We start from the raw sequence: 55,912 nt of genomic DNA on the forward strand, positions 1-55,912 counted from the left end.
CGTCCGCACCCTCGAGGCCATCGGGCACCGCGAGGCCTTCGGCCTGAACTGGGACCCCTCCCACTTCATGTGGCAGGGCATCGACCCGGTCTCCTTCATCTGGGACTTCAAGGACCGGATCTACCACGTCGACTGCAAGGACACCAAGCTCCGGCCCACCGGCCGGAACACCGTCCTGGGCTCGCACCTGCCCTGGGGCGACCCGCGGCGCGGCTGGGACTTCGTCTCCGCCGGCCGCGGCGACGTGCCCTGGGAATCGTCCTTCCGCGCCCTGACCGCGATCGGCTACGACGGCCCCATCTCCATCGAATGGGAAGACGCCGGCATGGACCGCCTCCACGGCGCCCCCGAAGCCCTCGCCGCGCTCAAGAAGTTCGACTTCCCGGCCTCGAACACCTCCTTCGACGCCGCGTTCAAGCAGTAGCCGGGCGCCGCCGGTCCCGGATCCGCTGCTTTCAGGACAGCCGCGGCGAAACCGGTCCGGCGCACCGCGGATCCGCGCTGCGCCGGACCGATTGCGTGGCCCTGGTCCGATGTTGTAGCGAAAACTCAACCGTCCACAAAGTTGTCATCGTCAGGAGCTTCGAGTGCCGGACATCCCGGAAAACACCATCGCACAACGGGAACTTCAGCCGGGCCAGCGCTGCGAAGTCTGGATCGCGTCCGTCACAGGTGAGCGCGAGCTCGTGTTCACCAGCCGGGACGTGCTCGTGGAGGCGCCGAACTGGACGCGTGACGGCGCGGCACTCATCCTGAACGGCGCCGGAAAGATGTGGCGCTTCGACGTCGGGAGCCGGGCGGTCAGTCAGGTGCCCCTCACCGGAATCCCGGACCTGAACAACGACCACGTCCTGGCGCCGGACGGCACCGGCATCTACCTCTCGGCAAACGACGGCCACCTCTACCGAGCGGCGCTTGCCGGCGGCGCGGCGACCCGCATTACCGAGGACGACGGGTTCTTCCACTTCCTCCATGGCGTGAGTCCGGACGGCGACGAGCTGGCCTACGTGGGCATCGAGGCCGGCGATTTCACGCAGCCCGGCAGGCTCATGACCATCCCGGCCGGCGGTGGCGCCGCCACCCTGCTGAACGTGGACGGCCATTGCGACGGGCCGGAATACTCGCCCGACGGCGAATGGCTCTACTTCAACACCGAAGCCTTCACCAGTTCACCCGGCCACGCCCAACTGGCCCGGGTGCGCGCTGACGAAAGCGGCATGGAGCGCCTGGTCAAGAGCGACTCTGTCGACTGGTTTCCGCACCTGTCGCCCAACGGGCGTTTGGCCAGCTACATCCGGTTCCCCGGCGGCACGGTGGGCCACCCCGCGGACCTGCCGGTCGACGTCGTGCTGGTCTCCACCGGAGACTGGTCCACGCCGCTGCACTGCTGGCCCCTCATTGGCGGGCAGGGCACGCTCAACGTCAACAGCTGGTCCCCGGACTCCACCCGGTTCGCCTACGTCGCCTACCCCGTCGGCTGACCCGGCTGCCGGGGCTAGGGTTTAGCTATGACGCACCGGATCCGGACAGCAACCGTGGACGACGCCGGGAAGCTGGCCGCACTCGCGGCCGTCACCTTCCCGCTGGCGTGCCCGCCGGAGTCCCGGCCGGAGGACATCGCGGCCCACCTCGCCAATACGCTGAGCGAGGCCAATTTCCGGACCTATCTGGCAGATCCCGCGGTCACGGTGCTGGTGATCGACGCCGACGGCGACCTCCGCGGGTACAGCCTGCTGGTGGCCCGCCCCACCACGGACCCCGAGGTGGCCGCGGTCCTGGCCGAGCTGCCGTGCACGGAGCTGAGCAAGTGCTACGTCCACCCGGACCATCACGGGCTCGGCGCCGCGGCCGAACTGATGCACGCCAGCATCGGTGTGGCAGCGGCGGCCGGCGCCCGCGGGCTCTGGCTCGGCGTCAACAGCCAGAACGCCCGGGCCATCCGGTTCTACGAAAAGTCCGGCTTCCACAAGGTCGGCACCAAGTCCTTCCGGCTGGGCACCACCGTGGAACACGACTTCGTGATGGAGCGCCCGGTTGCGCCGTGAGGCCGCGAGCGCCGGCCGGCCTGGGCCGCCAGCCCTCGGCCGGGAGGCCCCTCCGCCGCGGGGCCGTGACGAAGCCGACAGGCCGCCGGGGAATGGACCCGGCGGCGGCGCGGTTGTTGGGGGCATGAAGATTGAGATCTGGTCCGACGTCGCCTGCCCCTGGTGCTACATCGGCAAACGCCGTTTCGAAACCGCCCTCGCGGCCTTCCCGCACCGCGAGTCCGTGGACGTGCAGTGGCGCAGCTACCAGCTGGACCCCACGCTCCCGGAGCACTACGACGGCACCGAACTGGACTACCTCAGCACGCGCAAGGGCATGGCTCCGGCGCAGGTATCGCAGATGTTCGAGCACGTTGCGGCCCAGGCCAAGGGCGAAGGGCTGAACTACCGGTTCGACGCCGTCGTGGTCGCCAACAGTTTCACGGCCCACCGGCTGATCCACCTCGCCGCCGCCCACGGCCAGCAGGACGCCGCGAAGGAACGCCTGCTCAGCGACCACTTCGAGCATGGCAAGGATATCGGCAGCCAGGACTACCTGACCGCCCTGGGCCTGGACCTCGGACTCGACGCCGGCGAACTGGCGGAACTGTTCAGCACCGGGGCCTACGCCGACGACGTCCGCAATGACATCGCCGAGGCCCGCGCCCTGGGCATCAGCGGCGTCCCGTTTTTCGTGATTGACCGGAAGTTCGGGCTCTCCGGCGCCCAGCCCGCCGAAACCTTTACCGCCGCCCTCGAGCAGGCGTGGCAGGACAGCCACCCGCTGGTCATGGTGAGCGCCGGCGCGGAGGCTGCGGATGCCACCACCGATTCCCACGCGGAATCCGGCGCCTGCGGCCCGGACGGCTGCCCCGTCTGAGCCCGGAATCGTCGAAGTCGCCGGAAACTCCCGGTTTCGCCGGACGATTACGGCGACTCGGGGCGTTTCCGGCGAACTCCCGGTACTGGCGGCATCCCGCGGCTCGGGCGGCCCGGCCTAGAGTGGATCATGGACACTTCGGCCGGACCGGACGGACCCCGGACCTCCCTGTTTACGGACCACTATGAGCTGACCATGTTCCAGGCGGCCCTCCACTCCGCGGCCGCGCACCGCCGGTCCGTCTTCCAGGCCTTCACCCGGGGACTGCCGGCCGGGCGCCGGTACGGCATCGTGGCCGGTACAGGCCGGCTCCTCGAGGGAATCGCGAACTTCCGCTTCAACGAGGACGACCTCGATTTCCTGGCCGCCACCGGCGTGGTCCATGAGGACACCCTGGAGCATCTGGCCGCCTTCCGGTTCTCCGGCGACATCTGGGGCTATCCGGAAGGTGAAGCCTACTTCCCGCACTCCCCCGTCCTGATCGTCGAATCGACGTTCGCCGAGGCCTGCATCCTGGAAACCTACGTCCTGTCGGTGCTGAACCATGACAGCGCCATCGCCTCCGCCGCATCCCGGATGACCAGCGCCGCCGGCGGCAGGCCCTGCATCGAGATGGGCTCCCGCCGCACGCACGAGGAAGCGGCCGCCGCGGCTGCCCGCGCGGCAGTCATCGCAGGCTTTTCCGGCACGTCCAACCTGGCCGCCGGGCGGCGTTACGGCCTGCGGACCATCGGCACCGCGGCCCACTCCTTCACCCTGCTCCACGACTCCGAGCGCGACGCCTTCGCGGCGCAGCTGGCCTCGCTCGGGTCCGGCACCACGCTGCTCGTGGACACGTACGACGTCGAAGCGGCGGTCCGCACCGCCGTCGACCTCGCCGGAGACAAACTTGGGGCCATCCGGCTGGATTCCGGAGACCTCGTGGCCCAGGCCCGGTGGGTCCGGGAACTCCTGGACAGCCTCGGCAACGTGCACACCAGGATCGTGGTGACCTCGGACCTGGACGAATTCTCCGTCGCCGCGCTCCGCTCCGCCCCGGCCGATTCCTATGGCATCGGCACGTCCTTGGTGACCGGATCCGGGGCGCCGACGGCCGGGATGGTCTACAAGCTGGTGAGCCGGGCCGGTGACTCCGGTGAGCTGGCTGCCGTGGCGAAGACCTCGAAGGACAAGATCAACATGGGCGGGCGCAAATTCGCCGTGCGCCGCCTCGACGACCGCGGCACCGCCACCCACGAGGTCCTCGGCGTGGACCACCCGCCGGCCGACGGAAGGAACGGACGCCCGCTCCTGCAGCAGTTCATGAAAGACGGCGAAATCCTGCCCGGCTGGACCGGCCCGGACGCGGTGGGGCGGGCGCGGGACCGGCACACGGCCTCCATGGCGGAGCTGCCCCGGGTGGTGGACAGGCTGCAGCCCGGCGAGCCGGCCATCCCCACCATCTACGAATAGAGCCCTTAAGGCGACGGAAGCCCCACATCCCGTTCCGGAAGGCCCGGGACTTAGTCTGACGTCCGGTGCAGGACAAAGATGCCGCCGTAGGCGGGCTGGTCCAAGCGCTGCCGGTCGCTGTCGGTGTATTCGCTCAGCACAGCGTGGATGCGCGTGATGAGGTCCTCAGCATCTTCCTCGGAGAGGTGCAGAACGAAGCGTGAGAGGCTGGCGAGCGCGTCCGGTCCTGCTTCCGTCAGCTCTTCCCGGAACGCCTCGAGCGGGGCCAGCGGACCGGCGGGACCGGCTTCACCCAGCGCGGTGTCCAGCTTCCAGGACCTCCCCGTGGAACGATACGGCTTCTCCAGCGCGCCGCTCTCGCCCGTGCGGACCCCGGCGGGTTCAAGGAAACCCGTTGAGAGCAACTGCCGCACGTGATAGAGCACCGTTCCCGGATCCTGGCCCAGCCGGTCGGCGAGTTGTTTGTTGGTCAGTTCGTGGAGCCCGCACAGGCGCAGGATCCTCAGGCGCAGCGGATGGGCCAGCGCCTTGATTTCCCGGGCGTTCGCGACGGGTCTTTTTTGGTCCGCGCTCGACTGCTCTGCGTCCGTCATGTCCCAATCCTACAATCCGATGTACTGGATTCAATCACCTTGAATTTTCTCAATCACTGTGGAATGGTCCACCTATGACTAGTCACGCTGCGCAGGTGAAGGAACGGCATCGTGCGCCCCTGGGTGCGTCCTACTGGAAGCTGTGGACCTCGTCCGGGCTCTCCAACCTCGCGGACGGCGTCTTCAAGATCGCGCTGCCGCTGCTGGCCATTCAGTTCACCCAGTCACCCACCCTGGTTGCCGGACTGAGTGTCGCGGCGACGCTTCCCTGGCTTCTCTTCGCCCTCACGGCCGGCGCGCTGGCCGACCGGCTGGACCGGCGCAAGCTCATGCTGTGGGCCAACCTCAGCCGGGCGGCGCTGCCCGCCCTGCTGGCCGCCGTCGTTTTGCTCGATCTGGGCTCCGTTTGGGCTCTGTACGTTGTCGCGCTGATGGTGGGTGTGGCTGAGACGCTCTACGACACCTCCGCGCAGTCGATCATGCCCCAGCTGGTGCACAGGGACCAGCTGTCGCGCGCCAACGGCCGGCTCTACGCCGTCGAGCTCACCACCAACCAGTTCATTGGTCCCCCGCTGGGCGGGCTGCTGGTGGCCACGGGCGTGGTTGCGGGCGTTGCCGTGCCGGCGGCCCTGTGGCTTGCGGCCGTCGGCGGCCTGCTCCTGGTCCCGGGGGCTTTTCGCACAGAGCGTGAGCAGAAGACGACACTGCGATTCGACATTGGTGAGGGGCTGCGGTTCCTCTGGAACCAGAAGATCCTGCGCACACTCGCGGTGATGACCGGGGTGTTCAACTTCGCATCCAGCGCGGCCTTCGCGGTCTTGGTGCTGTTTGCCGTGGGCCCGGCTTCACAGATGGGCCTGTCCGAAGTGGGGTTCGGCCTGCTTCTGACCACCTCCGCTCTCGGCGCCTTCGTTGGCTCGTTTTTGTCCGAGCGGGTGGAGGCCAGGCTCGGCCGGTCGACGTCCCTGATGCTCACGATCTTCGGGGCCGCGCTGTTCGTCGGTGCGCCCGCCCTGACCGCCAACCCCTATGTTCTTGGCCCAATCTTCTTTGTGGGCGGCATGCTGATCGTGCTTTGGAACGTCATCACCGTGTCCCTGCGCCAGCGCATTACTCCCAACCGTTTGCTGGGCAGAGTCAACAGCGCCTACCGGCTGCTGGCGTGGGGCACCATGCCGCTTGGTGCGGCAGCCGGCGGTCTGCTGGCCCAATGGCTGGGCCTGCAGGTCATGTTCGGCATCATGGGAGTGCTGACGCTCGCGCTACTGGGGATGATGCCCGTCCTCACGAACAAGGCAATCGCCGCGGCCGACGTCGAATCCTAACTTGCTGCTTCCGAGGAGGCCTGGGGCAAGGCGGTTCCTGCGCCGGTAGCCTGCGCGGGCGCGTTGCGCATGGTGTTTCGAAGGGTCGTGGCGATGATGATCGACCCGACGACGAACGCAAGGGCTACCAGGGGGATGGTGGCGACGCCGAAGGAATCGAGGGTGACGCCTCCGACCGTGGCGCCGACGGCGAAGCCGGCCTGGGCGAGGAGCACGCCGATGCTGGTTGCTGTTTCGGGCGCCCGGCGTCCGGTGAGCAGGACGGCTTGTTGGTAGACGACGACTGCCGCTGCGACGCCGAGCCCCCACAGTGCGACGGCGATGAGTACGACGGCGAGGTTCCTGCCGCTGAAGAACAGCACGACGAACTGACTCTTGGGAAAAGTGAGCGGGATTGCGACCGCGAGGCGGACGGGAGGGGCGCGGATCGGGCATCCGCGCCCCTTGCTTCGTGCCGGGTGGCTGTCAGCTGTCGATCGAGGCCATGTTGGCCTCGTCGTGGCGTTCCCCCGCCGCGGGCCGGAGCGAGTTCAGCCGCTCCAGCTGGTCACGGGTGAGTTCGATGCCGTCGGCCGCGGTGTTTTCCTCGACCCGGGAGACCCTGCGGGTGCCGGGGATCGGGGCGATGTCGATCCCGCGGGTCAGCAGCCACGCCAGGGCGGTCTGCGCGGGGGTCGCGCCGATCTCGGCGCCGATGGCCTTTACCTCGTCGACGATCGCGAGGTTGCGGCGGAAGTTCTCACCCGTGAACCGGGGGTTGGTCTTGCGCCAGTCGTCGGCGGCGAAGTCCTCGACGGAGCGGATCTGGCCGGTCAGCAGCCCGTGTCCGAGCGGCGAATACGGGACGAAACCAATTCCGAGGTCGCGCAGCAGCGGCAGGATCTCCGCCTCCACGTCCCGGGTCCACAGCGAGTACTCCGTCTGCAGGGCCGAGACCGGCTGCACGGCGTGTGCCCGGCGGATGGTCTCCGGGGAGGCCTCGGACAGCCCGAAGTGCAGCACCTTGCCCTCGGTGATAAGGTCCGCAACCGCGCCGGCCGTCTCCTCGATCGGGGTGTTCCGGTCGATCCGGTGCTGGTAGTAGAGGTCGATGTGGTCGGTGCCGAGGCGCTTGAGGGAGCCCTCGACGGCGGACCTCACGTTCGCCGCGCTGCTGTCGACCACGCCGGGGCCGCCGCCGGAATGGGAGACCAGGCCGAACTTCGTTGCAATCTTGACCTGATCGCGGCGTCCCTTGACGGCCTGGCCGACGATCTCCTCACTCAGGAACGGCCCGTAGATCTCCGCTGTGTCGATGTGGGTGACCCCGAGGTCGAGGGCGCGGTGGATCGTCCGGATCGACTCCGCGTTATCCAGGGCGCCCTCGCTGGTGTAGGTGCCGGCCATAGTCATGGCGCCGAGTCCGATGCGGGAGACTTCGAGGCTTCCGAGGCGTGCGTTCTTCATGGTGTATTTCCTTTGCGTTGGTTCCCAGGCCTGGCATGGCCCACAGCGTGGTGAGGGTTTTTGGGCAGCCGGTAGCCACTGGCATCCAGCGGGTAAGTGGGGACTGGGTGGACGACGGCGGGAGGCTCCCGCCGTCGTCCGTTTGCGTCGGTGTCAGGCCCCGGTGTCAGGCGTCGTCGTGGGCCAGATTGCTGGAGAGCTCGCGGTGGGCGTCGGCCTGGACCCGGAGGTCCTTGGCCCGGGCCTCAAAGACTCCAACGGCGTCCGCTCCGGCGGCGAAGCGCAGCGGCGGTTCATCCAGCTCCGCCAGTTGAATGAGGGCGTTGGCGAGCTTGGCCGGGTCCCCGCCCTGAAGGCCGTTCATGCCTTTCCACGCGGTGACCGTCTGCTTGGTCCGCTCGGAATAGTCCCCGATGGTGGATGCCGCGTAGCTGGTGGATTCCGGGGTGAGGAGCTCGGTGCGGAAGAATCCCGGTTCAACGATCATGGTGCGGATCCCGAACGGGGCGACTTCGGGGGCCAGGGATTCGGCCCAGCCCTCGACACCGAACTTCGAAGCCGCGTAAGCAGACAGGAACTCCCCGCCGGCGATGCCGGCGGTGGAGGAGATTGTGACCAGCAGGCCCGAGCGCTGGGCCCGCAGGACGGGCAAGGCCGCGCGGGTGACGTTTATGGGCCCGAACATGGTGGTTTCGATTTGGGCGCGGAAGTCCTCCGGGGTGATTTCTTCGAAGAACCCGGCGTAAAAGTTGCCGGCGTTGTTGACGAGCACGTCGATCCGGCCGAACCGGTCCACGGCGGCCTGAATCGCCGCGGCCGCGCCGGCGGGGTCGGTGACGTCGAGTTTTATGGCCAGCAGGTTCTCGTTCCGGCCGACGGCCCGGGTGACCTTGTCGGGGTTGCGGCCGGTGGCGACGACTGCGTGGCCGGCGGCCAGGGCTGCCTTGGCGATGTCGGTGCCCATGCCGCGGCCTGCCCCGGTGATGAACCAGACTTTTTGCCCGGTCTTGGCGTCGTTTTGCTCAGTCATGTTCTGTCTTTCCTGGGTTGGGTGTTCCGGGGCGCGCGTGGGAGCGCAGATCCGGGATGGAAGAGCCGCTGGTGGTGGTTTTCGCCGGGGGCGATGCCGCCCAGCTGGCCAGGAACGCCAGCGCGTTTTCGGATGCGGACCCGGGCTCCGCGGTGAAGGTGTACAGGGTCTGCCCCTCATCGCCGGGAAGGTGGAGCGTCTCGAACTGCAGCGACACGTCGCCTGCGACCGGATGGTGGAAGCGCTTGGTTCCCGTGGTGTGGATCCGTACGTCATGGCCGGCCCACAATGCGGCGAAGTTCCCGCTGCGTGTGGTCAGCTCGCCGACCAGCTCGTTCAATGCGCGGTCATGGGGATTCCGTCCCGCTTCCGATCGGAGCATCGCCACCGTGGTGGCGGCGATTGCAGGCCAATCGGGGTAGAAGTCCCCGGCACCCGGATCGAGGAAGAGGTACCGTGCCTGGTTCGGCAGCTGGCCCGAAGCCTCCGGACCAGCGGCTGCAGTGGACTCGAACACCGGCCCATATAGCGCGCGGCCCAAGGGGTTGGCGGCCAGCACGTCCGAGCGTCCGTTCTGCACCAGGGCGACCGCGCCGCTCATCCCGTCCAGCAAGCGCAATACTCCGGGACGGACCCGCTGCTGCGGTGGCCGGCGCGGCGGCCGCCGGGATGACGGCGTGGTGGCCGTCCTGGCCAAGTCCAACAGATGCGTCCGCTCTGCCTCATCCAGCTGAAGGGCGGCGGCCACGGCGTCGAGGACCGAGTCCGAGACGCCGCGGATGCTGCCGCGTTCGAGCCGCGTGTAGTAGTCCGTGCTTACCCCGGCGAGCTGTGCCACTTCCTCCCGACGCAGCCCCGGCACACGGCGCAGCTCGCCATAGCTGGGGAGGCCGGCCTGATCCGGGGTGATCTTCGCCCGGCGCGAGATCAGGAAGTCTCGGATTTCGTCTTTTCTGTCCACACCCACCACGCTACGCAGGCCGGACGGGCGGTGGCAGTGTCTATCAGACACCCCCAGCTGAGGTGGTGGATACAGGGGTGGCCCCTCAGAACCGGTCGATGTTCATCGCCCGGCCGTGTCACAGTCAGCCGCCCGGCTGCTTTGGTGACAGATCGCGCTAAAGTGTGCGTATGCCTAGGATTTCGGCCGCGAGCAACGCCGCCCAACGTGCCGAGACCCAGCGCCGCATCCTGACCGCGTTCGGGGAACTCCTCTTCACCCACGGGCTCCCCGGCCTGACCATGACGGACGTCGCGCGCCACGCCCAGATCGGCCGGACCGCCGTCTACAACTACTACGCGGACATCGAAGAGCTCCTCATCGCCTACGCCCTGGATGAGACCGAGCGGTTCCTGCTCGATCTGCGCGAATCCCTCGACGCACTGGAGAACCCGGTGGAGCGCCTGGCCGTCTACGTCCGCGCCCAGGTGGAGGACCTGAGCCGGCGCCACCTGCCGCCGGGCCCGGCCATGGCGGCGGTGCTCTCGCCGTCGTCGTTCGCCAAACTCGCCGACCACGTGGGTGAGCTCAGCGTGCTCCTGCGGGGCATCCTGCGCGACGGCATGGCCCAGGGGTACCTGCCCGAGTCAGACATTGCCCAACTGGCCCAGCTCATCCACGGCACGCTCTCCTCAAGCGCTGCGCGGGGCGACGGGGCGGGCCAGGACGCCGAGGCCGAGGCCCGGCTCGCCCGGACGGTGCGCTTTGTCCAGCTGGGGGCCGGGGCCAGGTTTGACGACGCCGGCCGGCCGGTCCGCACCATCCCCTAGGCCGCGGTCCTCCCGGCTGCGGCGCCCGGAAGGCTGGAAGTCCGGAAGGCTGTGTCTTAGCCCGTGCCGGGCGTCGCCGTGGGTACCGCGGGCAGCGTGGCCTCATCCACGATGCGCCGGTTCTCGCGGGGGCAGCTGAGCTGGCCCGGCGTCTGGTCCACCAGTTCCGGCTTGGCCAGTTCCTTGAAGTCGCCGGTAATGATCACGTCCACGCTCGGGTCAGCGCGGCCGTCCTGGACATAGTCCGAACCGGGCACGTGGCGCTGGACGCTGAAGGCGGCCGACTGGCCGGCAGCACCGGAGACCACCAGCGCAACGCCGCGGTAACTCGACGTCGTGTTCCCCACGGCACCCACCAGGAACTTCCGGGCCGCAAGCTGGTCGGCCACGCTCCGGGCCAGGCCCGGACGGCCCGTGGAGTTGTAGATGTTGACGTGGACCTTCTCCGGCGGCGCGTAGTCGTAGGTGGCCGCCGGGCACACCGACACTGCCGCCCTGCTCCGCTCCGCCCCGGGGATCTTGATCTGGCCGTTCATGATGGCGAGGGCCACCACGATCGCGGCCACGATCAGGCCGACAAGCATCACCAGCACAACGCCGTGCAGGATCCTGCGCCGCAGCCGGTGGGGGTTCTCAGCCGTATCGTCCTGCTCCACGAACGTGGCCCGCAGCTCGGAGCCACTGATGACGCGGTGCCCGTGCAGGACTCTGACATCTGGCGGCTTCCTAGCCATTTATCACGAGGACCCGCGCATGAATTGCGGTGCGCTGGTGCAGCGCGGTGCGGACTGCCCGGTGCAGGCCGTCTTCAAGGTAGAGGACGCCGCGGTATTCCACGACGTGCGGAAAGAGGTCGCCGAAGAACGTGGAGTCCTCGGCCAGCAGGGCTTCAAGGTCCAGTGTGCGCTTCGTGGTCACCAGCTCATCAAGCCGGACAGGACGCGGGGGCAGGGCCGCCCAGTCCTTGGGCGTGGTGTAACCATGGTCGGGGTACGGGCGGCCCTCGCCCACAGCTTTGAATATCACCATGCCAGCCTAGGGAACTTGGACGCCCGAAGGAACGAATGTCCCCCGGCGGCGTGAGGTTGTGGCCAAACGGTAACCATTTGTCACACGAAGCACTGCCGCCTGTCACATCCAGCGCCGGGCCGTCGATCTGCTGCACGGTTCACCCAAACGTCCCGCGCGGCTGACAGAATGGCCGTATGACTTCACCCGAGACTGTCCCTGTTCCGTCGTCGTCGGCCCCCGTGCTGGCGCTGCTGCTCGACGTCGACGGTCCGGTCGCGAGCCCGGTCACCCGCGAGGTGCAGCCCGGCATCATCGCCGACCTGGTTGCCCTGGCCGCCGCCGGCGTGCCGGTCATCTTCAACACCGGCCGGTCGGACGCGTTCATCCGCGAGCAGGTCATGGAACCGATGATCGCCGCCGGAATGCCCGCCGGCACCCTCATCCACGCCATTTGCGAGAAGGGCGCCGTCTGGTTCAGCTACACAGCGGAGGGCCCCGGCCCGGTCCATGTGGACCACGAGCTCGCCATTCCGCAGGCCTTCGGCGATGACGTCCGCCGCCTGGTGGCCGAGGACTACTCCGCCCACATGTTCTACGACGAAACCAAGCGGGCCATGGTCTCCGTGGAGCAGCACATTGCCGTCCCCAACCCCGACTACCGTGCCGAGCAGGAACTCTTCGACGCCGACGCCATGGGCATCATGGCCCGGCACGGGCTCGGCGTGGTGCGGCTGGACCACCACGTCCCCGATTCGGATGACCAGATCGACTTCCGTGTCGATCCGACCATCATCTCCACCGACATCGAATCGGTCCGGCTGGGCAAGGACCTGGGCGCGAGCCGGGCCGTGGAGTTCCTGGCCGCGCAGGGCATCACGCCGCAGGCCTGGCGCACGGTGGGCGATTCCCGCACGGACTACGCCATGGCCGACTGGCTGCACCACAACGACCATGCCGTGAAGCACGTCGATGTCCGGCCCGCGGACGGCATCCCGGTCAAACCCTACGAGGTTCTCACCGCCGCCGATCTGGGGCTCGGCGAAGACGTGATCCACGACGACGCCGGTGCCGCCTTCCTGCACCACTGGCTGGGCGTCGCCACCGACTGAGGTCCCGCTCCGCCGTTACGCTCCGTCACATTTCGTCGTCACGCACGCCGCGCGGCGTCCGGTTTTCCGCGGCAATTTTGAGGCCCGCGTTATCATGCAAGTAGACACCAACGCACTCAAAGAAGCGGGAGCTCAGACATTACCGAAGCAGCGATCCAAGACGAGATTTACTATGGCAGCCAGGCATCTGTGGACGCCCACGCCGAGGTCACGTCGGCGGCCGCGGTCGCCAGATTCCGGACCCGCTCCGATGTTGTCCGCCACCGCGGCCGCTATGCGCTGATCAACGAAAACCGTACGCCGTACCAGGCCATGGTCGAGGACCTGATGTTCCTGCGTTCCGTCCTGGCCGGCGCCGGCATCGGCTACCTGCTGGTCCGCGGCAACAACCACCGCCCTGTGGTCGCCGTCGACTGGAAGGACCGCAAAGAACTCCGCGATGCCCTCGTGGAGGCGTGCCGTGACGAGCCGATGTATTCCATGAGCGTGGACGCAAAGAAGAAGTCGTCCGTTCTGGTGGCCGACGGCGAGCTGTCGCCGAACCGCCAGGCCCGGATTTTCCGGCTTTACCGGCCCAGGGTCGAACCCGAAGGCGGTTTTGAATTCGGGGCTTCCGCCGGCGTCCAGCTGGAGCTGTGGAGCTTCGAAGGCGATCAGCTGATCCTGCCGATCGAGAACTCCCTGACGCGCCGCACCATGCTGGCCCAAGATGCCGTGCGCGGCACGGTGGAACGCTACGGCCACACGTGGCCCACCATCGAGAACATGTTCGCGGACCACGCCAGCGACATCAGCTTCGACGTCGACCTGGTCTTCTCATGGGTTGACGGCAGCTCACCCGAGTACATCGCGGCCCGCCGCGCCCGCATGGCAGGCGTGGTGGTGGGTGAGGGCGATGACCACGAGGCCCGCTTCCGCCAGATCGATGAGCTCAAGTACGCCCTGCGCTCGGTGTACATGTTTGCGCCGTGGATCCGCCGGATCTTCATCGCCACGGACTCCCCCGCGCCGTCATGGCTGGCCGACCACCCGAGTGTGACGATCGTCCGGAGCGAAGAGTTTTTCGCCGACACGTCGGTGCTGCCCACGCACAATTCGCAGGCCGTGGAGTGCCAGCTGCACCACATCGAGGGGCTCTCCGAGCACTTCCTGTATTCGAACGACGACATGTTCTTCGGCCGCGCCGTGGGCCCGGACATGTTCTTCACCCCGGGCGGCATCACGAAGTTCATCGAGGCTGAAACCCGGATCGGTCTGGGCGACAACGACGCCGAACGCAGCGGCTTTGAGAACGCCGCCCGGGTGAACCGCAAGCTGCTCTGGAACCGCTTCGGCCGCATCACCACCCGGCACCTGGAGCACACAGCGGCCCCGCTGCGGCGCAGCGTGGTCGAGCAGATGGAGCAGGAGTTCCCGGCCGAGTTTGCAAAGACCGCCGCAAGTACCTTCCGGGCAGCGGACAACATCTCCGTGACCAACTCGTTCTACCACTACTACGCGCTGCTCACGGGCCGGGCCGTGACCCAGACAGCTGCCAAGGTGAGATATGTGGACACCACGGCGCGGGCCGGGCTGAACTACCTGCCCAAACTCCTGGCCAAGCGGAACATGGACTTCTTCTGCCTCAACGACGGCAGCTTCCCCGAGGTCCCGGCAGAAGAGCGGGCCGAACTGGTCACGGACTTCCTGGAGAAGTACTACCCCATCAAGGCGCCCTGGGAGAAGTAACGGACCGTGACCAAAACGGGCGCCGCGCCGGCCGGGAGATGAATCAGTTCAGGGTGGTGTACCTGCGGTGCGCCTGCGTCCGGGACGGGGCCTCAAGCTTGGCCTTCTCAGGGATATAGATCCCTGCGGCCGTGAGCCGGCGTTGGACTTCCTCCGGAGAGACCAGCTCCCCCACCGCCGGGGTATCGCCTAGAAGCACCACGGAGTGCACGATCGTGTGTTCGTAGACGTGGACCAGGTTGAACGCCTGCCCGCCGTCGCGGCCCCGGGTGCCGCCGACCGGAACGTTCAGATCCTGCGTATAGCAGGTGGCTGAAGCCACGGACACCGGGATGCCCGCGAACGTTGCGGTGGTCGAGTAGTGCAGGTGGCCGCCCAGGATGGCGCGGACATCGGAGTTGCGCAGGACGCCGGCAAGCGCCGGCTGGCCGCGGAGCTCCACGAGCACGGCAAGGTCCAGCACGGACGGTACAGGCGGGTGGTGCAGGGCAAGGATGGTCCCGTCCGGGGCCGGGGTGGCCAGTTCAGCAGCGAGCCAGTCCAGCTGGTCGTGGCTCAATTCGCCGTGGTGGAAGCCGGGCACGGAGGTGTCCAGGGTGATGATGCGCAGCCCGTTGACGAAGTAGCTGTGGTCCACGGGCGCGTCATTGTCGGCCTGGTCCAGGAGCCCGGCCCGGAAATTGGCCCGGTCGTCGTGGTTGCCCATCGCCCAGATGACCGTGGCCCCCAGAGCCTCGCACGCCGGATCCACGATGGCGCGGAGCTTGGCATACGCCTCGGGTTCGCCCAGGTCAGCAAGGTCGCCCGTGAAGATCACGGCTTCGGGGCGTGCACCGGAGGCGTGGACCTCCTCGAAGAGTTGCCTGAGCAGGGCTTCGCTGTCCACGACGCCGTGCAAGGGTTGCGGACCCCCCAGCAGGTGGGGGTCGCTCAGGTGAAGTAGGAAATGACGTGGCCGGGGGTGTTCGGCCTCGATGCGCTCCATTGCTGCCTTCTTGGTTGGGTGGAAGCGGTGCTTCCAGGGTCCCTCTCAGTAAGAACTATCCAACCAGACATTGGGCAAACAATGTAAAAACTGGGACAGGCATATTGGAAAAATTGGCGTTAACAGGTGGCGTGCCCTCACATGCCCTTTCCGGCATATACGGGGCGGGGACGCCCGGCGGCACTCCCGAAACCCCGCGGCTTCGGGGCGGGACGGACAGTGCCGCCGGGTGCCCGGCTACCGCTAGCTCAGGTAGCCGTTCGGGTTGAGCACGAACTTCGTCGCCGCGCCGGCGTCGAATTCCGCGTAGCCCTTCGGCGCGTCCTCCAGGGTAATCGCCTTGGCGTTGACGTTCTTGGCGATATGCACCCTGTCATGCAGGATGGCCATCATCAGCTGCCGGTTGTATTTCATGACCGGACACTGTCCCGTGGTGAAGCTGAGGGACTTGGCCCAGCCCGTTCCGAGGCTGAGCGAGAGCGAACCTTTCTTCGCGGCCTCGTCCACGCCGCCCGGGTCCCCGGTGACGTAGAGTCCGGGGATGCCCAGGGCACCGCCCGCGGCCGTTACCTCCATCAGCGAGTTCAGGACGGTGGCCGGGGCCTCCTGCGCGCCCGAGCCGTGGCCCTTGGCCTCGAAGCCCACGGCATCCACGCCACAGTCCACCTCCGGCACGCCGAGGATCTGCTCGATCTGCTCCGCCGGACCACCCTTGGAGAGGTCCACGGTCTCGCAGCCGAAGCTGCGTGCCTGCGCCAGGCGGTCCTCGTTCATGTCCCCGACGATCACGACGGCGGCACCGAGCAGCTGGGCGCTCGTGGCCGCCGCGAGGCCCACCGGGCCGGCTCCCGCGACGTAGACAGTGGAACCGACGCCGACTCCGGCGGTAACGGCACCGTGGAAACCGGTCGGGAAGATGTCCGAGAGCATGGCCAGGTCCATGATCTTCTCCAGGGCCTGGTCTTTGTCCGGGAACTTCAACAGGTTCCAATCGGCATACGGCACCAGGACGTAGTTGGCCTGGCCGCCTACCCAGCCGCCCATGTCCACATAGCCGTAGGCGCTGCCCGGGCGGTCGGGATTGACGTTCAGGCAGATGCCCGTCTTGCGTTCCTTGCAGTTCCGGCAGCGCCCGCAAGCGATATTGAACGGGACGGAACAGATGTCCCCCACTTTGATGAATTCAACATCCGGGCCCACTTCCACCACTTCTCCAGTGATCTCGTGCCCGAGCACCAGGTCGGTGGGAGCCGTGGTGCGCCCGCGGACCATGTGCTGGTCCGAGCCGCAGATATTGGTGGCCACGGTTTTGAGGATTACGCCGTGGCGTACCTGCCGGCCCACGTTGGCGGGGTTGACCCCCGGACCGTCCTTGAGTTCGAAGGTGGGGTAGTCAATGTCGATCAGCTCGACCTTGCCCGGCCCCTTGTAGGCAACGGCTTTGTTCCCTGTCATCTATTTCCTCCTGCTTTCACGGGCCCCGTGGTGGGCGCCCTAGTGTGATTCACGAAGTTCTTTGATGCGCCCTCCACAGGAACACCCGGCCAAGCTGCCGACGGCCGCCAGAGTTGCTTGCGCCGTGGGGATGCCCGGAATGTTGGAGGGTCCGGCCAGTCTAGGCGCTAAGCATGCTTAGGGATAGGGCTGAGTTCCTCTGGACCCCGGGCCGGTCGAGTCAGTTGAGTGCGGACTGAACAGCCTCGATAATCTCCGGCGCGTCAGGCTCAACGGTGGGCGCAAAGCGGGCGATGACCTCGCCGTCGCGGTTCACGAGGAACTTCTCGAAGTTCCACTTCACCAGGCCGGGCAGGATTCCCGTCTTGAATTTCGTGAGCTCGGCGTAGAGCGGGTGCTGGTTCTTTCCCCGGACGTTGGCCTTGACCGTCAGCGGGAAGGTCACCCCGAAATTGCGCTGGCAGAACTCGGCAATCTCGGCGTCGCCGCCGGGTTCCTGCCCGGCGAACTGGTTGCAGGGGACGCCGAGGACCTGGAAGCCCTGGCCGCGGAACTTGTTGTGCAGCGCCTCGAGTCCAGCGTACTGGGGCGTGAAACCGCACTGGGACGCCACGTTGACCACCAGAACCACTTCGCCCTTGAATCGGCCAAAATCAGTCTCGGTCCCGTCGATGAGGGTCAGGGGAATGGAGTGCAGAGCTGTCATGGGGCGCGTCCTTGCGATGTCGATGGTCCGGAGCAGGGAATCTGAACTGGTCACTCCATTATTCGGCACCGGGGGCTGCGGGTATGGGTGTGCCTCCCGGACATGACGCCGGAACAACGCCCGGGGGCGCGGCGGGGGCTAGCCGCTTGGCGTCGCCGAGGGCGTCGCTGAGGGTTTTGTTGTCACTGCCGTGGTGGCCGACTGCGTGACCGCCCGTGGCTTCGGCGTATCGGCCGGCGCGGTGACCGGGTCCGGCTCCACAGTGAGCGGGGCCGGTACCGGGGTGGCCGTCTTGGCGGCAGCCTCGGTCGCGGTTGCGGAGGCTGACACAAGCGCGGAGGACGGCGGTGCCACCGGCGGCGGGACCGACAACGGTGCTGATGGCTTGGCGGAGGCCGTTACCGTCTGGGTCGGCGTCGGCGTCGGGGTCGGCGTCGGCGTCGGGGTCGGGGTGGCTGTTGCCGACGGGGTCGGGGTCGCAGGTGCCGACGGGGTCGGGGTGGCTGTTGCCGACGGGGTCGGGGTCGCAGGTGCCGACGGCCGCGGGGTCGGGGTGGCTGTTGCCGACGGGGTCGGGGTCGCAGGTGCCGACGGCCGCGGGGTCGGCGCGGCGGGCGTGGTCGTCTTGGCAGTCCCGGTCGGCGTCGGCGTCGCGGGGGCTGTCCCGGTCGGCGTCGGCGTCGCGGGGGCAGTGCCCGTTGGTGTCGGCTTAGAGGTGGCGGAAGGCGTTGCCGACGGTTTGTCGGCGGCTTCAGTAGCCGCAGGCGAGGCACTCGCCGACGGTTTGGCGGCCACCGCGGCAGGTTGCTCCTGAACGCCGCCGGCCACCACATGGGTCAGGTCCTCCCGGACAGGAATCGCCCAGCCAATCCCGGCATTGGTTGCCTTACCGGCGTCGGGCGCGTAACTGGTCATGTCGATCGGGCCGAGTTGATCCACCTGCTTGATGGGCAGAAATGTCCAATCGCGCGGATCAGTGTGGGAGCCGTTGAGGATGGTTTCGAAGTGAAGGTGGCAGCCGGTGGAGGATCCGGTGGTCCCTACCCGGGCAATAATTTCGCCCACCCGTACGGAGTCGCCCTTCTTGACCGCGATCGCTTCCAGATGGTTGTACGTGGTGATGAGACCGTTGCCGTGGTCGATTTCCACCCGGTTTCCGCCGCCCCACGGGTGCCAACCGACGGCCCGCACCACACCGGCGTCGGCGGAGTAGACCCGGGTGCCGCAGGGTGCCGCGAAGTCCTGGCCCCAATGGAATTCGCCCGCGAATCCCGTCAGGGGGCTGGTGCGCAGCCCGAACGGGGATGAAGGCACCAGTGATTCCAGCGGGGCCATGAGGAAACCCGGCGCGGGCCGGCGCAGGGACGCCGAGGCCACATTGAGCTCGCCACGTACCCCTGCCCGGGTGGCCGTGTCCACCGTGCTCCGGCTGAAGGCCACGAGCGCCTGGGCGTCGGCGGTGACAGCGCCGGCGCCGGGAGTCCCCGCGGGCGCGGGCGTGGCGGTGTGGGCCAGCGGGTCCAGGGCTTCTGGTCCCACGTCGCCGGAAGGAGGCATGGCGGCCGTCGGGACGGCGGCGGGCGCGCCGTAGGTCGCAAAGGCGCTCAGTCCCTGAAAGCCGCCGAATGCCAGCACGGCCAAGGACAGGCACAGGCCTCCGGACACGCAACGCACGGCAATGGTCCGTGCCCTCGCTGACTGCTCACTCGATGAGTTTCCCCAGTGTTTTCCCACGACGTGACTCCCGCAATATGTCCGCCAGACCCCAATCTTCACGAACTTACCTCCCTATGTGACCACAGACCGCCGGGTCTGTGAACCGTCAACGTGTTCCTTTTGCGGGACCAATCGGAGATCCGTGGATGTCCCCAGTAGCTTGCCGGCGGCAGCCCAGTAGTTCTCCGCACAATTGCAGGTGCCGCTCGCCGCAGAGACGGGTAAGAATGAAGGATGCGAAATGTCCTCAGGGAATGGCAGGCGGAACTCAAACAGACGTTCACGGGGACGCGCGATTCGGTGCCCGAATGGGTGCCAGGCCTGGCCGAGGGAGACGACGCCGGTTACCACTTGCCCGGCTCGGCCGTCTGGGCCGTGCACGGGGACATGCCAACCATCGTGGCGGGAATCCGGGCACTGCTGATGCAGGCGCTCCATCCCGGCGCGTTGGCCGGAGTCCATGACCACTCCCGTTTCCGCGAAGACCCTCTCGGCCGGCTGGCCGGCACGATCCGTTGGATCTTCACCGTGACGTATGGCTCCACGGACACGGCCAGGGCGGCGTCGGACTGGGTCCTTCGGCTGCACCGGACGGTGCGGGGAGAATTCGTGGATGGCCACGGCATCAGGCGCAGTTACGCGGCCAACGATCCCGAGCTGCTCCGGTGGGTTCACATTGCCTTCACAGACGCTTTCCTCTCTGCCCACAAGCTGTGGGGACGTCCGATTCCTGGCGGACCTGATGCCTACGTCCGTGAGTGGGCCCAGGCCGGCCGGCTGATGGGCGTCGAGGCACCGCCGCTGAGTGAAGCGGAGATGCGGCAGCAGTTGGACCGCTGGTACGACGACGGCGAGCTCCGCTGTGACGAGCGGGTCACCGAAACGGTGGCGTTCATTCGCGACCCGCCCCTTCACCCCGCGCTCAGGCCTGGCTACAAGGTGCTGTTCGCGGCCGCCGTGGCAAGCCTTGAGCCCAAGTACCGGGAACTTCTGGGCCTGCGGACTGCGCGGCTGGGCCCGATACCGCTGCCGGTAACCCTGGCCACCCGGGTCACGCTCGGCGTGGTGCACGTGGCCCTCGGCCGGATGGGCCCGAGCGAGCAAGCTGCCCGCGCCCGGCTGCGCCGGCTGGGCTACCGGGCCTGAGTCTGAAGCGACGGGCGGACGCAAAAAGGCCCCGGTCCGAGGACCGGGGCCAACCGCGGAGAATGGGGGATTTGAACCCCCGAGGGCGTTAACCCAACACGCGTTCCAGGCGTGCGCCATAGGCCGCTAGGCGAATTCTCCAGTTGCTTCTGAATCAAAAGCAGATACTAGAATACCTGAACTTTCCGGCTTCGCCCAATTGGGCCTCCCCGCCCCGGCCTGCGGCTCCTCCGCGGGACATACCCCGCGGCCCGCTCGAGGGCTGGACATAGCCCCAAATAGCCCACTCCTTCCCGCCAAGAATGGGCATGCCCCGCACTGCCCACTCCCGCCACATGGACATGCCACGCGGCCCGCCCGGCCGCCGGACACAATCCCAGCCAGCCCGCTCCTGCAGCCCGGTCCTCCCGCGAAAAATGGGCATGTCCCGTCGAGGATCAAGGGCCAAACCGTGCCAATTCGGGGCACACCCAATCGTCAGGTAAACTTGCTGACGGCCCCTCATGTGGCGTCATCCTGTTGAACTCCCCCAGGACCGGAAGGTAGCAAGGGTAAACGGGCTCTGGCGGGTGCATGAGGGGTCTTTTATGTCTGTGCCGATTGGTAGGGTTTATCTGTGACTGTTACTACCGCCCTCTACCGTCGATACCGCCCCGATTCGTTCGCGGACGTTATCGGGCAGGAGCACGTCACCGAGCCTCTCATGACGGCCCTGCGCAAGAACCGCGTCAACCACGCCTATCTCTTTTCGGGCCCCCGCGGCTGCGGCAAAACCACCTCCGCCCGCATCCTGGCCCGCTGCCTGAACTGCGCCGAGGGCCCCACGGACACTCCTTGCGGCAAGTGCCCCAGCTGCGTGGAACTTGCCCGCGGCGGCTCCGGCTCCCTGGACGTCATCGAGATCGACGCCGCCAGCCACGGCGGTGTGGACGACGCCCGCGACCTCCGGGAACGGGCCACCTACGCCCCCGTCCGGGACCGCTACAAGATCTTCATCATCGACGAAGCCCACATGGTCACGTCGGCCGGATTCAACGCCCTGCTCAAGATCGTCGAAGAACCGCCGGAACACATCAAGTTCATCTTCGCCACCACGGAGCCGGACAAGGTCATCGGCACCATCCGCTCCCGCACGCACCACTACCCTTTCCGGCTGGTGCCACCGGAGCCTCTCATGGCGTATCTGGAGCTGCTCTGCACCCAGGAGAACGTCCCCGTGGCGCCCGGGGTGCTCTCGCTCGTCATCCGCGCGGGCGGCGGTTCGGTCCGCGATTCCCTCTCCGTACTCGACCAGCTCATGGCCGGCGCCGGACCAAACGGGCTGGACTACGAACTCGCGGTCGCCCTGCTGGGCTACACGCACGCCTCCCTGCTCGATGACGTCGTGGAGGCCGTCGCCGCGTCGGATGCCGCCACAGTGTTCCGCGCCGTGGACCGCGTCATCCAGACCGGGCACGATCCCCGGCGCTTCGTCGAGGACCTGCTGGAACGCTTCCGCGACCTCATCATCGTCCAGGCCATGCCCGAAAGCGCCCAGTCCATCCTCCGCGGCATGCCGGCGGACCAGATCGCCCGGCTGCAGAACCAGGCGCACAACCTCGGCGCGGCCGAACTCTCCCGCGCCGCCGACGTGACCAATACCGCGCTCACCGACATGACCGGGGCCACCTCGCCGCGCCTGCACCTGGAACTGCTGTGCGCCCGCATCCTGCTGCCCAGTTCCGAACAGACCGAGCGCGGCATTGCCGCCCGGATCGACCGCGTCGAGCGGCGTTTGAATTATGCCGGGAACGACGTCGGAGCCCCCCTCGCCGGGGCTCCCGCACCTGCCGCCGTTTCGCCTGCACGCACTGAGCAGGCAGCCGCGCCACAGCTGCCGGCAGCGCACGTTCCCGCCGCACCTTCGCACGCCGCACCGGCTGCCGCAGCCACCACCCCCTCCGCCCGGACCCGGGGCGAGGAGCTGCCGGCCACAGTCTCCGCGCCCGCCCGTCAGGACGAGCCCGCGCGTGAACCGCTGACGGCGCCACGGGTCAGCACCAGCGACTGGCCGGTCGACGAACCCGCGGCGGCCAGCCGGCCCGCCCCAGCCGCAGGTCCCGCCGCCGCCCCTCCGTCCCGGCCCGCGTCAGAGACTGCGCCAGCGGCTGCCCAATCCGCCCCTGCGGCATCTGCCCCTGCACCCTCCGTGCCCGCGGCATCTGCCCCCGCACCCTCCGTCCCTGCGCGTCCCGAGCCGGCCGAGCCCGGCCGGGCGCCTGCCGCTGTTCCCGGCCCTGCTCACGGGTCTGCCGCCGGACCCGGAGCCGACGTGGAGGTTTTGCGCCGCGCCTGGCCCGAGATCCTGCAAACGCTCACCAAGATCAAACGCAGCACCTGGGCGCTGGTGGAACCCAACGCCCAGGTCGGCCACTTCGAAGACCACGTCCTGACCCTCGCGTTCACCACCACGGGGCTGGCGGGGGCCTTCGGCCGGGCCGACCACGCCGAGAACCTCCGGCAGGCGATTCACAAGACGATCGGCATCGATTGCCAGATCCGGGCCGTGGCCGGCGGCAGCAACAGCCCAGCGAGCTCTGAGCCAAACCCAAAAGCGCCGGCTGACCCGGAGACCCCGGCATCGTCAGCGAACCAGGCGACATCGGCCGACGTCGCCTGGGGCCTGAGCCCGGCTCCCCAGCGGGCCCCATCTCCGGCCAACGATGTTGCTGAAGCCGTCCCCCCGCGGGTGGCCCCGGCGAGCGTTCCCGCCGCGTCAATGCCTTCGACGCAACCCACTACGGCACCCGCGGCCCAGGCTCAGGTCCATGCAGCCGCGCCGGCAGCGGAACCGCAGGCGCCTGTCCCCGCCGCCCAGGCGCCGGTCCGCGCAGCCGGGCCGGCAGCCGAATCGGACGGCCCTTCGGAGCCTTCCGGGTCCTATGCCGACCCTGATGACGACTGGGGTCCGCCCCGGGACGAGGACGCCCCTCCGCTCGACGAAGAACCGCCACTGGATTGGGACCCGTCATCCGCCGCCTCGCCACGCCGCCCCGAATCCCCGGCCGCATCAGTGGCTCCGGCCCGCGAGTCCCCGGCCGCGCAGGCATCCAACCCCGCCGGCTCCGTGCCCAGGACCTCCTCCCCAGGCCCGGATGCGTCGGCTGACGCGTGGGCCCGCGCCGTCGAGCAGTCACCCGGCATCTGGACGGTCGGCACAGATTCGAACATCGGCCGGCATCCGACGCCGGACGTCGAGCCCGCGGCACCCGAGCCCGAGCCGGCGCCGGTGCAGTACGAGCCGGCGGCGGCACAGATCCCGGAGTATGCGGGCGTTGTCTCCGCGCCGTCGGGACTCGCCACGGAACACCCGGCCCGGGCCGAGGCCGCTACGACCGTTGCCGAGCCCGCCGCGCCGCGGGTGGCCGCCGCTGCCGTTGCGGAGGCTGTTGCGGTGGCCGCCGTTACGGAGGCTGCTGCCCCGACAGGCCGGCAAAGCCTGTACCAGCGGCTGTCGAACAGTCCCGAGGCCGAAGCCGGGCGGGCGAAGGCCCCCACCCGCGCTGCTGCCGCGACCGCCGTCTACGTACAGGACATCCCGAGCGCCGACGACGAAACGATCGAGGAATCGGGTGTCTTCGGCCGGGCCGCCGTCGAGCGCATCCTGGGCGGGAAACTGGTGGAGGAGCGCTCCTTGGATGGAAGCCCCCTGCCGCCCCGTTTCTAGCAAAACCCCTGCCGGCTGGCCCCGGCCCTACTCCAAACGAACGAGGACATTGTGTACGAAGGCGCAGTTCAAGAGCTGATCGACGAGCTCGGACGCCTTCCCGGAGTGGGGCCGAAGTCCGCCCAGCGGCTGGCCTTCCACATCCTCGAGGCCGATCCCCAGGACATGAAACGGCTTGTCGATGCCATCACCACCGTGAAGGAACGGGTCAAGTTCTGCACGGTTTGCGGGAACGTGACCGAGCAGGAACTGTGCAACATCTGCCGCGACCCGCGCCGGGACCCCACAGTGATCTGCGTCGTCGAAGAGTCCAAGGACGTCCTGGCGGTGGAGCGCACGCGGTCCTTCCGCGGCAGGTACCACGTGCTGGGCGGCGCGATTAATCCCATTGCCGGGATCGGTCCGGAACAGCTCCGGATCCGTGAGCTGCTGACTCGGCTCAACGACGGTGCCATCCAGGAAATCATCATCGCCACCGACCCCAACCTCGAGGGCGAGGCCACGGCGACGTATTTGGCCCGGATGCTCAAGTCGATTGGCATCGCCGTCACCCGGCTGGCGTCCGGCCTGCCGGTGGGCGGGGACCTGGAATACGCCGACGAAGTCACGCTCGGCAGGGCCTTTGAGGGCCGCCGCAACGCGCTGAGCTGACGCACTCGTTGGCCCCCGGCAGCGACACCCCGGGCCCCCACCGAATCCGATGGACATGTCCAGAGGCTGCGGCCAGGAATAGACACAACGCCCTCATGCCCACTCCAGCCCGCCAAGAATGAGCATGTCCCGCAGCAGCACGGAACATGCCCATTCCCGGCCCGTGCTCCCCACCCTGCCCGGCGGACATGTCCAGCGCCCGCGCCCGGGAATGGACACAACGCCCTCATGCCCACTCCAGCCCGCCAAGAATGAGCAGGCCCCGCGGCAGCACTGAGCATGTCCATTCCTGGCCCGCGCTCCCCACCGTGCCCGGCGGACATGTCCGGTGGAAACAAAACCCGGAGTGTCTGCCATTCGGTCACAATTCAACGGCGCGGGCGGCACGGCGATAAACTGGGGTGAGAAGTTACGCCGTCGCGCCGTTTGGTTGCCTGGCCCAGAACCCCGATGATCCAGTGAGGGTGCGCGAATGAGTTTGCCCACTACCGAAGTCCAGCCCGGATCGCAGACGTTGCCCGTCTCGGCCGCCGCTACCAAGCACCTTGTCGTGAAGAAATTTGGCGGTTCCTCGGTGGCGGACGCCGAAGGCATCAAGCGCGTCGCCCGGCGGGTCGTGGACGCCCAAAACGCCGGCGACGAGGTGGTCGTGGTGGTTTCCGCCATGGGCGACACCACCGATGAGCTCCTTGACCTCGCCGGCCAGGTCACCGATTCCGCACCCGCCCGCGAAATGGACATGCTCCTCTCCGCCGGCGAACGAATCTCCATGGCGCTGCTGGCCATGGCCATCAACAAGTTCGGCGCCTCGGCCCAGTCCTTCACCGGGTCCCAGGCCGGCATGATCACCGACGGCATCCACGGCAAGGCCCGGATCATCGACGTCGACCCGCACCGCATCCGCACTGCCCTGGACAAGGGGCACATCGCGATTGTGGCCGGGTTCCAGGGCATGAGCCACACGACGAACGAGATCACGACGCTCGGGCGCGGCGGTTCAGACACGACGGCGGTGGCCCTCGCCGCGGCGCTTGACGCCGATGTCTGTGAGATCTTCACCGACGTCGACGGCGTCTACACGGCCGATCCGCGCGTGGTCTCGTCGGCCCGGAAGATCGACCGCATCTCCAGCGAGGAAATGCTGGAACTGGCCGCGTCCGGCGCTAAGATTCTGCACCTGCGCTGTGTTGAATACGCCCGCCGCTTTGGGGTTCCCCTGCACGTCCGTTCCTCATTCAGCCAGAACGAAGGCACCTGGGTCCTGCCCGGCGCCGACGACAAGATCACGACTCAAGAGGGAGTTGCCTTGGAGCAGCCAATCATCTCCGGTGTTGCACACGATCGGTCCGAAGCCAAGGTCACGGTTGTCGGCGTACCTGACATCCCCGGCAAGGCAGCGGCGATCTTCCAGGTCATCGCGGACGCCCACTCGAACATCGACATGATCGTCCAGAACGTTTCCACCCACGGCACGGGCCGGACCGATATCTCCTTCACCCTCCCGATCGTCGAGGGCGCCGAGGCCCTCGCCGCCCTGCACGCCGCGCAGGACCGGATCGGCTTTGAGAGCATCGAATACAACGAGAAGATCGGCAAGCTTTCGCTGATCGGTGCCGGCATGCGCTCGCACCCGGGCGTGTCCGCCCGCTTCTTCGCGGCACTGTCCGAGGCCGGCATCAACATCAACATGATCTCCACCTCCGAGATCCGCATCTCCGTTGTCACCCACGCGGATCTGCTCGACGACGCCGTCCGCGCTATCCACAGGGCGTTTGACCTCGACAGCGAGGACGAGGCCACGGTCTACGGCGGCACGGGCCGCTAAGGCGCACCTCAGCACCCGGGCGGAATTCCGGACCGCCTAGGCAGCAGACAGGAATGGGGAAGGGAGCGGCGCCTGCCGCTCCCTTCCCCATCTCCGTCCGTCGTCGGCCGCGTCCCCACACCTCCGGCCGAATTCCCACGTTTCCGTCCGCGTACTGCGCGGCCGCCCGGGATACCCCCGGCGCCAGGGTCCCCCCGAACCGTCGGAATCGGCGAAGCGGGCCTCGTCAGACCTCTTCTTTCCCGAGATCCGTCTTACGGACAGCGTAGTGGTGTCCCTGATCGTCCGTCTCGACCTCGAAGCCAGCCAGGTCGTCTTCCGAGGCGTGCTCGAAGTCGTCGTGCTTGTGAACTACGGGCGCCGCCGTATCGCCCCGATTTGCGGGCCCGAACAGTAGCCTCAGTTTGTCGGTCTTTTCCATAAAAGCTCTGACAGCACGTGTCACTAGTCCCACCCCCTTTCCTCGTCCCGGGTCGTTCAGGATCCTGCACTGCGGTGTGTCAGTGCCCTCATTTTACGCCCGGCGGCGGGAAATGGCCCGGGTGGGGTGCCGCCAAATGGGGCCTAGCGCAGGGATTTGTCGTCAGGGTTCCGGGGCACCACATAGGTGCTGCCATCGGGCCGGTGCAGCGTCTCCCACTGATCCGTCTCGGCCTGCCGCATCGCCAGCAGGCGCCGGTTCTGGTCGGTCATCTCGTGGCCGAGGGAACTGCGGTTGGCCGGCCCGAACACCGCCCGCAGCTTCCCCGTTGCCCGCATGAACCTCTCGGCGGCATTTTCCTTGGCCATGGCTATCCTTTCCTGAGAACAAGACAATGCAACCAGTGTACGCTAATCATTAGTGCACTAATCATTCGAAGGAGTCAGTGTGACCGAAGGAACCCCAGCAATCCAGGACAGGCACGTCATGCCGGGAGCGAACGGAGCTCCGGCCTCCAAGGCAGCACAGGGCTCCCAGGCAACGCAGGACTCCCAGGCTGAACAGGACGACCTGCTCCTGGAACAGCAGCTCTGCTTCGCCCTGACAGTGGCCTCCCGGAGCGTCGTGGGCGCCTACAAACCCGTCCTGGACAGGCTCGGCCTGACCCACCCGCAGTACCTCGTCATGTTGTGCCTGTGGGAAGCGAGCCCGCGCTCGGTCCGCGACATCAGCGAGGCCCTGGCCCAGGAGCCGGCGACCATCTCGCCGCTGCTGCGCCGGCTCGAGACTGCCGGCTTCATCACCCGCCAGCGGATGGAAGGCAACGAGCGCACCCTGGAAGTCCGGCTGACGCCGCGCGGGGCCGCCCTCCGGGAGCAGGCCACCGAAGTCCCGGGCATCATGATGGCCCGGCTGGGCCTGACGCGTGAACAGGTCCGCCAGCTGCACGCGTCCATGATGGACCTCATCGCCGCCACACGGCCACGCACGGACGACCCGCCCCGGCGGTAGACTGGGCAAAACAGAGGAGGACTCCTGATGCGCACGCAATCGGGCCGCCCGGCACTGGTTCTGGCGGCCGTCCTGATGGCCGTGGCCGGATTGACCGCCTGCACACCCAACGGCGGGCCCACGCCTCCCCCCTCTTCCGGCACGACGACGGGCACCCCCTCCAGCCCGTCACCCACAGCGCCGTCCGGCTCCCCGTCGCCGGAGACGGAGACGACGTCACCGGCCCCGTCACCCTCCGCGGCCCCGCTGCCGTCCGGCCCGGGCCAGGGCAACGCCGAGCTCGCCATCATGGTCAAGCCAAACGAAACCGGCACCGCAGCCAACTTCACGCTGGTCTGCCAGAACGGGGTTCCGGCGGCCGAAAGCCAGCACCCCAACGCAGCCGGCGCATGCATCGCCATCAAGAACAACCCGGCCATCCTCAGCCCCGCCCCGCCCGCCAAGAACCAGACCTGCACCCAGCAGTACGGCGGCCCGCAGGTGGCCACCGTCACCGGCGTCGTGGACGGCAGGGCGGTCCAGGCAAACTTCAGCCTGACCAACGGCTGTGAAATCGCCGCCTGGAAAGCCGCCAAAGACGTCCTGGGCTCATCCGGCGGGGCGAGCTAAGCCCTTGCACCTCCAGCAGGCAGAGTGGCTGCCGCGCCAGGCCGCCCACGTCCAACGTGTCCGCCGCTACGCGGAACCCTACCTTGAGCGGCGCTCCGCCGGCCGGAAGCACCCGGTGGAGGACTTCCTCTTCACCTACTACACCCAGAAGCCCGGCCAGCTATTGCGCTGGCACCCGGGCGCCGGCGTCGTACTCTCCGGTCCCGAGACCGCGGCGCGGACCGGGTGGAAGTACTACCGCGCGGCCGACGCCGCGGAACTCGCGGCCGCCGGGCTGCCGGCGAAGTCGCCCGCCGTGACGGTCGACGTCGGCGCCTTCCTGACGGAGCGCCGGGAGGCGCTGCAGTTCGCTGGGATCATCCTGGCCGGGACCGCCGCGCGGCCGGCCCAGTTCGGCTGCTTCGGGCTGCACGAGTGGGCCATGGTCTACCGGCAGGACAAGTTCGACCTCCGGCACGAGTACCTGCAGCTGCGGCTGGGGTCCGGGCGCACCGACGAGGTGGTGGAGGAGAACCGGATCCGGTGCTCGCACTTCGACGCCTTCCGCTTCTACACCCCGGACGCCGTTCCGCTGAACAGCATGGTTCCCAGCCGGGAGAACCAGCGCGCCATGGAGCAGCCGGGCTGCCTGCACGCGAACATGGACCTTTACAAGTGGGCCTACAAGCTGTCCCCGTTGCTGCCCAGCGAGCTCGTCATGGACTGTTTCGAACTCTCGTGGCGGATCCGAGCCATGGACATGCAGGCCTCACCCTACGACCTCGCCGACTGGGGGTATCCGGCGATCCGGATCGAGACACCGGAGGGCAAGGCCGAGTACGTTGACTATCAGCGGGCGTTCGCGGCCGAATCGCAGCAGCTCCGGGAGCGGCTGCTGCAGGAGCTGACGCCGCTGCTCAACGCCGCGGCCGGGACCGGCCCCACCACCGGAGTCCGGTTCGCGGAACCGGACAACAGCCTGAAGGGACCCTCATGACAGACACAGCCAGCCCGCGCAACGCCCCGCACAGGCGCAACGACATCGAGCTGACCATTCGCCTCACCGAGGCTCCCGGCGCGCCCGAATACACCTTCAGGCTGGAAGCCGGCGACGGCGCCCCCTCCGCCGCGTCCACCCTGCCGGATCCCGCCGCCGCCCTGGCGGCCGTCCGGCGCCACGGCGAGGCGGTCTTCTTCCCCAAACCGGGGCCGCCGCGGCTGTGCACGCAGCAGTACGGCGGTCCCCAGACCGCCGTCGTGACCGGCTGGTACCTGGGGCGCGAGGTCAACAGCCGCTTCAGCCGGACCGATGGCTGCGAGATTGCCCGCTGGCGGGCGATGGCGCCCCTGCTCGGCGGCATCGCGGGATCCACCGGCGCCATCTGAACCTTCACGGCACGGACGCCCGCGCCCCCTGGGTTCGCCCCGATCTTTCCCGCGCGCTCGGCTCTTCTGGGTCCGCCCCGGCGGATTAAACGGCAACGGCCGGCGGTGTGAGCCGCCGGCCGTTGCCGTATTTTGGTGCTGCTTCTGCCTACCTGGCGTCGCCTAGATGGCGTAGTTCGGGGCGAAGGACTGATCGCTGTTCTGGATCTTGCCCTGCTCCTCCTTCACCTTCTTGCCCTTGTCCTTCTTGTCCTTGTGGGAGTTGTCGCCATCGGCGCCGTCACCCGGACCGTCATTGGAATCCTGGTCCTCGGCGGTCGGCGGGACCACGACGGTCCCGGCCGGGGTCACCAGGACCGAGACGAACGTGGGATCGCTGGCACCGGCGAAAGTGACCCGGCCGATGTACGAACCGACCTGAAGCCCTTCCCAGCTCAGCGTGACCTTGCCGGCCTTGCCGTTGGCGAGCCGGAGCGGGTTCGGGCTCAGCGAGGCCTTGCCCTCGACCTTGCCCAGCACGGCGGCGTCGACCGAGGCCTTGGTGGCCTGGTTGTTCGGGCTGGCGTACAGGTTGGCGTAGATCGTGTACTTACCCGGGGTCGGGTTGGGGATGGACACCGATTCGCTGGCCGACGACGTCGCGACCGTCAGCGGACCGTTCGGGGTCATGACGTACATGTCGAAGTCAGCCTTCGGGTCCGCGGAAATGACCGAGAACTTGGCCAGCGGGGAGCCGGCCACCACTGTGACGTCCTTGACCACGTTTGAGGCATCCGGGGCACCGGTGAACGGACCCGGGACGAGCTCGACGGCCGTGGAGTCGGCCTTCGAGAGACCGTCGAGGGTCATGTTGATCGGCGCGTTCGTGCCGGAGACCACCTTGATGGCACCGGAACCGCTGCCGCCCTCGGAGGTGAAGGCGACATCGGGCAAGGCCACGACCGACTGCGGACGGACCGCGATCGGCGACGCCACATTCTTGTTGGCGCCCTGCCACGTCAGCGACCCGGTCGCGAACTTGCCCAGCGGTGCGCCCTGGTTCTCAAAGGAGACCTTGAACGTGCGCTTCTCGCCGGCGGCGCTGAAGTTCAGGACAGCCGGGGTCACGCTGACCTTGATGCCGGGAACGTTGAACTGGGCCTTGTAGATTCCGGGGGTCAGGGCGGTCAGCGTGCGGGTGACCTCGATCTTCCCGGCCAGGTTGCCCAGGGCGAACGACGGGAGGTTCATGTCCCGCGGCTTGGTGGTGCCGAGGCCGGGGATCCCGACGTTAAGACCCGTGCCCTGAATGAACTCCAGGTAGTCAACCGTTGACGCGTCGTAGACGAGGCCCGGATCCAGCACGCGGGCCGGGTCCACCTGGCCTGCGCCGGTGGCGAAGACGTCGGTGTTCTTGGATCCGTCGGCGTTCTTGACGTCGCTCGTGGTGGTCATCATCGCGGATTTGACCGCGGCCGGGGACCACGTGGGCTTCATGGCCAGGATCAGTGCGCCGAAGCCGGCTACGTGCGGGGAGGCCATAGAGGTGCCGGAAAGGAAACCGAAGTTGTCGCCGCCGGTGCCGATCGGCGAAACGCCGGCCAACACGGCCACGCCGGGCGCCGCGACGTCGGGCTTGAGCAGGTCGGAGCCTTCAGCGAGCAGCGGGCCGCGGGAAGAGAACCCGGCGATCTGCGGCTGCGCCTCGAGGGGCAGTCCGGTGGTGTCCTTGTTGACCAGGGAAACCGTGATGGCCGGGTTGGCCGTGACCTTGGCCTTGATGGCCTCGGTGGCGGGCGGGTTCACGTGGACGGTGGGGACCGAGTGCTTGTCCGTGTCCAGTGAGGAGACGGACAAGTTGACGAGGATCATGCCGACGCCGCCTCCGCGCTTGACTTCGGCGCTCTTTGCGACGCGGTCCACGACGCCGCGGTCACAGACCACAACCTTGCCGGCGATTTTGGCCGGGTCCAGCGTATCGGGGCCGCACAGATTCGGGCTGGCCTTCCCGGCGGCTCCTGCGTTGGCTGCCAGCACGACGCCGGCATTGGAAACCTGGCCGTTCATGATGCTGGCGCCGCGGTATTTGCTGCCGTCGGAGAACTCGACCGTGCCCTGCAGTTCCTGCGAGAAGCTGGTGGCCGCGACCGTGGTCAGCCAGGGCGCGCCGTGGTTGACGGTGCTGGCCGTCGGGCCGGAGTTGCCGGCGGAGACGGCGACGAAGATCCCGGCCGAGGCGGCGGACAGGAATGCCAGGGAGACCGGATCGGTGGTGGTATCCGTGGCGCCGGAGATGGAGTAGTTCAGGACGTCCACGCCGTCCTCGATGGCCTTGTTGATGGCCTCGACGGACGCGGACGAGTAGCACCCACCGGAGTTGGGATCGTTGTCTTCCCAGCAGACCTTGTAGATGGACAGCTTCGCGGCCGGCGCAATGCCGCTGGTCTGGCCGAAGCTCCGGCCGTCAACCGTGGCCTCGACATTGGCGTTTCCGGCAGCGGTGCTGGCGGTGTGGGTTCCGTGGCTGGCTGCGTCGACCGGAGACAGCCGTTCGCCCGGGGCCCAGTCTTCCGGCGGGACGGTGGCCGCGAAGTCTTCGCCAAAGTAGCGGGCGCTCAGGACCTTGGAGTTGCAGGCGGTGCCGTCGAAGTCGGTGCCGACCTGGCATTCGCCCTTGAAGGTTTCGCCGTCCGCTTTGAGCATCGCGATCTTGCCGTCCGGGGTGCGGTATGGCACGCCGACGACGGGATCTCCGATGAGGGGCTTGACCTCTTGGCCGGCAAAGTAGGCGCTGGAGGGGGTGTAACCGGTGTCAATGACGCCGACCACGACGCCCTTGCCGGCCGCGTCCTGGCCGCCGAACTTGGTGTTCCACGTGCCGTTGGGCCCGCTGAGCTTCAGGAAGTCGGCGGTGGAGTAATCGGGGGCGTTCTCCGTGTCCGGCGCGACGACGAGGACCGACGGGTCCCGGGCCAGCTTCACGGCCTGGTCCGCCGTCAGCTTGGCGCTGAAGCCGTTGAGGGCTGCGGTGAACTGGCGCTGCATCTTGACGCCCTGCTGGCCGGCCACCTGGGCCTGCTTCTGTTCCAGGTGGGCCTTGTACTGCTTGACTTCGGCCTTGGTGGCATCCAGTTTCTTGCCGGACGCAGGCTTGGTGGCCGGCAGGCCGGCCGTCCCGCCGTCGTAAGTCGCGGAAGGCTTCTCCGCCAGGACCACTATGTAGCGGCCGTCCTTGTAGTTGTTCGGATCAATATTCTTCTGTGCGACGCCGGCTACGCCCGGGCCTTGCGCCGGGGCCGCGTTGGCGGGTGCGATCGCGATGCTGGACAGAAGAACCGGCAAGCCCAGGGTCAGTGCCGCGGCCCTCCGGAGTCCCCCGCTTCGAAGGAAGCTCTTTCCTGGTGATGTCACGAGTGTTTGAACCTTTCGTAAAGGAACGGCCCGACTCCAACGCCGGGCCCAACGGACTGGCGGGAACTCACCGGGCGGTCGCCCGGCCCGCCCCCACGGATACCAGCCGATTCATACAGTACAGACTGAGAGCGAGATATGACATAGACCACAAGGAGGTATTTAAAATTTGTCACGCAATACGACACGATGCGATGGCGAGGATGCTGAACTGCGTCAATTGGGCTCCGGCGGGCACAGTGCCTACCCCAGGATGCGCCGGCTCAACGCCGGACGCCGCGACGGCTGACGATCTTCGGGCCCGCCGCCGGCCCGCACGTGACCCGCTGCCTATTTTCGGGGAGTCCGGACCACGTCGCTGATCCATGCACGGGTCTTCTCATCCAAGGGCCCGGCCACCTTGGTCGCCTTCGCCGCACGGTCAGCCTTGATCTTCTGCAGGACCATCCGGCCCAGCCCGGCGAACACTGCGACGGCCACAACAGACAACACCACGGATTTCGGTTTCTCAGCCATGCGCACATCCTACTGACCGGCGGCAGCCCCGACCATAGGGCGCAGTCGCCCCCGCGACGCCATCTCCCCAGCTCAACGACCTGCCAGGGAGGCCGGGTTCACACTCCCAGCCCGAATACGGCCGGACGCACGGTGGCCGGTAGAATGGGCATGCAAGCTCGCGGAGCGCCCTTTCACGCTGTATTCACCAGGCAGTCCAACACACAGCGGATCGGCGTGAGACGGCACCACTCCGCTGCGCCCCTACCCAACGCTCACGCACAGGAGTTGCCGGATGCCCCGGATCGTTGTCGACGTCATGCCCAAGCCCGAGATTCTGGACCCGCAGGGGAAGGCCATCGTCGGTGCTCTGCCCCGGCTGGGCTTCACCGCTTTCAGCTCTGTCCGCCAGGGCAAGCGCTTTGAACTCACGGTCGACGGCGAGGTGACCGAGGAGATCCTGGCCCAAGCCCGCGACGCCGCGGAGACCCTGCTGTCCAACCCGGTCATCGAAGACGTCGTCAACGTCGAGGTCGTTGAGGCCTGAAATGACTGAACTCCCCCTGATCGGCGAGGCCGTCGCCGTCGCCGCCAACCCCCGGCTGGCCGGTGCGAAGATCGGCGTCGTCACCTTCCCCGGCACCCTCGACGACCGCGACGCCGCCCGTGCGGTCCGTCTGGCCGGCGCCACCCCGGTGGAACTCTGGCACACCGGCACCACCCTGGGTGACGTTGACGCCGTCGTGATTCCCGGCGGTTTCTCGTACGGCGATTACCTCCGCGCCGGCGCGATCGCCCGCTTCGCGCCGCTGATGTCCAAGATCATCGACGCCGCCAATTCCGAGGCCAAGCTGCCCGTGCTGGGCATCTGCAACGGCTTTCAGATCCTGACCGAGTCGCACCTGCTGCCCGGTTCCATGATCAAGAACGACCACCTGAAGTTCATGTGCCGGGACCAGGTGCTGCGCGTGGAGAACAACACGACCGCCTGGACCGGGGACTACGCCGCCGGCCAAGAAATCACCGTGCCGCTGAAGAACCAGGACGGCCAGTACATCGCCGACGAGAAGACCCTGGACGCGCTCGAGGCCGAAGGCCGCGTTGTGTTCCGCTACGTCGGCTTCAACCCGAACGGCTCACGCCGCGACATCGCCGGCATTTCCAACGCCGCGGGCAACGTGGTGGGCCTCATGCCGCACCCCGAGCACGCAGTGGAGGCCGGCTTCGGTCCCGAGCTCGGCTCCGGCACCGAGGGCCTCGGGTTCTTCACCTCTGTCCTGAACAAGATCGTGGGAGACAACAAATGACGGAGACACCCGCTGTGGCGGCACCCGCGGAGACCGCCCGGAAGTTCAACATCGACACCGTCGAGAACGCGGCAAAGACCCCGGACACCGAGCTCCCCTGGGCCGAACTGGGCCTGAAGCAGAACGAGTTCGACGAGGTCGTCAAGGTCCTGGGCCGCCGCCCCACCGGCGCGGAACTCGCCATGTACTCGGTGATGTGGAGCGAACACTGCTCCTACAAGTCCTCGAAGAACCACCTGCGCCAGTTCGGCGACAAGGTGACCGAGGAAATGAAGAAGGACATGCTCGTGGGTATCGGCGAAAACGCCGGTGTCACCAACCTCGGCGACGGCTGGGCCGTGACGTTCAAGATCGAGTCCCACAACTCGCCGTCCTTCGTGGAGCCCTACCAAGGCGCCGCGACCGGCATCGGCGGCATTGTCCGCGACATCATCTCCATGGGCGCCCGCCCGGTCGCGGTGATGGATCCGCTGCGCTTCGGCGCCATTGACCACCCGGACACCGCCCGCGTCATGCACGGCGCCGTGGCCGGGATCGGCGGCTACGGCAACTCGCTGGGCCTGCCCAACATCGGCGGCGAAATGGTCTTCGACTCCGTCTACCAGGGCAACCCGCTGGTGAACGCGCTGGCCGTCGGCGTGATGCGCCACGAGGACATCCGCCTCGCCAACGCCTCCGGCAAGGGCAACAAGGTGGTGCTGTTCGGTGCCCGCACCGGCGGCGACGGCATCGGCGGCGCCTCCGTGCTGGCCTCCGAGTCCTTCGATGACACCAAGCCGTCCAAGCGCCCCGCGGTCCAGGTGGGCGACCCGTTCGCCGAGAAGGTCCTGATCGAGTGCTGCCTGGAGCTGTTCAAGGGATCCCTGGTCGAAGGCATCCAGGACCTCGGCGCCGCGGGCATTTCCTGCGCCACCTCCGAGCTCGCCTCCAACGGCGACGGCGGCATGGAAGTCGAGCTGACCTCCGTGCTGCTCCGCGACCCCACCCTGACCCCGGGCGAAATCCTGATGTCCGAGTCGCAGGAACGCATGATGGCCGTGGTTACCCCGGAGAACATCGCCGCGTTTGAAGCGGTCATGGACAAGTGGGCGGTGGAGTACTCCTGGCTGGGCGAGGTGACTGATACCGGCCGCCTCATCATCACGTGGGAAGGCGAGGTCATTGTCGACGTCGACCCGCGCACCGTAGCCCACGACGGGCCGGTCTACGACCGCCCGTACGCCCGCCCCGAATGGCAGGACGCCGTCCAGGCCGACTCCTTCACCGGGTCCGTGCAGGACGCCGGCCGGCCCTCCGCCCCCGCGGAGCTGGCCGCCGCCATCACCGAGCTCGTCGCCTCGCCGAACATGTGCGACAAGTCCTGGATCACCAAGCAGTACGACCGCTACGTCGGCGGCAACACCGCCATGGCGTTCCCGGACGACGCCGGCGTGGTCCGGGTGGACGAGGAAACCGGCCTGGGCGTGGCCCTGGCCACCGACGCCAACGGCCGCTACACCTACCTGGACCCGTACCACGGCGCTCAGCTGGCCCTGGCCGAGGCCTACCGCAACGTCGCCACCTCCGGTGCCGTGCCGATGGCCGTCAGCGACTGCCTGAACTTCGGCTCCCCCGAGGACCCCGACGTCATGTGGCAGCTCGCCGAAGCCATCCGCGGCCTGTCCGACGCCTGCATGGTCCTCGGCATCCCGGTCACCGGCGGCAACGTCTCGCTGTACAACCAGACCGGGACCACCCCCATCCACCCCTCCCCCGTGGTGGCAGTGCTGGGCAAGTTCGACGACGTCGCCCGCCGCACGCCCTCGGGCTGGAAGGAAGACGGCCAGGCCATCTACCTGCTGGGCACGACGGCGGCAGAGCTGGACGGTTCGGAATGGTCGAACATGCGCGGACACCTGGGCGGCCTGCCGCCGAAGGTTGACCTCGACGCCGAGCGCGAACTGGGCCAGATCCTGATCAACGCCTCCCGCGACGGCATGGTGGACTCCGCCCACGACCTCTCCGAAGGCGGCCTCGCCGCGGCCCTCGTGGAGTCGTCCCTGCGCTACGGCGTGGGCGCCCGGATCGCCCTGCAGGACGTCCTGGACCGCGACGGCGTGGACCTGTTCACGGCGCTGTTCTCCGAAACCCAGGGCCGCGCCATCGTCGCTGTGCCCCGTTCGGAGGAAATCCGCTTCACGGACATGTGCACCGCCCGCGGCTTCGCGCACGTCCGGATCGGTGTGGTGGACGCCGAGGGCGGCACGCTGGAGATCAACGGCGTCGAGGCCATGAGCCTCGACGCGCTCCGCGAAGCCCACGACGCGACCCTGCCGAAGTACTTCGGCTAGGCCCACCCACCGCCGCCGCTCTGCGGTTCCATCGATTGCTCCGCAGCTGCCCTTTTGAACCCTCAAAACGGCAGTTGCGGAGCAATCGTTCGTTCACGGCCGGGCCGCCAGCCCGCCTGCAGGAGCGCGGCACGGACCTTGGCGACCGCGGCCTTGGCATCATCGTGCATGTGCCGCTTGGAGATCCGGACCTCGGTCCAGCCAAGGGCCGTGTAGTTCTCCGAACGGGCGATGTCCCGGACGATCTGGCCCTCATCACCGTGGAGTTCGCCCTCGTACTCGACGCCGATTCTGTATTTCCGATAGGACAGGTCGGGTTCGTGGTGCCGGGTTCCTGCATCGTCGATGATAGGCACGTTCAGCTCTGGTTCGGGAAGGCCGGCCCGGACGATGGCCAGCCTCAGCAACGACTCCTGCGGCGAATCCGAGCCCACGCGAATGAGGGCTATGGCTTCCCGCGCCTTACGGATCCCGCGTTTTCCCTTGTGGCGGTCGATCATCCGCTGCAGATCATCGAGGCTGCAGAGCGGCACATCCCTTCCTTCGAGCTCAGGCCGGGGCATCCGGACGCAGCTGTCGCCGGCCACGACGAGTTGCTCGACGGTCAGCATTTCGGCCAGATCCAGCCAGGTCCGCTCCGGGGTGGTGATGGGAATCCCGTCCAGCAGCGTGATTTCGTCGTCGTAGAGCTTCATCCTGTGGACGATTACACGTGGCCGGTTGAGATGGGCCGCGCCCTCGGGCCTGATCACGTGGTACATCGGTGGTGCCTCCTTCGGCTGCCGCACCGGAAGCGCGCCAAGCTCCGCCGCGGTGAGGTGCGACGCGGCGCATCGCTCATTGACCTCAATGAAAGGCCGCACGCGCACGCGCACGCACAGGGGAAGCCCCGGCGCCGGGCTTTGCACACGGATTCCCCGGCCCAGCGCGGCCAGGGACCGGTGGCGGAGCCTTTTTGGTGACACACCGGCCGCCGCCGCTTCGACGACGGTAAAGGGGCGTCCCCGGAAATCGTCCGGCAGCGGGCGTGCGGTTTTCATGGCTTCATCAGAGCAGAACGGCGCGTACGCCGCAGAAGTTATCCACAACACCCATCGACTGCTCCATAAGTGCCGTTATGACCCCTCAAAAGGGCGGCTACGGAGCAATCGACGGGGTTGGCGGGGCGACTGGGTCGGCGGGGCCATCGACAGGGGTTGGCGGGGCGACTGGGTCGGCGGGGCCATCGACAGGGGTTGGCGGGGCAATGGACTGCGCCTAGTCGTCGCTGCGGAGCTCCCTTTGCCGTGCGCTGAGGAGTTCGAGCTCGGGCCGGGCCGCCACGAAGCGTTCGACGGCGGTCAGCACCTCCACGACGTGTGCCCGGTCTGCTGCCACCAGGCCGGCGCCCAACTGCGTGCGCCGGTGCTGATCCTGGTCCCCGACCTCTGCCACGGAGACATCAAAGCGGCGCTTGAGCTCCGCAAGCAGCGGCCGCACCACGGAACGTTTCTCCTTCAGGCTGTGGACGTCGCCCAGGAGGATGTCGAATTCAATCCAGCCGATCCACATGCCACAAGCCTATCGATAGCTCCCCACTCGCCTCCTCGGCTCGCAAGCCCGGCCAGGGAACCCTGCCGTCGATTGCTCCGTAACGGCCGTTTTGAGGCCTCAAAAGGGCCGTTACGGAGCAATCGAGGGGGGTGAGACGGGACAGACGGGGTGAGACGGGTCAGGCGGGGGTGAGACGGTCAGACGGGGGGTGAGACGGGGTTAGATGGTGAGCTCGCCCATCCGGTCCCAGCCGTCGCCGTCGAGCTGCCGGCTGATGATCCGGGGCGTCTCGGCCAGCGCCTGTGGCATGTCTGCCATGGCCTGCTTGAAGTGGGCGCTGTTCACGTGGGCACCGGCGGCGTCGTCCTTGAACGCCTCAACGAGGACGAATTCGTTGGGGTCCTCCACACTGCGGGACCAGTCGAACCACAGGTTGCCGGGCTCCTGGCGGGTGGCCTGGGTGAAATCGTTCACGAGTCCCAGCCAGCGCTCCGACCAGTCCGGCTTGACCTTGAATTTGACGACGATGAAGATCATTGGCTGAAGCCTTTCATTCGGTTTTGCTGAGGTTCCATTCTTCCAGCATGACAACGCCGGGTCACATGGCCAGTTGCCGGGTCAACAGGCCTTGATGGCCTCGCGGGCCAGTTCCTGCTGCCGCGGGGTGCCGATCCGGTCGGCCCACTGTTCGGCGAGCTGGAACTCCACCATGGCCTCGGTGCACCGGCCGGCGTCATGCAGGGTCCAGCCGAGGTTGTTGTGCAGCGAAACCACCCACCGTTTGGTCCGCTCATCGTGGACCGTGGAGGCATATTCCAGGGCGCTCCGGGTCCAGGTCTCGGCGTGGGCGGAGTCGGCGATGGCGAGCATGTGCAGCGCGTCCACGGCCAGGAATTCCTCACCCAGATGGTCTGCCAGTTCGGCCGCCTGCTCAAAGAGCGGCACGGCCATCTCGGGGTGGCCGCTGGAATTGAGCACCCGGCCGCGTTCGAGCAGCACCCGCACCGCGACGGTGGGCTCGTCGGCGTCGACCGCGTCCAGCAGGGCGTCGGCTTCCTCGTAGCGGCCCTGCAGCCCGATGGCCCGTCCCAGCTGGGTGGTGAGCTCGGCACGTTCGTCGGTGTCGTATCGTTCATCTGCTGCGGCCGCCCGGAACCGGGCTTCGGACCCGGCGGGGTCGTCGAAGTTCCACAATTGGTCAAGGGTTTTCTGTTCCAGCATCCATCTGCTCCTGATCAGCTTTCACCTGCGGCCAGTTCGTGTGCACTCCCAATGTAGCGGGAAGTGACCTGCCTTTGTGCCCGTCCCGTGAGGGCGCGGCCGGCCGCGTAGAACCAGTTGGACGGCCGGCTGAAGGCCGTGATTTTCAGGAACACCCGCCCCGCGGCGTCGAGCTCCACTTCGAAGGCCTCCTCGCCCCGCACGGGATGACCGGGCAGTGTGCCGTACCCGAACCCGGCACGTTGCGGCCCGTCGCCGGGCACCGGCCGGCACACCCACACCACCTCGCAGGGCGCGTTGATCCGGAAGGGTCCGACGCCGAATCCGCTCACCACGCGCGCGCCGGGCACGACGGCGTCGGAGTCGGTGCGGACGCGCAGCCCGGAGCGTTTCTGCAACTGCCAGGTCAGAATCCCCTGCGCCACCCTCCGGTACAGTGCCGGGCCGTCGCCAAGGTATGCCCGGGACACCAGGCAGGGAAAGCCCTCCGGAGCCTGACCGTGCTCAGTGGAGCCAATGCCCGGATAGTTCAGCCCGCCCCGCGCGCCGCGGCCGGCGCCGGGGACACCGCTCATGTGTCCTCGCCCCTGGCGAGTCCCGCCCAGCCCAGCTGTTCCCGCTGCTTCCGGCTGAACGAGGCGACCACCAGGTCATAGGAATCCTCCACCATGTCCCGGATCATGTCGTCCGGCAACGATCCGTCCAGCCGGACCCCGTTCCAGTGCGTCTTGTTCATGTGCCAGGCGCCGGTGATTTCCGGGTGGATGGCCCGCAGCTGTTCGGCCAGGGCCGGCTCGCATTTGAGGCTCACGGACCAGTCGGCCGGGTCCATGGCCGACGCCGCGAACATCTTGGCGTCCTGCCGCGCCCCTCCCGCCACGGCGGCCCGCACCTTGAACACGGATGTCTCCGGTCCGAAAGGAAAGTCCTCAAACGCACCGGGGAAGCTCAGGCAGATCTCGCGCAGGGTGGCAACGTCCATGGCACGAGCCTATCCGGGTGCAGCTATCCGGGCCCCGCTGCCAGCTATCCCGCTGCGGCCTGTCCGGCTGCGCGGGCGTCGCCGATGCTGTGCAGCCCTTCCGGGGTGGTGCCGTTGACTTCGTAGTCGCCCACGGTGCGGGCCTTGAACACGGCGGGGTTGTGGGTGGAAACGGTCCTGGCGTTGCGCCAGTGCCGGTCCAGGGATTTCGACTTCGACGTGGCGGACGCACCGGTGACGTCGAAGAGCTGCTGGGCCGCGGACTGGACGAGTTCCGGCACCAGCAGCTGGGCCTTTTCCACCGCGATCTCGCCGCGGACGTAGCGCTGCTCCGGGGTGAGATCCACGTTTCGGTCCGCGCCGACGTCGAGCTCCCGGGCGGCGGCCAGCACCACGGATTCCGCCGCGAAGACCTTGGCCGAGAGCTGGCCCACGAGCTGCAGGATCAGCGGGTCGTCGCGGAACAGTTCGCCGGACCCGGTGTTGAAGGTGCGCTTGCGGTCGCGGACCAGCGCCGACGCGTCGGCCAGCGCCGCCCGGCCGATGCCAGCCAGGACGGCGAGCAGGACCAGCTGGAAGAAGGCCGGCTCGTGCGTGGTGGATTCCGAGCGCCGAATGATGTTGGCGTCCGGCACCACGGCGTCACGGAAAATCGTGGTGCCGGTGCCGGTCAACTGCTGGCCGAACCCGTCCCAGTCGTCGAGGATTTCCACTCCGGGCTGGGTGGTGCTGACCACGGCGTACTGGCGGCCCTCCACGCCCTCGGTGCTGGCCATGACGGCAATCCACTCGGCGAAGATGGTGCCGGTGGTGTAGTACTTCCTGCCGTTCAAGAGCCAGTCCCCGCCGTGGCGTGTCAGCTTGGTTCCGGTGGTGCCCAGGACATTGCCGGATTTCTCCGTGGCGGCGTTGCCAAAGATCTCGCCGGCCACAACTTTCGGGTACCAGCGGTTCCGGAAGTCCTCGGATTCCAGGCCGACGGTCTCCACGAACGCGAAGTGCGAGCGGTAGAGGTGGGCCACGGAGGAATCCGCCTCGGCGAGTTCGATGAGCAGCCGGAAGAAGGGCTCGAAACCGATGCCGTCGCCCCCGTGTTCCGTGGGCACCCGCAGCCGGCCGAAGCCTTCCTCGTTCAGCCAGCGGACCTGTTCGAAGGGCAGGACCCTGTCCTGCTCGCGGGCCAGCGCGCCCTCCGCGATCCGGGCGAACACGGGCCGGAAACGCTGCGCCAACGTCTCGTAGGCGGCCGCGGCCGACGGGGCCGCGGCCGATGGTGCTGCGGCCGACGGGGCTGCGGGGGCTAGGGTCTCTGATGCGTAGGACATGCGTTCCCTTGGTTGCTGTTGGCCGGGCTAGAGCTTGGCGGCGTCGGCGGCGGGATCCTGGTCCCAGGGGGTGGGCAGGATGCCCTTCTGGTAGCTGGCAAACCAGGCTTTGACCTCCGGGGACTGGAAGGCGGCCTTGAGGGCCGCGGCCTTCTCCGACCCGGCAAAATCTTTCCGCCCGGCAACCACGATCCGGAACGGGACCTGGTCCGCATCCGTTTCGAAGGCCAGCGCGTCGTCCTTGCTGTGCCCGGCATCGGCGGCCATCCGGGCGACCAGGAAGCCGGCGTCGACGTCGGGAAGGGTCTTGGCGAGGGACTGCTGGTCCACTTCCACGAACTGCAGCTTCTTCGGGTTGGCCGTGATGTTCTTTTGCGAGGTGTGGATCACGGTGGCGTCGGACAGCTCCAGCAGGCCGGCGTCGCGCAGCATGAACAGGGCCCGGCCGTTGTTCGCCGGGTCCACGGGAATGCCGATCTTGGCGCCGTCCGGGAGCTCCTTGAGGGACTTGTACTTGTCAGACCAGATGCCGCCCGGGGCGCTGTAGACGTAGAACAGTCCCACGTTCTCCAGGCCCTTGTCCTGGTTGAACTGCTTCAGGTAGGCGTTGTGCTGGAAGAAGTTGGCGTCGAATTCGCCGTTGGCCACGGCCAGGTTGGGCTGGATGATGTCCGTGACGAAGGTGGGCTCCAGGGTCCAGCCCTGGGCCGCGAGCAGCTTCTGGGCCAGCTTGGTCGGTTCCTGGTACGGGGCGGACTCGGTGACGATAATCTTGATCGTCTTCCCGCCGCTGGCGGCGGCACCGCCGGGGTTGGTGAGGCCGCAGCCGGTCAGTGCCGCGGCGGAGACTGCACCGGCGCCGGCGAGGGCATACTTGAGGAAATTTCTACGCTGCATGGTCTTGGTCCTTTGTGGTGGTTCGCGCTGAGCTATGACTGGGCGGTAACGCCGGCGGGCTGGTTTTCGGCCGCCGCGGAGAATTCGGTGAAGGCTCCCCGGAAGGCTGCGGCGGGGTGCCGGCCGTTGAGCCGCGGCCCGGCGCCGAAGAGCTTCTCGCGCAGGGTTCCCGGCGCGTAGCCGGTCTGGGCGAGGCCGCGGCTGCGCAGTTCCGGCAGCACACCGTCGATGAAGTCGGTGTAGGAGCCGGGGATGGTCTGGTTGATGATGTTGATGCCGTCAATTCCGGCGTCCTGCCACTGCTCGAGACGGTCCGCGATCTGGTCCGGCGTTCCCACCACCCGGTTGGCCCGGCTGCGGTAGAGCGCAATGTCGCGGAGGGTGGGATTGCCGCCTCGGACGGAAGCGCGGATAGCCGTGAGATGCCCCTGGCTGCCTTCCGTCTCAAGGTCCCCGAGCGGGGTGTCCAGCGGCAGCCCGCCGAGGTCGACGCCGAACCCGCCGCCCACGTGGGCCAGCAGGGCCTCAATGTCCAGGCTGTCCTCGAGCTCGTCGGCCTTGCGGAGCGCCTCGGCCTCCGTGCCGCCCACCACGAAGTGCATGCCCTGGAGGAACTTCACGTCATCCGGATGGCGGCCGGCGGCAACGGCCTGTTCCCGGACGGCCGCGGTGTACTTCGCGGCCACGTCGGTGCTCGGCGCGAGGGTGAAGGTGGCCTCGGCGTTGGCGGCGCAGAACTGCTGGCCGCGGCCGGAGCTTCCGGCCTGGAAGAGCACCGGGGTGCGCTGCGGCGAAGGGGCCGCGAGGTGGGGTCCGTCGATCGAGTAGCGGGGTCCGCGGTGGTAGATCTTGCTGACTTTTTCCGGGTCGGTGTGGACTCCGGTCTCCTTGTCCCGGAGCAGCGCATCGTCTTCCCAGGACCCTTCCCACAGTTTGTAGGCGGCCTCGACGTATTCGTCCGCCCAGTCGTAGCGTTCGTCATGCTTGGTCAGCTCGGTGGCGTTGAAGTTCCGGTGCGCGTTTTCCAGCACGCTGGTGACGATGTTCCAGGCCACCCGGCCGCCGCTGATGTGGTCCAGCGTGGACATCTGCCGGGCGAACTGGAACGGATGGCTCTGAATTACCGACGACGTCGCGGCCAGCCCGATCTCCTGCGTTCCGGTGGCGAGCGCGGACAGCAGGATGAGGGGGTCGTTGGACGGCACCTGCAGGCCCTTTTTCAGCAGCGATGCCCACCCGCCGTCGTAGTCGCCGTACAGACCGACGACGTCGGCGAAGAAGATCGCGTCAAACTTGGCGTCTTCGAGCTGGCGGGCCAGGTCGGTCCAGAGCTGGAGTTCGTTGAACCGGTGCTGCTGGGCTTCCGGGCGCCGCCACTGGCCGCCCATGATGTGGCTGGACGTGTTCATCACGAAGGCGCTGATCAGCAGGCGGGGGCGGGGTCCGTCGAAACGGGTACTGGGTGTTGACGTCATGGGGTGCTTTCCGCTGAGGGAGGTGGGAAGAGGGTGCTGCCGGCGCTCAGAGGCGCTTGTCCAGGCGCCGGGCAACATAGGATCCGCCCAGCTGAACGATGGTGACCAGCAGGATCATCAGGACAATCGCGGTGATCATGAGCGGCGTTTCGTAGCGGTAATAGCCGTACCGGATGGCGAAGTCGCCGATTCCGCCGCCGCCCACCAGGCCTGCCATCGCCGAGTAGGAGATGAAGCTGACGGTCATGATGGTGATGGAGCTGACGAGTCCGGGCTTTGCCTCCACAATCAGGACGTCCCGGACGATCTGGGACCGGCTGGCGCCCATGGACCGTGCCGCTTCGACCACTCCGCCGCCGAGCTGGCTCAGGTTCTGTTCCACAAAGCGGGCGAAATACGGAATGGCGTTGAGGGTCAGCGGGACAATGACGGCGGCCGTGCCGATGGTCGTGCCGACAATGAACCTGGTCACGGGAATGATTGCGATCAGCAGGATCAGGAACGGGAACGAGCGGAGCAGGTTGACCAGCCCGTCCAGGACCCGGTGCAGCTTTGGCCTGTGCTTGAGCCCGTTGGGACCGATGGTGTAGAGCAGGACACCTAGCGGTGTGCCGAGCAGCACCGCCAGCGGGATGGCCACCAGCAGCATGGTGAGGGTCTGTCCCATGGCGACGTCGATTTCGGGCAGGATTTCCAGGATGCGGTCAAACATTGATCAGGCCCTCCGACGCGGCTGTGGTGTGGGTGCCCCTCCCGGAGCGGTCCAGCTGGATCTCATCGGAGACCAGGTAGCGGCCGATCGACGTCGCCGGGTGGAAGCCGGGGCGCTGGAGTTCGGCGAGGTCGAACTGCTCCACCACCCGGCCTTCCTCCATGACCGCGACGTTGTCCGCGATGGCCTTGATGACGTTCATCTCGTGGGTGACCACCACGATTGTGATGCCGAATTCGGCGTTGACGTCGGCCAGGTACTGCAGGACCGATGACGTCGTCCGGGGATCCACGGCCGACGTCGGCTCGTCGCAGAGCAGCACCTTGGGCCCGGTGGCGAGGGCGCGGGCGATCGCCACCCGCTGCTTCTGGCCCCCGGAGAGTTTGGCCGGATACGTTCCCGCTTTGTCGGCGAGGTCCACGATTTCCAGGGTTTCGGCGGCCCGCCGCCGGCGTTCCGCCTTCCCGACGCCGGCGAACTTCAGGGACAGCTCCACATTTTCCTGGGCTGTGAGGTTGTTGAGGAGATTAAAGTGCTGGAAAATCATGCCGATGTCGTGTCGCTTGGTCCGGAGCTCGGCGTCGGACAGGGTCACCAGGTCCACGCCGTCCACCAGGACGCGGCCCGACGTCGGGCGCTCGAGGAGGTTGATGTTGCGCAGCAGCGTGGATTTGCCGGCGCCGGAGAACCCGATGATGCCCTGGATGGTGCCCCGCCTGATGTGCAGGCTGACGTCATCGACGGCCGTGAAAGGTCCCGCGGCTGAAGCGAATGACGTGCTGACGTTCTGGATCTCGATCACAGGCCACCACCTGCTCGGGGCCGCGGCGCCGCCGCTGTCTGCGTGTTCATGATTTCCTCCGGGCTCGCCCGAGGAAAGCCCTGGGTCCTTGCTTCCGGGCAGCGCTGAGCGAAGCCGCGGAGCCTCAGAACACAGTGGTTCTCCATCGGTCCTGGCGGTAGCACCGTCCTCAAAGGAGGGGGTTGCTGCGGCGTCACGGAGCCAGATCTCTCAGCCGCTCGGGATGGTTACGAGTCCATCTCACACGGCAAGGGACCGGATACTGAAAAAGCCGGTCACATTTTGTAACCGACTCTTCCCGATCTGTTGATCGTCATTCCCGGGCCGTTAGATGCCCACGCGCCAGCCTTCGCGGGCGGGGCACGCGTTCACGACGACGTCCAGCCCGGCGGCCTTGGCGCGGTCCGTCGCGGCGTCGTCGAAGACGCCCAGCTGCAGCCAGACGGCCTTGGCGCCTACTGCGATGGCCTCGTCTATGACGGCCCCCACCCTGTGGGAGTTGACGAAGCAGTCCACGACGTCGATCGGGTGCTTCTCCGGAGGGATGTCAGTCAGGGAACGGTACCCCTTCTCGCCGTGGACGTCGTCGCCCGGAAGGTTGACCGGAATGATGGTCATGCCCATCCGGTCCCGGACATAAAGGGAGACGTCAAACGCTGAGCGCCATTCGTTGGTGGTGAGGCCGACCACCGCCCACGTGCCTTTGGTTCGCATGAGGCGGTCAATGACTGCCGGATCGTTAACATGGGCCATGCATCAACCTTACTCCTGCGACCTTTCCGGACAATTGTCGAATAAATGAATGATCTGGACCGGACGCACGCCGGGTGAACGAATATTACAGCGCTCCCGGCGCCGATTTTGCGGAATGGTGCATCTGAAGCTCTAGTAGGTAATGACCATCCCGAGCGGCCGAGAGACCTGGATCGATGACGCCGCAGCAACCCCCGGTGACGTGAGACGACCATTCCCACGCAACCGTTCCGCCCTCCTTCGCTGAAATTCGAGGGAGCCGGAGCGACCAAGGGTGCTACTGCCAGGACCGATGGAGTGCAGCAATGACCCCTGAGAATTCTTCCGCCCTGCCCACCTTTGCCCGGACCGCGTCCGAGGCAATCCCACAAACCACTTCGGACGCGACGGCGAACGAAGCAGGGCTGCGTGACGCGCCCGGCTCCTCTCGCGGCTCTTCGGGATGGTCCCTGAACGAGCCCACGGACGGCGCAGTGCACGGCGTCCCCGCCGACGGGCCGGCGCGTCACCGCAGCACCACCTCCGGAAACCATCCTCCCCGGCACGGCGCCGCCGCGACCGCGGGAACTGCCCAGGCAGAGACGGTTGCGTTCTGGGAAACCCAGGCTCTCCGCCTCGACTGGGCGGACCTGCCTGGCGCAGCAACGGATCGCGCCAAGCCCTGGCACACGGCGCACCGCCGGGTCCCGGCCGACGTCGAGGCCGGCGTCGGACCGCAGATCACCTGGTTCGAAGGGGGCAGACTCAATGTCGCCTACAACTGCGTCGACCGCCACGTAGCGGCGGGGCGCGGGGACAAGGTGGCCCTGCACTTCGAGGGCGAGCCCGGTGACCGCCGTGCCGTCACCTACGCCGAACTCCAGCGCGAGGTCTCCAAGGCCGCCAATGCCCTCCTGGATCTCGGCATCACCAAGGGCGACCGGGTGGTCATCTACCTCCCCGTCATCCCCGAAACCGTGATCATCACCCTCGCCGTGGCCCGCATCGGCGCCATCCATTCCCTGGTCTTCGGCGGGTTCTCCGCCGAGGCCCTGAAGTTCCGGGTGGAGGACACCGGCGCCAAGCTCCTGGTCACCACCGACGGCCAGTTCCGCCGCGGCACCGCCGTGCCGGTCAAGGACAACGCGGACGCCGCCGTCGCCGGCGACAACGCCATCGAGCACGTCCTGGTGGTCAACCGGACCACACCGGCGGGCGAGCTGGACACGGTCCCGATGACCGCGGGCCGTGATGTGTGGTGGCACGACGCCGTCGGCACCGCTTCCGAGACTCACGAAGCCGAAGCGTTCGACGCCGAGACGCCGCTGTTCATCATGTACACCTCCGGCACCACCGGCAAGCCCAAGGGCCTGGTCCACACCTCCGGCGGCTACCTCACACAGGCGTCCTGGAGCTTCGAGCACCTGTTCAGCAACCCCGACCCCACACTGCGGGAGAAGGACGTGCACTGGTGCACGGCCGACCTCGCCTGGGTCACCGCGCACACCTACGAGCTCTACGGCCCGCTCTCCAACGGCGCCACGCAGGTCATCTTCGAGGGCACACCCAACACCCCGCACCCGGGCCGGCATTTTGAAATCATCGAACGCTACGCGGTCACGCAGTATTACACCGCGCCCACCCTGGTCCGCTCCCTCATGGGCTGGTTCCCTGACGGCGTCCCGGACAGGTACGACCTCTCCTCCATCCGCCTCCTCGGCACGGTGGGCGAGGCCATCAACCCCGAGGCCTGGCGCTGGTTCCGGACCAACATCGGCGCCGGCACCGCCCCGGTAGTGGACACCTGGTGGCAGTCCGAAACCGGCGCCACCATCCTCTCCCCCGCCCCGACGGACACCGCGTTCAAACCCGGCTGCGCAGCCCGCCCGCTGCCCGGCGTCAGCACGCGCATCGTGGACGACGCCGGCAACACGGTACCGCCCGGCGTCCAGGGTTTCATCGTGGTGGACTCCCCCGGCCCGGCGATCGCCCGGACCGTCTGGGGCAACCCGCGCCGCTACTTCGATTCGTACTGGCGCCAATACGCCGAGCAGGGCTGGTTCCTCGCCGGTGATGGCGCCAAGTATGACGACGACGGCGACATCTGGATCCTCGGGCGGGTGGACGACACCCTCAACGTCTCCGGACACCTGCTCTCTACCATCGAGGTCGAATCGGCGCTCGTCACCCACCCGGACGTTGTGGAGGCCGGCGTCTGCCCGGTTGCGGACCCAAAGACCGGCCACGCGATCGTCGCGTTCGTGGTGCTGAAGGATTCGGCGGCCACCCCCGACATCCAGGGTGTGCTGAAGGCGCACGTCGCGAAGGAGATCGGGCCGATCGCCAAGCCGCGGGACGTCGTCGTCGTTCCCGATGTGCCGAAAACCCGCAGCGGCAAGATCATGCGCCGGCTGCTGACCCAGCTGTTCGAAGGCACAACGCTCGGTGACACCACCTCGCTGCAGAACGAACCATCCATCGCGGGCATCCAGGATGTGCTGCGCGACCGCGCCGCGGAACGCCTGGCAACAGCAAGCCCCACCCGGAAGTAAAGGAACACCCATGACTAAGATCAGCAACGTCGCCCGTCTTTCCGAACCGCTCAAGTTCGCCTATTGGGTCCCCAACGTCTCCGGCGGCCTGGTGGTGTCCACCATCGAACAGCGCACCGGCTGGGACTTCGAATACAACAAGAAGCTGGCCAGAATCGCGGAGAACTCGGGCTTCGAATACGCCCTGACCCAGACCCGGTACGCCGCCTCCTACGGCGCGGACAAGCAGCACGAGGCCACCTCGTTCAGCCTGGCGCTGCTGGCCGCCACCGAGCGGCTCAAGGTGATCTCCGCCGTCCATCCGGGCATGTGGCACCCCGGCGTGCTGGCGAAGTACATCATCACCGCGGACCACATCTCCAACGGCCGCGCCGCCGTGAACATCGTCTCCGGCTGGCTCAAGGATGAATTCACCAACTTCGGCCTCGAATGGCTCGAACACGACGAGCGCTACGTCCGCACCGAGGAATTCATCAAGGTCCTCCGCGGGCTCTGGACCGAGCAGGATTACAGCCAGTCCGGCAAGTACTACAACATCACCGACTTCACCCTGAACCCGGCACCGGTGGACGTGCCGGGCCGGGCGCACCCGGAGATCTTCTTCGGCGGAAACTCCACGGCCGCGCAGGCCACCGCCGGCCGGGTGGCTGACTGGTACTTCTCCAACGGCAAGGACCTCGACGGATTCAAAGAGAACATCGCCGGCGTCGTCGCGGCCGCCGGAGACAGTGGGCGCGGGGCCGGGGGCGCCCTGCCCACACTCACCTCTCCCAGGTTTGGCCTGAACGGCTTCGTCATCGCCCGGGATTCCGAGAAGGAAGCCCGCGACACCCTCCGCGAGATCGTCGAGAAGGCGCACAAGCCCGCCGTGGAGGGGTTCCGCGCCGCCGTCCAGGAAGCCGGGGCGTCCACCAAGGACGGCAAGGGCATGTGGGCCGACTCGAGCTTCGAGGACCTGGTCCAGTACAACGACGGCTTCAAGACGCAGCTGATCGGCACCCCGGAGCAGATCGCCGAGCGGATCGTGGAGTACAAGAAGATCGGCGTGAACCTGTTCCTGACCGGCTACCTGCACTTCCAGGAGGAAGTCGCCGCGTTCGGCCAGGACGTCCTGCCGATTGTCCGCGGACTCGAGGCCGACCTCGCCCGGAAAAACGGCGTCGAACTGGACCTGTCCCGGACCCCGGCGGCAAACGGCGCTGCCAGCAAGCTGGTGAACGCGTAATGGCTGACCGCAAGTACGGATTCCGCACCCGCGCGCTGCACGCCGGCGGCACCCCCGACGCCGAGCACGGCGCCCGCGCCGTGCCGATCTACCAGACCACCTCCTTCGTGTTCAAGGACACCCAGGACGCCGCGAACCTCTTCGCGCTGCAGAAATACGGCAACATCTATTCCCGGATCGGCAACCCCACCGTGGCCGCCTTCGAGGAGCGCATCGCCTCCCTGGAGGGCGGAATCGGCGCGGTGGCGACGTCGTCGGGCATGGCGGCGGAGTTCATCACCTTTGCCGCGCTGACCCAGGCCGGGGACCACATCGTGGCCGCCTCCCAGCTCTACGGCGGCACGGTCACCCAGCTGGACGTCACGCTGCGCCGCTTCGGCGTGGACACCACATTCGTCGCCGGCACCGATCCGGCGGACTACGCCGCCGCGGTGCGCGGGAACACCAAGGCGATCTTCGTGGAGGTGGTGGCCAACCCGTCCTCGGAAGTCCAGGACCTTGCGGCCCTCGCGAAGGTGGCGCACGACGCCGGCGTCCCGCTCGTCGTCGACGCCACCTTGAGCACGCCCTACCTCGTGCGGCCGATCGAGCACGGGGCGGACATCGTGATCCACTCCGCCACCAAGTTCCTCGGCGGCCACGGCACCACCCTCGGCGGCGTGATCGTCGAAAGCGGCCGCTTCGACTGGGGCAACGGCAACTTCCCGGCCATGACCGAGCCCGTGGCCTCCTACGGCAACGTCTCCTGGTGGGGGAACTTCGGCGAGTACGGGTTCCTCACCAAGCTGCGCTGCGAACAGCTGCGCGACATCGGACCCGCGCTGTCCCCGCAGTCGGCGTTCCAGCTGCTCCAGGGCGTGGAGACGCTCCCCCAGCGCCTCGACGAGCACCTGAGGAACGCCCAGGCCGTGGCCGAATGGCTGGAAGCGGACGAGCGCGTGGCCTATGTGAACTTCTCCGGCCTGCCCTCGCACCCGCACTTCGAGCGGGCCAGGAAATACCTCCCGCTGGGTCCGGGCTCGGTGTTTTCCTTCGGCGTCAAGGGCGGCCGGGCCGCGGGGCAGACGTTCATCGAGTCCCTGCAGCTGGCCTCGCACCTGGCCAATGTGGGCGACTCCCGGACCCTGGTCATCCACCCCGGGTCCACCACCCACCAGCAACTGAGCCCGGAACAGCTCGAGTCCGCAGGTGTCCCCGAGGACCTGGTCCGCATCTCCGTGGGCCTCGAGGACATCGATGACATCCTCTGGGACCTGGACCAGGCGCTGGCCGCCGCCTCGGAGGCAGCAGCCCCGGATGCATCCGCAGAGGCTGAAGCCTGCACGATCGGAGCGAACTGATGAGTGTTGAAGAACGGACCTGGACCGGCCCCTCGGCGCCGGAGCGCCTGAACCTGCTGCGGCAGGCGAAGTCGATCGCGATTGTGGGCGCATCCGACAAGCCCTCGCGCGCGAGCTATTTCGTGGCCACCTATCTGCAGTCCTCCACCCGGTACAAGGTCTATTTCGTGAACCCGGTGGTAAAGGAAATCCTGGGCCAGCCGACGTATGCGTCACTCGCGGATCTGCCGGAAAGCCCGGACATTGTGGACGTGTTCCGCAAGCACGGCGACTTGCCCGGCGTCCTGGATGAGGCCATTGCCGCCGGCGCCAAGACCCTCTGGCTGCAACTGGGCTCCTGGCACGAGGACGTCGCCAAGGAGGCCGAGGCCGCCGGACTCGACGTCGTGATGGACCGCTGCGTGAAGATTGAGCATGCCCGGTTCCACGGCGGCCTGCACCTGGCCGGGTTCGACACCGGAGTTATTTCTTCCAAGCGGCAGGTCCAGGCCTAACTCCACCCACCTGCCACCCCACCCCGTTGCGCTATCACTTTGGGCCGTTTCTGAGCGCTCAGAAACGGCCCAAAGTGATAGCGCGACCGGGTTAACAAAGGGGTCTAGAGGTTTATGGCTGGCCGGGGGCCTTGGTCGGAACGGCGGCCGGCAGAGTTGGCGTGATGTGGCCCGGAACGCGCGGCAGGTCCTTGCCCGCGTTTCCGCCGCCGCCCGGAAGGCCGGGCGATCCGGGCAGCCCCGGCGCCCCGGGCCGCTGCCCGGGGGTCGGCAGGATGCCGTCGCGGCCGACGGCGGGGGGCGAGGCGGCCGGCGCGTGTCCGGCCGCCGGGGCGCCCGGAGTGCTGGAGCTGCTGGGCGTCGATGCGCCGGAAGGGTCAGCACCGGGCGTTCCGGGCGTGCCGTGGCCCGGCGTGGCGGCGGGCGCGGGAAGGGCGGGGATGGTGGACGGCGAGGGCTGGACACGCCCCGGAGCCGGTGTGCCGCCGTGGCCCGGAGCCTGGAAGATGACCCCGACGGTGTGGCTGACGCTGTGCCGGAAGTCCTCGCTGGATGCGGCCACGGCGCCGGCACCAAGGGTCATGGCACCCACGACGGCGCCGCCGACGATTGCCAGCCGGCGCTTCCGGCCGCGGCGCTCGGCCAGGCTGGTGACTCCGGCCGGCAGCGGTTCACCGGCGTCATTCTTCGCGGACGCGACGGTGGGCAGCGCCGTCGTCGTGGCGAAGTCAGGGTCGGCTGGAACGGCTGCTCCGGCTGTTCCGGCCGCGAGCAGGGCCGCGAGGTCGGCGCGGGGCGCGGGAGCCGCATCCGGGACCACGGCGCGGAGCTGTTCCAGTGCGCTCCGAAGCTCGGCAGCGGATTCGAGGCCGGAGTCGCCCAGCATCGCCTGGATGGTGCCATCCTGCTGGGGGTCGCGGGTGCCGGTCATGATGCTGCGTGGTCCTTTTCGGTTACGAGTTCGCGCAGGGCACTGAGCCCGCGGCGCTGAAGCTGCTTGATGGCACCCGGCGTCTTGTCCATGATGCCGGCCACCTGTTCGATGGAGAGGTCCGCGACGATCCGCAGGACCAGAACCTCGCGCTGCTCCTCATTGAGCCTCGCGAGAGTGTCCGAGATACCGCCCAGGGAGCCGAGCGCTTCGTCTTCGGCGGATGCCGAGTACCGGGCGTCGTTCAGCGGATCGTATTCGGCCAAATGCGGAGTGCGTTCAGCCCGCCGCCTGTAGTCGACCAGCCGCGCGTGGGCTACGGAAAAGATGAAGGTCCTGAGACCTGCGTGGCCGCCGCTGACACCGCCCAGTTTTGGCAGGACGTCCACGAACACGTCTTGGGTCAGGGCCTCCGCGTCGTCCACGCCCCGGACCCGGAAGTAGCCCAGCACGGCCGGCGAAATGACCCTGTACACCGCACTGAACCCCGAGGGGTCACCAGCTAAGGCGGCTGACAATTCGTCATCGCTTAGCTGCTGCGCCAAGAGGCTGTCCTTCCGTTACTGCTGGGGTGCGGCCCCCGCAAGTCTAGCGGCCGCACCCCCGAGCCCTTCAAAATGAGGGCTCTCTCCTTGCTTGCAGACCCGCGCCCGGGTCCAGGCCAATCAGCCGGAAATTACTTGTCGTGCTGGGGCAGCTCGACGGACGGCTGGGCCGGGACGGCCGGAGTTGCCGGAACGCCGTTGGCGCCGGGGACCGCGGGGACGGCCGGAGTTGCCGGCACTGCGGCCTTCACGTTGGCGTTGGCGTGCGCCTCGCCGGCAGCACCCTCTGAGTCCACGGAGCCGTCTACGGAACCGTCAGCCTCGGTGCCATCAACCTCGGCGTCGGTGTGGCCTTTGGCCGTGCCGTCGGTGGACGGTGCAGCCGGAACCGCGGGGACGGCCGGAACGGCGGGCTTCGCCGGCAGCGTCGGTGTGGCCGGAACGGCCGGGACAGCCGGCGTGGCGGGCGTAGCGTGGTTCACGTTGGACTGCTGGGTGCTGGAGACCTGGGCCGCATTGGCCAGTCCGATGCCGGAGAAACCTCCGACTGCCAGGATGGCGGCGCCGACAGCAATCTTGGTGGTCTTGCTAACACTCTTCATAACAGACATACATCCTTTGTTTTTTGGTGGAAGGCGGGCTGAGGCCTCGGGGGGCAGTCGACAGCCCGCTCTCGCCAGAAAAGGCTGGCCGGCGCCCATGGGGGCAGGCGCCGGCCGGCACTTACGGTGGAAGGCCAGCCGGTGACTGGTGGGGGTCCAGGCTCCGGCGGCGCTTACAAAGGAGTAATCGCTGGATGGGTCCGAAAGGTTACGCGCTGTTCGGAAATTTTCTTGATTTCTTTTTTGAGCCGTCGCTGCAGGGGCTTAACGACGACGGCGGCGGGTCCCACCAGGGGAGCCGCCGCCGTCGTGCGCAGTGTCAGGAGCGGAAGAGTCCGCTGTAGGCGTTTAGGGCTATCTGGCCGCCGAGGTGGGCGTAGAGGACATTGCTGCCGGCCGGAATTTCCCGGCTTTTGACGAGGTCGATCAGCCCGGCGAAGGACTTTCCCTCGTAGACGGGATCGGTGATCATGGCCTCGAGCGAGGCGCCCAGCCGAATGGCCTCCAGGGTGGAATCGACGGGAATCCCATAGAGGTCCCCGGCCCAGCCCTCCATGACGTTGATTTCCTCGTCCCGGAGTTCCCTGCCCAGGCCGATCAGCTCGGCGGTGTTCCGGGCGATGCGTTCCACCTGGTCACGGGTCTTCGCCAGGGTTGCCGAAGCGTCGATGCCGATCACGCGGCGCGGTTTGTCCTGGCCGGCAAAACCCGCGATCATCCCGGCGTGGGTGGAGCCCGTGACGGTGCAGACGACAATCGTGTCGAAAAAGATGCCGAGCTCGCGCTCCTGCTCTTGCACCTCGTAGGCCCAGTTGGCGAAGCCCAGACCGCCCAGCCTGTGGTCGGACCCGCCGGCCGGGATCGCGTAGGGCTTGCCGCCGGCGGCTTTGACCTCTTCGATGGCGGTCTCCCAGCTGCTGCGGATGCCAATGTCGAAGCCCGCACTGTCCAGCCGCACGTCGGCGCCCATGATCCGCGAGAGCAGGATGTTGCCTACCCGGTCGGACAGCGGATCGGGCCAGTCGACCCAGTTTTCCTGGACCAGGCGCGCTTTGAGG

55 protein-coding genes, 1 tRNA gene, 1 other RNA gene and 1 riboswitch (1 of these 58 cut by a window edge) are annotated in these 55,912 nt (G+C 67.7%); of the genes, 25 read left to right on the forward strand and 32 right to left on the reverse strand.

The window, feature by feature from the left end:
* The 5 genes from B5X90_RS17770 to B5X90_RS17790 form a co-directional block, all read left to right on the forward strand.
* A partial coding sequence (locus B5X90_RS17770) for a sugar phosphate isomerase/epimerase family protein (RefSeq protein WP_143264800.1) occupies window positions 1-424 on the forward strand: 424 nt, incomplete at its 5' end.
* Window positions 425-587: 163 nt separating this feature from the next.
* Entirely contained in the window at window positions 588-1,481 is an 894-nt protein-coding gene (locus tag B5X90_RS17775) for a TolB family protein (RefSeq protein ID WP_079555272.1), read from the forward strand.
* 27 nt (window positions 1,482-1,508) lie between these two features.
* Window positions 1,509-2,045 (forward strand): GNAT family N-acetyltransferase, encoded by a 537-nt coding sequence (locus tag B5X90_RS17780; protein ID WP_079555273.1) that lies wholly within the window; start codon window positions 1,509-1,511, stop codon window positions 2,043-2,045.
* A 124-nt stretch (window positions 2,046-2,169) separates the two neighbouring features.
* A complete protein-coding gene (locus B5X90_RS17785) occupies window positions 2,170-2,904 on the forward strand; it encodes a DsbA family oxidoreductase (protein ID WP_079555274.1) in 735 nt (244 codons plus the stop codon).
* Between the two features lie 129 nt (window positions 2,905-3,033).
* Window positions 3,034-4,356, forward strand: a complete 1,323-nt coding sequence (locus tag B5X90_RS17790) for a nicotinate phosphoribosyltransferase (RefSeq protein ID WP_079555275.1) — start codon at window positions 3,034-3,036, stop codon at window positions 4,354-4,356.
* A gap of 50 nt (window positions 4,357-4,406) precedes the next feature.
* Here B5X90_RS17790 and B5X90_RS17795 read toward each other — a convergent pair whose 3' ends face one another.
* Entirely contained in the window at window positions 4,407-4,949 is a 543-nt protein-coding gene (locus tag B5X90_RS17795) for an ArsR/SmtB family transcription factor (RefSeq protein WP_079555276.1), read from the reverse strand.
* Window positions 4,950-5,023: 74 nt separating this feature from the next.
* On the opposite strand from B5X90_RS17795, the gene B5X90_RS17800 reads away from it, so the two are divergent.
* On the forward strand, window positions 5,024-6,274 hold the full coding sequence (locus B5X90_RS17800) for an MFS transporter (protein ID WP_079555277.1): 1,251 nt from the start codon (window positions 5,024-5,026) through the stop codon (window positions 6,272-6,274).
* On the opposite strand, the gene B5X90_RS17805 is transcribed toward B5X90_RS17800, so the two are convergent.
* The 4 genes from B5X90_RS17805 to B5X90_RS17820 form a co-directional block, all read right to left on the reverse strand.
* Window positions 6,271-6,636, reverse strand: coding sequence for an MFS transporter (locus B5X90_RS17805; RefSeq protein ID WP_079555278.1), 366 nt, complete (start codon window positions 6,634-6,636; stop codon window positions 6,271-6,273). The two genes, B5X90_RS17800 and B5X90_RS17805, sit on opposite strands and share 4 nt — an antisense overlap.
* Before the next feature lie 103 nt (window positions 6,637-6,739).
* Window positions 6,740-7,720, reverse strand: coding sequence for an aldo/keto reductase (locus tag B5X90_RS17810; RefSeq protein WP_079555279.1), 981 nt, complete (start codon window positions 7,718-7,720; stop codon window positions 6,740-6,742).
* Window positions 7,721-7,886: 166 nt separating this feature from the next.
* On the reverse strand, window positions 7,887-8,750 hold the full coding sequence (locus tag B5X90_RS17815) for an SDR family oxidoreductase (RefSeq protein WP_079555280.1): 864 nt from the start codon (window positions 8,748-8,750) through the stop codon (window positions 7,887-7,889).
* Window positions 8,743-9,711 carry a helix-turn-helix transcriptional regulator gene (locus B5X90_RS17820; RefSeq protein WP_218670210.1) on the reverse strand — a complete coding sequence of 323 codons (969 nt, stop codon included), beginning with the start codon at window positions 9,709-9,711 and terminating at the stop codon, window positions 8,743-8,745. Before B5X90_RS17820 ends, B5X90_RS17815 begins: the two co-directional genes overlap by 8 nt.
* A 170-nt stretch (window positions 9,712-9,881) precedes the next feature.
* On the opposite strand from B5X90_RS17820, the gene B5X90_RS17825 reads away from it, so the two are divergent.
* On the forward strand, window positions 9,882-10,520 hold the full coding sequence (locus B5X90_RS17825; protein WP_079555282.1) for a TetR/AcrR family transcriptional regulator: 639 nt from the start codon (window positions 9,882-9,884) through the stop codon (window positions 10,518-10,520).
* Window positions 10,521-10,576: 56 nt separating this feature from the next.
* On the opposite strand, the gene B5X90_RS17830 is transcribed toward B5X90_RS17825, so the two are convergent.
* Entirely contained in the window at window positions 10,577-11,254 is a 678-nt protein-coding gene (locus tag B5X90_RS17830; RefSeq protein WP_079555283.1) for a LytR C-terminal domain-containing protein, read from the reverse strand.
* The gene (locus B5X90_RS17835) at window positions 11,247-11,546 is read right to left on the reverse strand and encodes a type II toxin-antitoxin system VapB family antitoxin (RefSeq protein WP_026266597.1); all 300 of its coding nucleotides are present in this window, start codon (window positions 11,544-11,546) and stop codon (window positions 11,247-11,249) included. Before B5X90_RS17835 ends, B5X90_RS17830 begins: the two co-directional genes overlap by 8 nt.
* A 179-nt stretch (window positions 11,547-11,725) precedes the next feature.
* Between B5X90_RS17835 and B5X90_RS17840 the strand changes: the two genes are divergently transcribed.
* Window positions 11,726-12,640: a hypothetical protein gene (locus tag B5X90_RS17840; RefSeq protein WP_079555284.1), complete on the forward strand. Its 915-nt coding sequence runs from the start codon at window positions 11,726-11,728 to the stop codon at window positions 12,638-12,640.
* Window positions 12,641-12,829: 189 nt separating this feature from the next.
* Window positions 12,830-14,368, forward strand: a complete 1,539-nt coding sequence (locus B5X90_RS17845) for a stealth family protein (RefSeq protein ID WP_230007875.1) — start codon at window positions 12,830-12,832, stop codon at window positions 14,366-14,368.
* Window positions 14,369-14,411: 43 nt separating this feature from the next.
* Here B5X90_RS17845 and B5X90_RS17850 read toward each other — a convergent pair whose 3' ends face one another.
* The 4 genes from B5X90_RS17850 to B5X90_RS17865 form a co-directional block, all read right to left on the reverse strand.
* Window positions 14,412-15,353: a phosphodiesterase gene (locus B5X90_RS17850; RefSeq protein ID WP_079555285.1), complete on the reverse strand. Its 942-nt coding sequence runs from the start codon at window positions 15,351-15,353 to the stop codon at window positions 14,412-14,414.
* 243 nt (window positions 15,354-15,596) lie between these two features.
* On the reverse strand, window positions 15,597-16,808 hold the full coding sequence (gene fdhA, locus B5X90_RS17855) for a formaldehyde dehydrogenase, glutathione-independent (protein ID WP_079555286.1): 1,212 nt from the start codon (window positions 16,806-16,808) through the stop codon (window positions 15,597-15,599).
* Window positions 16,809-17,028: 220 nt separating this feature from the next.
* Window positions 17,029-17,514 (reverse strand): glutathione peroxidase, encoded by a 486-nt coding sequence (locus B5X90_RS17860; RefSeq protein WP_079555287.1) that lies wholly within the window; start codon window positions 17,512-17,514, stop codon window positions 17,029-17,031.
* A gap of 138 nt (window positions 17,515-17,652) precedes the next feature.
* Window positions 17,653-19,179: a peptidoglycan DD-metalloendopeptidase family protein gene (locus B5X90_RS17865; RefSeq protein ID WP_143264805.1), complete on the reverse strand. Its 1,527-nt coding sequence runs from the start codon at window positions 19,177-19,179 to the stop codon at window positions 17,653-17,655.
* A 285-nt stretch (window positions 19,180-19,464) separates the two neighbouring features.
* Between B5X90_RS17865 and B5X90_RS17870 the strand changes: the two genes are divergently transcribed.
* On the forward strand, window positions 19,465-20,376 hold the full coding sequence (locus B5X90_RS17870) for an oxygenase MpaB family protein (RefSeq protein ID WP_079555288.1): 912 nt from the start codon (window positions 19,465-19,467) through the stop codon (window positions 20,374-20,376).
* A 56-nt stretch (window positions 20,377-20,432) separates the two neighbouring features.
* On the opposite strand, the gene B5X90_RS17875 is transcribed toward B5X90_RS17870, so the two are convergent.
* Window positions 20,433-20,517: transfer RNA gene (locus B5X90_RS17875), tRNA-Ser, on the reverse strand.
* A 351-nt stretch (window positions 20,518-20,868) separates the two neighbouring features.
* Between B5X90_RS17875 and ffs the strand changes: the two genes are divergently transcribed.
* The 4 genes from ffs (at window position 20,869) to B5X90_RS17895 (ending at window position 26,558) form a co-directional block, all read left to right on the forward strand.
* Window positions 20,869-20,965, forward strand: an RNA gene (gene ffs / locus B5X90_RS17880) — signal recognition particle sRNA small type.
* A gap of 27 nt (window positions 20,966-20,992) precedes the next feature.
* Complete coding sequence (locus B5X90_RS17885; RefSeq protein ID WP_079555289.1) at window positions 20,993-24,082, forward strand: DNA polymerase III subunit gamma and tau; 3,090 nt, start codon at window positions 20,993-20,995, stop codon at window positions 24,080-24,082.
* 51 nt (window positions 24,083-24,133) lie between these two features.
* Window positions 24,134-24,733, forward strand: coding sequence for a recombination mediator RecR (gene recR / locus B5X90_RS17890; protein ID WP_018774392.1), 600 nt, complete (start codon window positions 24,134-24,136; stop codon window positions 24,731-24,733).
* Window positions 24,734-25,205: 472 nt separating this feature from the next.
* A complete protein-coding gene (locus B5X90_RS17895; RefSeq protein ID WP_079555290.1) occupies window positions 25,206-26,558 on the forward strand; it encodes an aspartate kinase in 1,353 nt (450 codons plus the stop codon).
* Window positions 26,559-26,784: 226 nt separating this feature from the next.
* Here B5X90_RS17895 and B5X90_RS17900 read toward each other — a convergent pair whose 3' ends face one another.
* Together B5X90_RS17900 and B5X90_RS17905 are read right to left on the reverse strand one after the other, a co-directional pair.
* A complete protein-coding gene (locus tag B5X90_RS17900) occupies window positions 26,785-26,979 on the reverse strand; it encodes a hypothetical protein (RefSeq protein ID WP_043423475.1) in 195 nt (64 codons plus the stop codon).
* 143 nt (window positions 26,980-27,122) lie between these two features.
* Window positions 27,123-27,347, reverse strand: coding sequence for a hypothetical protein (locus tag B5X90_RS17905; RefSeq protein WP_079555291.1), 225 nt, complete (start codon window positions 27,345-27,347; stop codon window positions 27,123-27,125).
* 118 nt (window positions 27,348-27,465) lie between these two features.
* On the opposite strand from B5X90_RS17905, the gene B5X90_RS17910 reads away from it, so the two are divergent.
* From B5X90_RS17910 to B5X90_RS17925, 4 genes are read left to right on the forward strand one after another with little or no spacing between them, the layout of a single operon-like run.
* Window positions 27,466-27,990, forward strand: coding sequence for a MarR family winged helix-turn-helix transcriptional regulator (locus tag B5X90_RS17910; RefSeq protein ID WP_079555326.1), 525 nt, complete (start codon window positions 27,466-27,468; stop codon window positions 27,988-27,990).
* Window positions 27,991-28,017: 27 nt separating this feature from the next.
* Complete coding sequence (locus tag B5X90_RS17915) at window positions 28,018-28,599, forward strand: SSI family serine proteinase inhibitor (protein ID WP_079555292.1); 582 nt, start codon at window positions 28,018-28,020, stop codon at window positions 28,597-28,599.
* A 4-nt stretch (window positions 28,600-28,603) separates the two neighbouring features.
* Complete coding sequence (locus B5X90_RS17920) at window positions 28,604-29,575, forward strand: 3-methyladenine DNA glycosylase (protein ID WP_079555293.1); 972 nt, start codon at window positions 28,604-28,606, stop codon at window positions 29,573-29,575.
* Complete coding sequence (locus B5X90_RS17925) at window positions 29,572-29,964, forward strand: serine protease inhibitor (RefSeq protein ID WP_079555294.1); 393 nt, start codon at window positions 29,572-29,574, stop codon at window positions 29,962-29,964. The genes B5X90_RS17920 and B5X90_RS17925 overlap by 4 nt, the downstream gene beginning before the upstream one ends.
* A 162-nt stretch (window positions 29,965-30,126) precedes the next feature.
* On the opposite strand, the gene B5X90_RS17930 is transcribed toward B5X90_RS17925, so the two are convergent.
* A complete protein-coding gene (locus B5X90_RS17930; RefSeq protein WP_079555327.1) occupies window positions 30,127-33,297 on the reverse strand; it encodes a S8 family peptidase in 3,171 nt (1,056 codons plus the stop codon).
* A gap of 387 nt (window positions 33,298-33,684) precedes the next feature.
* Window positions 33,685-33,870 carry a hypothetical protein gene (locus B5X90_RS17935; RefSeq protein WP_028278002.1) on the reverse strand — a complete coding sequence of 62 codons (186 nt, stop codon included), beginning with the start codon at window positions 33,868-33,870 and terminating at the stop codon, window positions 33,685-33,687.
* Window positions 33,871-34,144: 274 nt separating this feature from the next.
* On the opposite strand from B5X90_RS17935, the gene purS reads away from it, so the two are divergent.
* Genes purS through purL form a run of 3 tightly spaced genes read left to right on the forward strand, consistent with a single transcriptional unit; the run spans window position 34,145 to window position 37,486 of the window.
* Window positions 34,145-34,396, forward strand: coding sequence for a phosphoribosylformylglycinamidine synthase subunit PurS (gene purS, locus B5X90_RS17940; protein ID WP_018776110.1), 252 nt, complete (start codon window positions 34,145-34,147; stop codon window positions 34,394-34,396).
* Window position 34,397: 1 nt separating this feature from the next.
* The gene (purQ, locus tag B5X90_RS17945; RefSeq protein ID WP_079555295.1) at window positions 34,398-35,156 is read left to right on the forward strand and encodes a phosphoribosylformylglycinamidine synthase subunit PurQ; all 759 of its coding nucleotides are present in this window, start codon (window positions 34,398-34,400) and stop codon (window positions 35,154-35,156) included.
* A complete protein-coding gene (purL, locus tag B5X90_RS17950) occupies window positions 35,153-37,486 on the forward strand; it encodes a phosphoribosylformylglycinamidine synthase subunit PurL (protein ID WP_079555296.1) in 2,334 nt (777 codons plus the stop codon). The genes purQ and purL overlap by 4 nt, the downstream gene beginning before the upstream one ends.
* 62 nt (window positions 37,487-37,548) lie before the next feature.
* Here purL and B5X90_RS17955 read toward each other — a convergent pair whose 3' ends face one another.
* The 12 genes from B5X90_RS17955 to B5X90_RS18010 all read right to left on the reverse strand — a co-directional run bounded on the left by B5X90_RS17955 (window position 37,549) and on the right by B5X90_RS18010 (window position 47,186).
* The gene (locus B5X90_RS17955; RefSeq protein ID WP_256860317.1) at window positions 37,549-38,526 is read right to left on the reverse strand and encodes a hypothetical protein; all 978 of its coding nucleotides are present in this window, start codon (window positions 38,524-38,526) and stop codon (window positions 37,549-37,551) included.
* Between the two features lie 217 nt (window positions 38,527-38,743).
* Window positions 38,744-39,037: a DUF503 domain-containing protein gene (locus B5X90_RS17960; protein WP_079555297.1), complete on the reverse strand. Its 294-nt coding sequence runs from the start codon at window positions 39,035-39,037 to the stop codon at window positions 38,744-38,746.
* A 201-nt stretch (window positions 39,038-39,238) separates the two neighbouring features.
* Window positions 39,239-39,556: a putative quinol monooxygenase gene (locus tag B5X90_RS17965; RefSeq protein ID WP_079555298.1), complete on the reverse strand. Its 318-nt coding sequence runs from the start codon at window positions 39,554-39,556 to the stop codon at window positions 39,239-39,241.
* Between the two features lie 81 nt (window positions 39,557-39,637).
* Window positions 39,638-40,240 carry a hypothetical protein gene (locus B5X90_RS17970; RefSeq protein ID WP_079555299.1) on the reverse strand — a complete coding sequence of 201 codons (603 nt, stop codon included), beginning with the start codon at window positions 40,238-40,240 and terminating at the stop codon, window positions 39,638-39,640.
* 14 nt (window positions 40,241-40,254) lie between these two features.
* A complete protein-coding gene (locus B5X90_RS17975; RefSeq protein ID WP_079555300.1) occupies window positions 40,255-40,815 on the reverse strand; it encodes a DUF1990 family protein in 561 nt (186 codons plus the stop codon).
* The gene (locus B5X90_RS17980) at window positions 40,812-41,222 is read right to left on the reverse strand and encodes an MmcQ/YjbR family DNA-binding protein (RefSeq protein WP_079555301.1); all 411 of its coding nucleotides are present in this window, start codon (window positions 41,220-41,222) and stop codon (window positions 40,812-40,814) included. The genes B5X90_RS17975 and B5X90_RS17980 overlap by 4 nt, the downstream gene beginning before the upstream one ends.
* A gap of 44 nt (window positions 41,223-41,266) precedes the next feature.
* The gene (locus tag B5X90_RS17985; protein WP_079555302.1) at window positions 41,267-42,547 is read right to left on the reverse strand and encodes an acyl-CoA dehydrogenase family protein; all 1,281 of its coding nucleotides are present in this window, start codon (window positions 42,545-42,547) and stop codon (window positions 41,267-41,269) included.
* Window positions 42,548-42,574: 27 nt separating this feature from the next.
* Window positions 42,575-43,444: a MetQ/NlpA family ABC transporter substrate-binding protein gene (locus B5X90_RS17990; RefSeq protein ID WP_079555303.1), complete on the reverse strand. Its 870-nt coding sequence runs from the start codon at window positions 43,442-43,444 to the stop codon at window positions 42,575-42,577.
* Between the two features lie 32 nt (window positions 43,445-43,476).
* On the reverse strand, window positions 43,477-44,919 hold the full coding sequence (locus B5X90_RS17995; RefSeq protein ID WP_079555304.1) for an LLM class flavin-dependent oxidoreductase: 1,443 nt from the start codon (window positions 44,917-44,919) through the stop codon (window positions 43,477-43,479).
* A 46-nt stretch (window positions 44,920-44,965) separates the two neighbouring features.
* Window positions 44,966-45,631: a methionine ABC transporter permease gene (locus B5X90_RS18000; RefSeq protein ID WP_079555305.1), complete on the reverse strand. Its 666-nt coding sequence runs from the start codon at window positions 45,629-45,631 to the stop codon at window positions 44,966-44,968.
* Window positions 45,624-46,433, reverse strand: a complete 810-nt coding sequence (locus B5X90_RS18005) for a methionine ABC transporter ATP-binding protein (protein ID WP_043436621.1) — start codon at window positions 46,431-46,433, stop codon at window positions 45,624-45,626. Before B5X90_RS18005 ends, B5X90_RS18000 begins: the two co-directional genes overlap by 8 nt.
* A 139-nt stretch (window positions 46,434-46,572) precedes the next feature.
* Window positions 46,573-46,663, reverse strand: a riboswitch (SAM riboswitch).
* A 97-nt stretch (window positions 46,664-46,760) separates the two neighbouring features.
* The gene (locus B5X90_RS18010) at window positions 46,761-47,186 is read right to left on the reverse strand and encodes a CoA-binding protein (protein ID WP_079555306.1); all 426 of its coding nucleotides are present in this window, start codon (window positions 47,184-47,186) and stop codon (window positions 46,761-46,763) included.
* Between the two features lie 305 nt (window positions 47,187-47,491).
* Between B5X90_RS18010 and acs the strand changes: the two genes are divergently transcribed.
* The 4 genes from acs to B5X90_RS18030 are packed head-to-tail and all read left to right on the forward strand — an operon-like array spanning window position 47,492 to window position 52,776.
* On the forward strand, window positions 47,492-49,717 hold the full coding sequence (gene acs / locus B5X90_RS18015) for an acetate--CoA ligase (protein WP_079555307.1): 2,226 nt from the start codon (window positions 47,492-47,494) through the stop codon (window positions 49,715-49,717).
* Between the two features lie 10 nt (window positions 49,718-49,727).
* The gene (sfnG, locus tag B5X90_RS18020; RefSeq protein ID WP_079555308.1) at window positions 49,728-50,942 is read left to right on the forward strand and encodes a dimethylsulfone monooxygenase SfnG; all 1,215 of its coding nucleotides are present in this window, start codon (window positions 49,728-49,730) and stop codon (window positions 50,940-50,942) included.
* On the forward strand, window positions 50,942-52,282 hold the full coding sequence (locus B5X90_RS18025) for an O-acetylhomoserine aminocarboxypropyltransferase/cysteine synthase family protein (protein WP_079555309.1): 1,341 nt from the start codon (window positions 50,942-50,944) through the stop codon (window positions 52,280-52,282). Before sfnG ends, B5X90_RS18025 begins: the two co-directional genes overlap by 1 nt.
* Window positions 52,282-52,776, forward strand: a complete 495-nt coding sequence (locus B5X90_RS18030; protein ID WP_079555310.1) for a CoA-binding protein — start codon at window positions 52,282-52,284, stop codon at window positions 52,774-52,776. The genes B5X90_RS18025 and B5X90_RS18030 overlap by 1 nt, the downstream gene beginning before the upstream one ends.
* A gap of 112 nt (window positions 52,777-52,888) precedes the next feature.
* Here the strand turns inward: B5X90_RS18030 and B5X90_RS18035 are convergent, their stop codons facing one another.
* The 4 genes from B5X90_RS18035 to B5X90_RS18050 form a co-directional block, all read right to left on the reverse strand.
* A complete protein-coding gene (locus B5X90_RS18035) occupies window positions 52,889-53,707 on the reverse strand; it encodes a hypothetical protein (protein ID WP_079555311.1) in 819 nt (272 codons plus the stop codon).
* Complete coding sequence (locus B5X90_RS18040) at window positions 53,704-54,252, reverse strand: RNA polymerase sigma factor (protein ID WP_179129190.1); 549 nt, start codon at window positions 54,250-54,252, stop codon at window positions 53,704-53,706. The genes B5X90_RS18035 and B5X90_RS18040 overlap by 4 nt, the downstream gene beginning before the upstream one ends.
* Before the next feature lie 131 nt (window positions 54,253-54,383).
* Window positions 54,384-54,854: a hypothetical protein gene (locus B5X90_RS21310; RefSeq protein WP_079555312.1), complete on the reverse strand. Its 471-nt coding sequence runs from the start codon at window positions 54,852-54,854 to the stop codon at window positions 54,384-54,386.
* Between the two features lie 319 nt (window positions 54,855-55,173).
* A protein-coding gene (locus tag B5X90_RS18050) for a 1-aminocyclopropane-1-carboxylate deaminase (protein WP_079555313.1) crosses the window boundary here: on the reverse strand, window positions 55,174-55,912 show its 3' portion. 272 nt of this gene lie beyond the right edge of the window; the window shows 739 of its 1,011 coding nt (coding positions 273-1,011); the start codon falls outside the window, past its right edge; its stop codon occupies window positions 55,174-55,176.

The organism is Arthrobacter sp. 49Tsu3.1M3 (assembly GCF_900168135.1).
GTDB lineage: Bacteria > Actinomycetota > Actinomycetes > Actinomycetales > Micrococcaceae > Arthrobacter.

Coding starts and splice junctions, on each gene's coding strand:
- B5X90_RS17780 (WP_079555273.1), top strand. CDS start 1,509: ATGACGCACCGGATCCGGACAGCAACCGTGGACGACGCCGGGAAGCTG.
- B5X90_RS17785 (WP_079555274.1), top strand. CDS start 2,170: ATGAAGATTGAGATCTGGTCCGACGTCGCCTGCCCCTGGTGCTACATC.
- B5X90_RS17790 (WP_079555275.1), top strand. CDS start 3,034: ATGGACACTTCGGCCGGACCGGACGGACCCCGGACCTCCCTGTTTACG.
- B5X90_RS17795 (WP_079555276.1), bottom strand. CDS start 4,949: ATGACGGACGCAGAGCAGTCGAGCGCGGACCAAAAAAGACCCGTCGCG.
- B5X90_RS17800 (WP_079555277.1), top strand. CDS start 5,024: ATGACTAGTCACGCTGCGCAGGTGAAGGAACGGCATCGTGCGCCCCTG.
- B5X90_RS17810 (WP_079555279.1), bottom strand. CDS start 7,720: ATGAAGAACGCACGCCTCGGAAGCCTCGAAGTCTCCCGCATCGGACTC.
- B5X90_RS17815 (WP_079555280.1), bottom strand. CDS start 8,750: ATGACTGAGCAAAACGACGCCAAGACCGGGCAAAAAGTCTGGTTCATC.
- B5X90_RS17825 (WP_079555282.1), top strand. CDS start 9,882: ATGCCTAGGATTTCGGCCGCGAGCAACGCCGCCCAACGTGCCGAGACC.
- B5X90_RS17830 (WP_079555283.1), bottom strand. CDS start 11,254: ATGGCTAGGAAGCCGCCAGATGTCAGAGTCCTGCACGGGCACCGCGTC.
- B5X90_RS17840 (WP_079555284.1), top strand. CDS start 11,726: ATGACTTCACCCGAGACTGTCCCTGTTCCGTCGTCGTCGGCCCCCGTG.
- B5X90_RS17850 (WP_079555285.1), bottom strand. CDS start 15,353: ATGGAGCGCATCGAGGCCGAACACCCCCGGCCACGTCATTTCCTACTT.
- fdhA (WP_079555286.1), bottom strand. CDS start 16,808: ATGACAGGGAACAAAGCCGTTGCCTACAAGGGGCCGGGCAAGGTCGAG.
- B5X90_RS17860 (WP_079555287.1), bottom strand. CDS start 17,514: ATGACAGCTCTGCACTCCATTCCCCTGACCCTCATCGACGGGACCGAG.
- B5X90_RS17870 (WP_079555288.1), top strand. CDS start 19,465: ATGCGAAATGTCCTCAGGGAATGGCAGGCGGAACTCAAACAGACGTTC.
- B5X90_RS17895 (WP_079555290.1), top strand. CDS start 25,206: ATGAGTTTGCCCACTACCGAAGTCCAGCCCGGATCGCAGACGTTGCCC.
- B5X90_RS17900 (WP_043423475.1), bottom strand. CDS start 26,979: ATGGAAAAGACCGACAAACTGAGGCTACTGTTCGGGCCCGCAAATCGG.
- B5X90_RS17905 (WP_079555291.1), bottom strand. CDS start 27,347: ATGGCCAAGGAAAATGCCGCCGAGAGGTTCATGCGGGCAACGGGGAAG.
- B5X90_RS17910 (WP_079555326.1), top strand. CDS start 27,466: ATGCCGGGAGCGAACGGAGCTCCGGCCTCCAAGGCAGCACAGGGCTCC.
- B5X90_RS17915 (WP_079555292.1), top strand. CDS start 28,018: ATGCGCACGCAATCGGGCCGCCCGGCACTGGTTCTGGCGGCCGTCCTG.
- B5X90_RS17925 (WP_079555294.1), top strand. CDS start 29,572: ATGACAGACACAGCCAGCCCGCGCAACGCCCCGCACAGGCGCAACGAC.
- B5X90_RS17935 (WP_028278002.1), bottom strand. CDS start 33,870: ATGGCTGAGAAACCGAAATCCGTGGTGTTGTCTGTTGTGGCCGTCGCA.
- purS (WP_018776110.1), top strand. CDS start 34,145: ATGCCCCGGATCGTTGTCGACGTCATGCCCAAGCCCGAGATTCTGGAC.
- purQ (WP_079555295.1), top strand. CDS start 34,398: ATGACTGAACTCCCCCTGATCGGCGAGGCCGTCGCCGTCGCCGCCAAC.
- purL (WP_079555296.1), top strand. CDS start 35,153: ATGACGGAGACACCCGCTGTGGCGGCACCCGCGGAGACCGCCCGGAAG.
- B5X90_RS17955 (WP_256860317.1), bottom strand. CDS start 38,526: ATGAAAACCGCACGCCCGCTGCCGGACGATTTCCGGGGACGCCCCTTT.
- B5X90_RS17960 (WP_079555297.1), bottom strand. CDS start 39,037: ATGTGGATCGGCTGGATTGAATTCGACATCCTCCTGGGCGACGTCCAC.
- B5X90_RS17965 (WP_079555298.1), bottom strand. CDS start 39,556: ATGATCTTCATCGTCGTCAAATTCAAGGTCAAGCCGGACTGGTCGGAG.
- B5X90_RS17970 (WP_079555299.1), bottom strand. CDS start 40,240: ATGCTGGAACAGAAAACCCTTGACCAATTGTGGAACTTCGACGACCCC.
- B5X90_RS17975 (WP_079555300.1), bottom strand. CDS start 40,815: ATGAGCGGTGTCCCCGGCGCCGGCCGCGGCGCGCGGGGCGGGCTGAAC.
- B5X90_RS17980 (WP_079555301.1), bottom strand. CDS start 41,222: ATGGACGTTGCCACCCTGCGCGAGATCTGCCTGAGCTTCCCCGGTGCG.
- B5X90_RS17985 (WP_079555302.1), bottom strand. CDS start 42,547: ATGTCCTACGCATCAGAGACCCTAGCCCCCGCAGCCCCGTCGGCCGCA.
- B5X90_RS17990 (WP_079555303.1), bottom strand. CDS start 43,444: ATGCAGCGTAGAAATTTCCTCAAGTATGCCCTCGCCGGCGCCGGTGCA.
- B5X90_RS17995 (WP_079555304.1), bottom strand. CDS start 44,919: ATGACGTCAACACCCAGTACCCGTTTCGACGGACCCCGCCCCCGCCTG.
- B5X90_RS18000 (WP_079555305.1), bottom strand. CDS start 45,631: ATGTTTGACCGCATCCTGGAAATCCTGCCCGAAATCGACGTCGCCATG.
- B5X90_RS18010 (WP_079555306.1), bottom strand. CDS start 47,186: ATGGCCCATGTTAACGATCCGGCAGTCATTGACCGCCTCATGCGAACC.
- acs (WP_079555307.1), top strand. CDS start 47,492: ATGACCCCTGAGAATTCTTCCGCCCTGCCCACCTTTGCCCGGACCGCG.
- sfnG (WP_079555308.1), top strand. CDS start 49,728: ATGACTAAGATCAGCAACGTCGCCCGTCTTTCCGAACCGCTCAAGTTC.
- B5X90_RS18025 (WP_079555309.1), top strand. CDS start 50,942: ATGGCTGACCGCAAGTACGGATTCCGCACCCGCGCGCTGCACGCCGGC.
- B5X90_RS18030 (WP_079555310.1), top strand. CDS start 52,282: ATGAGTGTTGAAGAACGGACCTGGACCGGCCCCTCGGCGCCGGAGCGC.
- B5X90_RS18035 (WP_079555311.1), bottom strand. CDS start 53,707: ATGACCGGCACCCGCGACCCCCAGCAGGATGGCACCATCCAGGCGATG.
- B5X90_RS21310 (WP_079555312.1), bottom strand. CDS start 54,854: ATGAAGAGTGTTAGCAAGACCACCAAGATTGCTGTCGGCGCCGCCATC.